55 protein-coding genes (1 of these 55 running past the window's edge) are annotated in these 57,446 nt (G+C 72.4%); 32 read left to right on the plus strand and 23 right to left on the minus strand.

Features of this window, described 5'->3' with window-relative positions; genetic code table 11:
* Window positions 1-197 precede the first annotated feature (197 nt).
* Window positions 198-842 (plus strand): tetratricopeptide repeat protein, encoded by a 645-nt coding sequence (locus tag ACI780_RS17965; RefSeq protein ID WP_457004662.1) that lies wholly within the window; start codon window positions 198-200, stop codon window positions 840-842.
* 130 nt (window positions 843-972) lie between these two features.
* Here the strand turns inward: ACI780_RS17965 and ACI780_RS17970 are convergent, their stop codons facing one another.
* Together ACI780_RS17970 and ACI780_RS17975 are read right to left on the minus strand one after the other, a co-directional pair.
* The gene (locus ACI780_RS17970; protein WP_457004664.1) at window positions 973-2,370 is read right to left on the minus strand and encodes a DUF4407 domain-containing protein; all 1,398 of its coding nucleotides are present in this window, start codon (window positions 2,368-2,370) and stop codon (window positions 973-975) included.
* 290 nt (window positions 2,371-2,660) lie between these two features.
* Window positions 2,661-2,897, minus strand: a complete 237-nt coding sequence (locus tag ACI780_RS17975; RefSeq protein ID WP_457004666.1) for a FitA-like ribbon-helix-helix domain-containing protein — start codon at window positions 2,895-2,897, stop codon at window positions 2,661-2,663.
* An 86-nt stretch (window positions 2,898-2,983) separates the two neighbouring features.
* On the opposite strand from ACI780_RS17975, the gene ACI780_RS17980 reads away from it, so the two are divergent.
* From ACI780_RS17980 to ACI780_RS17990, 3 genes are all read left to right on the plus strand, one after another.
* Window positions 2,984-3,220 carry a ribbon-helix-helix domain-containing protein gene (locus tag ACI780_RS17980; RefSeq protein ID WP_456872922.1) on the plus strand — a complete coding sequence of 79 codons (237 nt, stop codon included), beginning with the start codon at window positions 2,984-2,986 and terminating at the stop codon, window positions 3,218-3,220.
* Window positions 3,220-3,537 (plus strand): type II toxin-antitoxin system PemK/MazF family toxin, encoded by a 318-nt coding sequence (locus tag ACI780_RS17985; protein WP_456872921.1) that lies wholly within the window; start codon window positions 3,220-3,222, stop codon window positions 3,535-3,537. The genes ACI780_RS17980 and ACI780_RS17985 overlap by 1 nt, the downstream gene beginning before the upstream one ends.
* 109 nt (window positions 3,538-3,646) lie before the next feature.
* Window positions 3,647-4,105, plus strand: coding sequence for an SRPBCC family protein (locus ACI780_RS17990; RefSeq protein WP_457004669.1), 459 nt, complete (start codon window positions 3,647-3,649; stop codon window positions 4,103-4,105).
* 54 nt (window positions 4,106-4,159) lie between these two features.
* On the opposite strand, the gene ACI780_RS17995 is transcribed toward ACI780_RS17990, so the two are convergent.
* Window positions 4,160-4,381 (minus strand): hypothetical protein, encoded by a 222-nt coding sequence (locus ACI780_RS17995; RefSeq protein WP_457004671.1) that lies wholly within the window; start codon window positions 4,379-4,381, stop codon window positions 4,160-4,162.
* Window positions 4,382-4,586: 205 nt separating this feature from the next.
* On the opposite strand from ACI780_RS17995, the gene ACI780_RS18000 reads away from it, so the two are divergent.
* Entirely contained in the window at window positions 4,587-5,786 is a 1,200-nt protein-coding gene (locus tag ACI780_RS18000; protein WP_457004673.1) for a hypothetical protein, read from the plus strand.
* A gap of 184 nt (window positions 5,787-5,970) precedes the next feature.
* Here the strand turns inward: ACI780_RS18000 and ACI780_RS18005 are convergent, their stop codons facing one another.
* Entirely contained in the window at window positions 5,971-7,224 is a 1,254-nt protein-coding gene (locus ACI780_RS18005; RefSeq protein ID WP_457004674.1) for a hypothetical protein, read from the minus strand.
* 335 nt (window positions 7,225-7,559) lie between these two features.
* Complete coding sequence (locus ACI780_RS18010) at window positions 7,560-8,651, minus strand: DUF475 domain-containing protein (RefSeq protein ID WP_457004676.1); 1,092 nt, start codon at window positions 8,649-8,651, stop codon at window positions 7,560-7,562.
* Window positions 8,652-8,879: 228 nt separating this feature from the next.
* On the opposite strand from ACI780_RS18010, the gene ACI780_RS18015 reads away from it, so the two are divergent.
* Together ACI780_RS18015 and ACI780_RS18020 are read left to right on the plus strand one after the other, a co-directional pair.
* Window positions 8,880-10,085: a hypothetical protein gene (locus ACI780_RS18015; RefSeq protein WP_457004678.1), complete on the plus strand. Its 1,206-nt coding sequence runs from the start codon at window positions 8,880-8,882 to the stop codon at window positions 10,083-10,085.
* Window positions 10,086-10,129: 44 nt separating this feature from the next.
* Window positions 10,130-10,648, plus strand: coding sequence for an HAD domain-containing protein (locus ACI780_RS18020; RefSeq protein ID WP_089404232.1), 519 nt, complete (start codon window positions 10,130-10,132; stop codon window positions 10,646-10,648).
* 27 nt (window positions 10,649-10,675) lie between these two features.
* Here the strand turns inward: ACI780_RS18020 and ACI780_RS18025 are convergent, their stop codons facing one another.
* The 3 genes from ACI780_RS18025 to ACI780_RS18035 are packed head-to-tail and all read right to left on the minus strand — an operon-like array spanning window position 10,676 to window position 13,748.
* Window positions 10,676-11,821 carry an OmpA family protein gene (locus ACI780_RS18025; protein WP_457004680.1) on the minus strand — a complete coding sequence of 382 codons (1,146 nt, stop codon included), beginning with the start codon at window positions 11,819-11,821 and terminating at the stop codon, window positions 10,676-10,678.
* 53 nt (window positions 11,822-11,874) lie between these two features.
* Window positions 11,875-13,038 (minus strand): hypothetical protein, encoded by a 1,164-nt coding sequence (locus tag ACI780_RS18030; protein WP_457004682.1) that lies wholly within the window; start codon window positions 13,036-13,038, stop codon window positions 11,875-11,877.
* Window positions 13,035-13,748 carry a hypothetical protein gene (locus ACI780_RS18035; protein WP_457004684.1) on the minus strand — a complete coding sequence of 238 codons (714 nt, stop codon included), beginning with the start codon at window positions 13,746-13,748 and terminating at the stop codon, window positions 13,035-13,037. Before ACI780_RS18035 ends, ACI780_RS18030 begins: the two co-directional genes overlap by 4 nt.
* Window positions 13,749-14,359: 611 nt before the next feature.
* On the opposite strand from ACI780_RS18035, the gene ACI780_RS18040 reads away from it, so the two are divergent.
* Window positions 14,360-15,028: an HD domain-containing protein gene (locus ACI780_RS18040; RefSeq protein WP_457004686.1), complete on the plus strand. Its 669-nt coding sequence runs from the start codon at window positions 14,360-14,362 to the stop codon at window positions 15,026-15,028.
* Window positions 15,029-16,580: 1,552 nt separating this feature from the next.
* Here the strand turns inward: ACI780_RS18040 and ACI780_RS18045 are convergent.
* Window positions 16,581-16,730, minus strand: a complete 150-nt coding sequence (locus ACI780_RS18045; RefSeq protein ID WP_457004688.1) for a hypothetical protein — start codon at window positions 16,728-16,730, stop codon at window positions 16,581-16,583.
* A gap of 244 nt (window positions 16,731-16,974) precedes the next feature.
* Between ACI780_RS18045 and ACI780_RS18050 the strand changes: the two genes are divergently transcribed.
* Window positions 16,975-17,772, plus strand: a complete 798-nt coding sequence (locus tag ACI780_RS18050) for an HNH endonuclease (RefSeq protein WP_457004690.1) — start codon at window positions 16,975-16,977, stop codon at window positions 17,770-17,772.
* A gap of 47 nt (window positions 17,773-17,819) precedes the next feature.
* Here ACI780_RS18050 and ACI780_RS18055 read toward each other — a convergent pair whose 3' ends face one another.
* Window positions 17,820-19,121, minus strand: a complete 1,302-nt coding sequence (locus ACI780_RS18055; RefSeq protein WP_457004692.1) for a DNA cytosine methyltransferase — start codon at window positions 19,119-19,121, stop codon at window positions 17,820-17,822.
* Between the two features lie 97 nt (window positions 19,122-19,218).
* On the opposite strand from ACI780_RS18055, the gene ACI780_RS18060 reads away from it, so the two are divergent.
* The 7 genes from ACI780_RS18060 to ACI780_RS18090 all read left to right on the plus strand — a co-directional run bounded on the left by ACI780_RS18060 (window position 19,219) and on the right by ACI780_RS18090 (window position 31,321).
* Window positions 19,219-19,764 carry a very short patch repair endonuclease gene (locus tag ACI780_RS18060; RefSeq protein ID WP_457004694.1) on the plus strand — a complete coding sequence of 182 codons (546 nt, stop codon included), beginning with the start codon at window positions 19,219-19,221 and terminating at the stop codon, window positions 19,762-19,764.
* A 791-nt stretch (window positions 19,765-20,555) separates the two neighbouring features.
* A complete protein-coding gene (locus ACI780_RS18065) occupies window positions 20,556-21,494 on the plus strand; it encodes a hypothetical protein (RefSeq protein WP_457004696.1) in 939 nt (312 codons plus the stop codon).
* Window positions 21,491-23,032, plus strand: coding sequence for a hypothetical protein (locus ACI780_RS18070; RefSeq protein WP_457004698.1), 1,542 nt, complete (start codon window positions 21,491-21,493; stop codon window positions 23,030-23,032). The genes ACI780_RS18065 and ACI780_RS18070 overlap by 4 nt, the downstream gene beginning before the upstream one ends.
* Window positions 23,020-24,726: an NERD domain-containing protein gene (locus ACI780_RS18075; RefSeq protein ID WP_457004700.1), complete on the plus strand. Its 1,707-nt coding sequence runs from the start codon at window positions 23,020-23,022 to the stop codon at window positions 24,724-24,726. The genes ACI780_RS18070 and ACI780_RS18075 overlap by 13 nt, the downstream gene beginning before the upstream one ends.
* Window positions 24,726-28,181 (plus strand): helicase-related protein, encoded by a 3,456-nt coding sequence (locus ACI780_RS18080; protein ID WP_457004702.1) that lies wholly within the window; start codon window positions 24,726-24,728, stop codon window positions 28,179-28,181. Before ACI780_RS18075 ends, ACI780_RS18080 begins: the two co-directional genes overlap by 1 nt.
* The gene (gene drmB, locus ACI780_RS18085; protein WP_457004704.1) at window positions 28,178-30,040 is read left to right on the plus strand and encodes a DrmB family protein; all 1,863 of its coding nucleotides are present in this window, start codon (window positions 28,178-28,180) and stop codon (window positions 30,038-30,040) included. The genes ACI780_RS18080 and drmB overlap by 4 nt, the downstream gene beginning before the upstream one ends.
* Before the next feature lie 297 nt (window positions 30,041-30,337).
* Entirely contained in the window at window positions 30,338-31,321 is a 984-nt protein-coding gene (locus tag ACI780_RS18090; protein ID WP_457004706.1) for an NAD(P)H-dependent flavin oxidoreductase, read from the plus strand.
* Window positions 31,322-31,366: 45 nt separating this feature from the next.
* Here ACI780_RS18090 and ACI780_RS18095 read toward each other — a convergent pair whose 3' ends face one another.
* The gene (locus tag ACI780_RS18095; protein ID WP_457004708.1) at window positions 31,367-31,699 is read right to left on the minus strand and encodes a GYD domain-containing protein; all 333 of its coding nucleotides are present in this window, start codon (window positions 31,697-31,699) and stop codon (window positions 31,367-31,369) included.
* Between the two features lie 247 nt (window positions 31,700-31,946).
* Between ACI780_RS18095 and phaZ the strand changes: the two genes are divergently transcribed.
* From phaZ to ACI780_RS18115, 4 genes are all read left to right on the plus strand, one after another.
* On the plus strand, window positions 31,947-33,182 hold the full coding sequence (phaZ, locus tag ACI780_RS18100) for a polyhydroxyalkanoate depolymerase (protein ID WP_457004710.1): 1,236 nt from the start codon (window positions 31,947-31,949) through the stop codon (window positions 33,180-33,182).
* A 25-nt stretch (window positions 33,183-33,207) separates the two neighbouring features.
* A complete protein-coding gene (locus ACI780_RS18105) occupies window positions 33,208-34,134 on the plus strand; it encodes a hypothetical protein (protein ID WP_457004712.1) in 927 nt (308 codons plus the stop codon).
* 75 nt (window positions 34,135-34,209) lie between these two features.
* Window positions 34,210-35,754 carry an acyl-CoA synthetase gene (locus ACI780_RS18110; RefSeq protein WP_457004714.1) on the plus strand — a complete coding sequence of 515 codons (1,545 nt, stop codon included), beginning with the start codon at window positions 34,210-34,212 and terminating at the stop codon, window positions 35,752-35,754.
* Window positions 35,755-36,234: 480 nt separating this feature from the next.
* Window positions 36,235-36,858 carry a hypothetical protein gene (locus ACI780_RS18115; protein ID WP_457004716.1) on the plus strand — a complete coding sequence of 208 codons (624 nt, stop codon included), beginning with the start codon at window positions 36,235-36,237 and terminating at the stop codon, window positions 36,856-36,858.
* A gap of 12 nt (window positions 36,859-36,870) precedes the next feature.
* On the opposite strand, the gene ACI780_RS18120 is transcribed toward ACI780_RS18115, so the two are convergent.
* From ACI780_RS18120 to ACI780_RS18130, 3 genes are read right to left on the minus strand one after another with little or no spacing between them, the layout of a single operon-like run.
* Window positions 36,871-37,326, minus strand: a complete 456-nt coding sequence (locus ACI780_RS18120; RefSeq protein WP_457004718.1) for a hypothetical protein — start codon at window positions 37,324-37,326, stop codon at window positions 36,871-36,873.
* Window positions 37,323-37,910 (minus strand): helix-turn-helix domain-containing protein, encoded by a 588-nt coding sequence (locus ACI780_RS18125; RefSeq protein ID WP_457004720.1) that lies wholly within the window; start codon window positions 37,908-37,910, stop codon window positions 37,323-37,325. Before ACI780_RS18125 ends, ACI780_RS18120 begins: the two co-directional genes overlap by 4 nt.
* Window positions 37,911-37,942: 32 nt before the next feature.
* Window positions 37,943-38,710: a helix-turn-helix domain-containing protein gene (locus tag ACI780_RS18130; protein WP_457004722.1), complete on the minus strand. Its 768-nt coding sequence runs from the start codon at window positions 38,708-38,710 to the stop codon at window positions 37,943-37,945.
* Window positions 38,711-38,769: 59 nt separating this feature from the next.
* On the opposite strand from ACI780_RS18130, the gene ACI780_RS18135 reads away from it, so the two are divergent.
* Genes ACI780_RS18135 through ACI780_RS18145 form a run of 3 tightly spaced genes read left to right on the plus strand, consistent with a single transcriptional unit; the run spans window position 38,770 to window position 40,727 of the window.
* A complete protein-coding gene (locus tag ACI780_RS18135; RefSeq protein ID WP_457004768.1) occupies window positions 38,770-39,741 on the plus strand; it encodes an alpha/beta hydrolase in 972 nt (323 codons plus the stop codon).
* 60 nt (window positions 39,742-39,801) lie between these two features.
* Entirely contained in the window at window positions 39,802-40,254 is a 453-nt protein-coding gene (locus tag ACI780_RS18140) for a hypothetical protein (RefSeq protein ID WP_457004724.1), read from the plus strand.
* On the plus strand, window positions 40,251-40,727 hold the full coding sequence (locus ACI780_RS18145; protein WP_457004726.1) for a hypothetical protein: 477 nt from the start codon (window positions 40,251-40,253) through the stop codon (window positions 40,725-40,727). The genes ACI780_RS18140 and ACI780_RS18145 overlap by 4 nt, the downstream gene beginning before the upstream one ends.
* On the opposite strand, the gene ACI780_RS18150 is transcribed toward ACI780_RS18145, so the two are convergent.
* Both ACI780_RS18150 and ACI780_RS18155 read right to left on the minus strand, forming a co-directional pair.
* On the minus strand, window positions 40,724-41,983 hold the full coding sequence (locus ACI780_RS18150; protein ID WP_457004728.1) for a diguanylate cyclase domain-containing protein: 1,260 nt from the start codon (window positions 41,981-41,983) through the stop codon (window positions 40,724-40,726). The two genes, ACI780_RS18145 and ACI780_RS18150, sit on opposite strands and share 4 nt — an antisense overlap.
* 67 nt (window positions 41,984-42,050) lie before the next feature.
* Window positions 42,051-42,800, minus strand: a complete 750-nt coding sequence (locus ACI780_RS18155; RefSeq protein WP_456871734.1) for an enoyl-CoA hydratase/isomerase family protein — start codon at window positions 42,798-42,800, stop codon at window positions 42,051-42,053.
* 119 nt (window positions 42,801-42,919) lie between these two features.
* On the opposite strand from ACI780_RS18155, the gene ACI780_RS18160 reads away from it, so the two are divergent.
* Window positions 42,920-43,984 (plus strand): hypothetical protein, encoded by a 1,065-nt coding sequence (locus ACI780_RS18160; RefSeq protein WP_456871733.1) that lies wholly within the window; start codon window positions 42,920-42,922, stop codon window positions 43,982-43,984.
* Between the two features lie 65 nt (window positions 43,985-44,049).
* Complete coding sequence (locus ACI780_RS18165; protein WP_457004731.1) at window positions 44,050-45,228, plus strand: LLM class flavin-dependent oxidoreductase; 1,179 nt, start codon at window positions 44,050-44,052, stop codon at window positions 45,226-45,228.
* A gap of 40 nt (window positions 45,229-45,268) precedes the next feature.
* Here ACI780_RS18165 and ACI780_RS18170 read toward each other — a convergent pair whose 3' ends face one another.
* The 3 genes from ACI780_RS18170 to ACI780_RS18180 all read right to left on the minus strand — a co-directional run bounded on the left by ACI780_RS18170 (window position 45,269) and on the right by ACI780_RS18180 (window position 47,316).
* Complete coding sequence (locus ACI780_RS18170; protein WP_457004733.1) at window positions 45,269-46,111, minus strand: SGNH/GDSL hydrolase family protein; 843 nt, start codon at window positions 46,109-46,111, stop codon at window positions 45,269-45,271.
* Window positions 46,112-46,181: 70 nt separating this feature from the next.
* Window positions 46,182-46,754 carry a TIGR03086 family metal-binding protein gene (locus ACI780_RS18175; RefSeq protein WP_457004735.1) on the minus strand — a complete coding sequence of 191 codons (573 nt, stop codon included), beginning with the start codon at window positions 46,752-46,754 and terminating at the stop codon, window positions 46,182-46,184.
* A gap of 52 nt (window positions 46,755-46,806) precedes the next feature.
* The gene (locus tag ACI780_RS18180; RefSeq protein ID WP_457004737.1) at window positions 46,807-47,316 is read right to left on the minus strand and encodes a hypothetical protein; all 510 of its coding nucleotides are present in this window, start codon (window positions 47,314-47,316) and stop codon (window positions 46,807-46,809) included.
* A 137-nt stretch (window positions 47,317-47,453) separates the two neighbouring features.
* Between ACI780_RS18180 and ACI780_RS18185 the strand changes: the two genes are divergently transcribed.
* From ACI780_RS18185 to ACI780_RS18205, 5 genes are all read left to right on the plus strand, one after another.
* Complete coding sequence (locus ACI780_RS18185; RefSeq protein WP_457004739.1) at window positions 47,454-48,221, plus strand: DUF6308 family protein; 768 nt, start codon at window positions 47,454-47,456, stop codon at window positions 48,219-48,221.
* A gap of 184 nt (window positions 48,222-48,405) precedes the next feature.
* On the plus strand, window positions 48,406-48,975 hold the full coding sequence (locus ACI780_RS18190) for a hypothetical protein (RefSeq protein WP_456871727.1): 570 nt from the start codon (window positions 48,406-48,408) through the stop codon (window positions 48,973-48,975).
* Between the two features lie 149 nt (window positions 48,976-49,124).
* On the plus strand, window positions 49,125-49,868 hold the full coding sequence (locus ACI780_RS18195; protein ID WP_457004741.1) for a hypothetical protein: 744 nt from the start codon (window positions 49,125-49,127) through the stop codon (window positions 49,866-49,868).
* 120 nt (window positions 49,869-49,988) lie between these two features.
* On the plus strand, window positions 49,989-50,408 hold the full coding sequence (locus ACI780_RS18200) for a DUF1810 domain-containing protein (RefSeq protein ID WP_457004743.1): 420 nt from the start codon (window positions 49,989-49,991) through the stop codon (window positions 50,406-50,408).
* A gap of 44 nt (window positions 50,409-50,452) precedes the next feature.
* Window positions 50,453-51,508: a glutathione S-transferase family protein gene (locus ACI780_RS18205; RefSeq protein WP_457004745.1), complete on the plus strand. Its 1,056-nt coding sequence runs from the start codon at window positions 50,453-50,455 to the stop codon at window positions 51,506-51,508.
* Window positions 51,509-51,519: 11 nt separating this feature from the next.
* On the opposite strand, the gene ACI780_RS18210 is transcribed toward ACI780_RS18205, so the two are convergent.
* From ACI780_RS18210 to ACI780_RS18225, 4 genes are all read right to left on the minus strand, one after another.
* Complete coding sequence (locus tag ACI780_RS18210) at window positions 51,520-51,753, minus strand: hypothetical protein (protein WP_457004747.1); 234 nt, start codon at window positions 51,751-51,753, stop codon at window positions 51,520-51,522.
* 329 nt (window positions 51,754-52,082) lie between these two features.
* Window positions 52,083-54,296, minus strand: coding sequence for a hypothetical protein (locus tag ACI780_RS18215; protein WP_457004749.1), 2,214 nt, complete (start codon window positions 54,294-54,296; stop codon window positions 52,083-52,085).
* Window positions 54,297-54,394: 98 nt separating this feature from the next.
* On the minus strand, window positions 54,395-55,129 hold the full coding sequence (locus ACI780_RS18220; protein WP_457004751.1) for an alanyl-tRNA editing protein: 735 nt from the start codon (window positions 55,127-55,129) through the stop codon (window positions 54,395-54,397).
* Window positions 55,130-55,134: 5 nt separating this feature from the next.
* Entirely contained in the window at window positions 55,135-55,869 is a 735-nt protein-coding gene (locus ACI780_RS18225) for a type 1 glutamine amidotransferase (protein WP_457004753.1), read from the minus strand.
* 47 nt (window positions 55,870-55,916) lie between these two features.
* Here ACI780_RS18225 and ACI780_RS18230 point away from each other — a divergent pair, with 47 nt between their 5' ends.
* Entirely contained in the window at window positions 55,917-56,804 is an 888-nt protein-coding gene (locus tag ACI780_RS18230) for a DNA-3-methyladenine glycosylase family protein (protein WP_456871719.1), read from the plus strand.
* 90 nt (window positions 56,805-56,894) lie between these two features.
* A protein-coding gene (locus tag ACI780_RS18235) for a putative quinol monooxygenase (protein ID WP_457004756.1) crosses the window boundary here: on the plus strand, window positions 56,895-57,446 show its 5' portion. It continues 69 nt past the right edge of the window; only the first 552 of its 621 coding nucleotides appear in the window; it begins with the start codon at window positions 56,895-56,897; its stop codon lies off the right edge, out of view.

Here is a 57,446-nt window from a genome sequence, read left to right on the forward strand (position 1 = left end):
GCGTGGAGCACGAGGACCTCCGGTGTCGTGGCAGTGGTCGCCTTCAGCAGCTCCACTCCACGCCCGGAGGTCCTCCCTCACAAGATCCGTCAACTAGATCCCGTGGTCACACGCTCCCGACCAACGTTTCCGGTCAGTACAGCTAGCAGGCCGACCGAGCGAGGCCGGTCACCCATCGGCTGCCCTACGGTCGGCGCATGCGGAGGCCGCGCACGCAGGACGACCTGGCGGCGTTGCACCACCCGGGCCAGACGCCGGACGACAGCCGCGCGATGGCGAGGCGGCTGGAGGCGTGGGCGGAGGAGGGCACCCGGGCCGGCGACGAGGTCAACACGGCCGACCTGCTCGTCGCCGCCGGGGAACAGCTCGTCCGGGTCGGCGACACTCACGACGCCGTCCGCGTACTCCGCCGCGCCGCCGGGACGGGGGAGCCCGTCGAGCCCGACGTGCGCTGCTACCTGCACCACGCCCTCCTCCAGGCCGGCGACGTCGATGCCGCCCGCGCGCTGGCCGAAGAGGTGCGCCGAGAGCGACCGTCCGACGGGGACGTCTACCTCTTCATCGGCGAGGACTACGAGCTGCACGGCGACCTGCGCGAGGCCCACCGCTGGCTGACGATGGGCACCCGCAGGGCGCTGAGCGACGTCGAGGACACCGACGAGCTGCAGTCGCTCGACGCGGCACGGGAGGCCGCTCACCTGCTGGTCGCCCGGCGGCGGGTCCGCCGGGAACTGGGCATGGCGCCCGACGACTGGGACGAGCTGGTCCCCGAGCTCCCCGTACCTCGACGACGACCCGTTGCGGTGACTCAGCCCGCGCGGACGACGACCTCACGGATCTGAGCGGCCAGCTCGGCGTAGGTCGGCGGGCCGGCCAGGCCCGGAGAGCGTGTGCGCCGACGCCGCACCACGGGGCGTGGAAGGAGGCGCGGGCGCACACGCTTGCGACGGCGGACCCTCGGTCGGTGTCACCTCAGACCGTGGTCGGGACGCGTCCAGCCGGCCGGCGACCGGGCCGGATGGTGCGGGCGGCGGAGCGGGCCAGGCGGATGGGGCCGGTGTCCCACAGCGGCCGTCCCGGCTCCTCGACCGGCGGCGCGGGCCGCGGCGCCGGCGGGCGGGCAGCCTCCTCGGCGTCGGCCTGCGCCTGGGCCATGGCGGCGAGGTGGCGGGTGCGGATGGCGGCCTTCTGCCGGTCGAGGCGCTCCTGCTCGGCCATGACGAGCAGCTCCTCCTTGGCCTCGGCCACGGTGCGCCGCGACTGCTGCTGCAGCTGCTCGATCTCCACGTCGCCGCCGTCGCGCAGCGCGGCCAGCCGGTCGTAGGCGGTCGGCGGGCCGAAGTTGAGCAGCACCTTCATGAGCACCGGCAGGATCTCCACGCACATGAACAGCAGCGACAGCATGAACTTCGCCGCGGCCAGCGTGGCGTTGCGGTCGCTGAGCCGGTCGAGCGCCTCCAGCCGCAGCAGGATGCCGCCCGAGCCCTCGTTGGTGGCGTCGAACGCGGCCTGCAGCCGGTCGAGCTCCGACGTCAGCCGGTTCAGCTCTGCGGAGTCGGTGGCCAGCGCGGCGGCGGCGAGGTCGGCGCTGCGCGACTCGGCGTCCGCGGCGGCCGCGGTCGCGTCGTCGAGTTCGGCACGCGCGGAGGCGACGACGGCGGCCTGCGCGTCGGCGGCGGCGCGGGCCTGGACGTAGGCGGTGCCGGTGCCGGCCTCGCCCGTGCCGCAGGTACCGTCGAGCTCGCACTGGGCCCGCGCCTCGAGGTCGCGCTGGGTGGTGAGGGCGGCGTCGTAGGCCTGCTGCCGGGCGGTCAGCTCGCTCTGGACGGCGGCCAGCGCGGGGTCGGCCTGCCCGCCGGTGGCGACGACGTCCTGCGCCTGCGTCACCCGCTGCTGCAGCTCGTCGAGCCCGGCGAAGCGCGCGTCGGCCTGCAGCGACTGCCGGTACGCGTCGGCCGCCTCGGCCTGCATGACGGTGATCTCGGCGTCGATCTCCTTGTGGAACACCTGCAGCGTCAGCGGGGTGGCGACGACGACCCCGAGGACCAGCGCCAGCCCGACCCGCGGGACGGCGAGGGCGAGGTTGCGCTTGAGCGAGGCGTCGTGCGCCATGCCGACCAGCAGCATCCGGTCGAGGTTGACCACGACGGCGCCCCAGCCGAGGCCGAGCACCAGCGCGAACGGCCACCAGACGCCGAGGGCCATGTGCAGCGCGAAGGCCGCCGAGGCGACGGCGAGGCCGCCGGTGCTGAGCAGGACCCCGCCGAGTGCGGCGAACCGCGGCCGCGCGCCCGGCGCCGCCTCGAGCAGGTCGGGCCGCGCGCCACCGAGGACCGCGAGGCGGTCCTGGAGCCGTCGTCGTCCAGCCATGCGGAAGCACTCCCCCGAGTCGACGGGGGTCTGACCGCCGCTCCCCTGCCCCATCGGCAGCCGGGTGGCCCGCCGGCACGTCGTCGTCACACGCGCCCCAGCGACGCCGAGCGGAACGGTCCGTCCTCGGCGGTCAGGACCCTGAAGATCCGGCGACCGGAACCGGCACCGCGGCCCGGGTGCGCCGGCTGACCTGCGGTCGAGGGCTCACAGGTTGGGGTCCGACTTCTCCCCGTCCGAGCCGTTGTCCACGGATGTGGCGACCACCACGGAGCCGTCGACGACGACCGTCACCAGCGGGCGCCGTCGCGGAGCTCGAGGATCTCTCCCGCCGTCAGCCGGCTGCCCGTCGCCCGGACCCGGTGATCGACGTGATCCCAGAAGTCGACGGGGCTGGGCCGCCGGGCCAGCTCGATCAGCTGTGCGCGCACGTACTCCTGCAACGACTGGCCCGATCGGGCGGCCCGGGCGGCGAGCTCGTCACGTGTGTCGTCCGGGACCTCGCGGATGGTCATCGACACGGGCATGCACGCATGGTGGCAGGAGGACGATCAGCCTGCTGCTCCCATCCGGCCGGTACCACTGTGCATCCCGGTTCGGTACCGTAGATGGAGTGAGCACCCAGATCGCCGTTCGACTCCCCGAGGAACTCGTGGAGTTCATCGACCAGCTGGTGTCCGACGGCCGAGCTCCTTCCCGTGCTGCGGTGGTCGGTCAGGCGCTCCGACGCGAGCAGCGCCGCCAGATCGCGGCTCGCGATGCGGCCATCCTGGCCGCGGAGCCCCCAGCCGACGATCTGGACGATCTCGCCGAGTACGCGGCCCGGACGCCGCTCGATGATCTCGACTGATGCGTCCCATCCACCTGGCTCGACTCGACAAGACCCGCCCCGTCCTCGTGTTGACCCGTGAGTTGGTCCGCCCACACCTGTCGCGGGTCACCGTCGCCCCGATCACGAGCAGGATCCGCGGGTTGTCGACCGAGGTCTCCGTGGGCCCCGCCGACGGCCTCGACGACCCGAGCGTCATCAGCTGCGACAACATCGTCACCGTGCCGACGTCGGCGCTGGGTCGGCAGATCGGCCGGCTGCGGCCTGAGCAGGAGATCGCCCTCACCGCCGCTCTGCACGCCGCCTTCGACCTCGAAGACCTCCCCGCTCCTCGCTGAGCCCAGGACCCCGACCGCCTGCCGGGGTCGCTGCGAGGTAGCGGCGGGTGCGCTCATCCTCCGGTCCGCGCACTCCCGAACCGGCGCTCCCCGGTGCTTCGATGTCGGCGTGACCGGCTCCGAGGAGGTCCCGCGCGTCGTCAGCGCCGACCGGGAGGTCGCGGCGGGTGCTGCCCGGGTCTTCGAGTTGATCGCCGATCCGGCCCAGCAGCCGCGGTGGGACGGCAACGACAACCTCGCCGAGGCGGCCGGCGGGCAGCGGGTCCGGGCCGTCGGCGACGTCTTCACCATGACGCTCACCGGCGGCAACGTCCGCGAGAACCACGTGGTCGAGTTCGAGGAGGGCAGGCGCATCGCGTGGCGGCCCGCCGAGCCCGGCCAGGCACCGCCGGGACACCTCTGGCGGTGGGAGCTCGATCCGATCGACGACGTCCGGACCCTCGTCACGCACACCTACGACTGGTCACAGCTGACCGACGAGCAGCGCCTGCCACGGGCGCGGTCCACCACCGCCGACCGGCTGCGGGCCTCGCTCGACCGGCTGGCCGCCGTCGCCGAGCGCGGCTGACGCCGTCCCGACCACCTGAGCCTCCGTCCGGTCAGGACGGCGCCGGCAGCGCGGTCAGTCCTCCGCGCAGAACAGGGTGAAGAAGACCGCGTTCAGCGGAGCGATCGGGGTGTTGTCCCTGACCGTCTCCCCGAACGGCTCGGCGCCCCGGGCGGCACCCGCGATGACCGCGCCGTTCTCGGCGCACCCACCCCCGGTCTGCGCCGGTGTGGTCGGCGGGGTGGTCTGTGGTGGCGCGGCGCTCGCCACGGCCGGCGCGGCCAGGACCAGCCCCACGGCGAGCACTGCACCCGTCGACCACCTGCGAACGCCCATCCCGTCCCCCACTCGTCTCGATGCGCCCGGTTCCCGGAACGTAGGGCGGCGGCGCCGGCCGGAGTAGGGACCCAGGTCCCGGCGGGGCGCGCACGTGATCCACAAGTGCCGGGCAAGTGACGCCGCCGAAGGTGCGGAGGACCCCACCGCCCAGGAGGCCCCGCACATGCGCCCGACCCGCTCCCGAGCCGTGCTCATCGGCTCCGCCGTCCTCGTGGCCGGCTGTTCGTCCACCGTCGCCGGCTCCGCCCAGCCGGCCGGCGCCGGGCCGTTCACCGAGATCACCGGCCGGCTCGACCTCGCCACCGTCGACGACGCGCTCGACCTCTACGACGTCGCCGCCACCCCCGACGGCGGCTACGTCGGCCTGCTCACCGGCAACCTCGGCACCGCCCACCGGCAGGGCAGCGTCCTCGTCGAGCTGCTCCCCGACGACGACGGCGGCCTGACCGTCGGCCGGGTCACCGAGGGCGCCGCCTACGCCGGCGACGGGCTGGGCGGCGAGGTGTACGTCGCCGCCGACGGCACCGTCGTCGCGCTCGGCCCGGTCGTGTCGGCCGACGGCGAGGGGTGGGACCTCGCGGTCACCCTCCTCCCCGCGGGCGCCGAGCAGGTCGACGTCGCGCTCGTCGCCCCGCACCCCGACCTCGGCACGCCCGACGAGGGCACCGGCGTGCTGTCCGCCGACGGCACCACCCTCTACGCGAGCCTGCGGTGGGAGGTGGAGGAGGACCGGTACGTGAACCGGCTCGCCGCGATCGACGTCGCCACCGGCGCGCTGGTCGCCAGCGAGCAGGTGCAGGTGGAGACCGACGGTGTCGCGGTGGTCCACGAGCTGGCCCTGCGACGCGACGGCGGGGTGGTCGCGCTGGTGCAGAACACCCGCGACCGCGCCGGCGAGGAGTCCGGCGCCCAGCTGGTCGGGTACGACGCCGACCTGCAGCCCGTCGGCGACCCGGTGGAGGTGCTGCCCGACGAGTCCTACGACCTCGGCTACGCCTTCGAGGTGCTGCCCGACGGCACCGCGGTGGTGGCGCTGCGGGTCGGCGAGGACGGCGCCGACCACCGCCTGGTGACCGTGCGGGACGGCGAGGAACCGGTCAGCGTCGCGATCCCCGGGAAGGCGTGGGACGTCGTGGTCGACGCCGCCGGACGCCACGCCTACGTCGACTACACGCGCGAGGAGAACGGGGCCGCCGTCGCGACGGTCGACCTGGCCACGGGTGAGGTGGTCGCCGACGTCGTCCTCTGCGACGAGCTCGGCACCGGCGCGCAGCTCGCGCTGGCCGCCGACGGCAGCAGCCTAGCCGCCCGCGCCGAGTGCCCCGGTGTCGACGAGGCCGACCCACTGTTCCTCCTCGGCTGAGACGCCGGTGCCCCGGCTGCGGGAGGTGGCCGGGGCACCGGGTCGGGCAGGAGCGCGAGTCAGACCGAGACGGTCTCGCGGTCGGGCTGTGGATCCTCGTCCGACGACGCCGCCGGTGGCGGCCATGCTGACGAGGGATGGCAGCGCAAGAACGTCAACGTCGCCAGGCCCTTGAACCCGGCGCCTACTCGACCTCCCCGTCACGTCCTTCGTCATCCGCGCGCCAACGGGACGTGCGCGCGGCTATCCCACTGGAGATCCTGCCCGTCACTGACCTGGCGCGGTCGAGGGTCTCGCTGCCGAGGCGCTTGGAAGCATCGATGCCATCCGCTCCGGTCTCCAGGACTCGGTCCCTGAGCTCCGCGGCCGCATCCGTCCAGGCCCTCGCCTCCAGCGACTCCCGCCCGAACTCGATCCCGAGTCGCCCGTGGAGATCAACGAGGGCGGTCACGACACGTTCGCTGGACTGCACGACGGCCGGGGACGCCACCGGGTTGAACAGCACCTTGAGGTTGGCGGTGACCGCGGCGGCGGTCATGCGGCTCAAGAGGCGCTCGATGCTCTGCGAGATCGTGTCCAGTCGCTTCTGCCGGACTGCTCTCAACCCGAGGCGATGGCCGTCGAGGTCGTCGGGAGCTACCTCTAGGACCCGGTCCAGCTCGATAACGGCCACGGCGTCCAGCAGCTGGAAGCAACGGGCGAGGACGGCGAGCCATGTCTGGACCTTGGTCTCGACGTCTTTCGTCGCCTTGGCGAGGTCGCCGATCTTCGCCTTGCACTCCACCTTCTCGGCGAGCGCGTCGAGCTGGCGCAACGCGTATGCCTGGGTCCGCGCGATCGTCGCCGGCGCAGCCTGGACCTTCGACCAGGTGACCTCGTTGACCCGACCCCCGTGTTCGCGGATGGTCAGGGCCTCGTCGATGTCGAAGCCCACACCGATCATGACCGCTACGACGGCGTCCTCCTGGGCCCGGAGCACGTCGTCAAGCTTCTCGTCGATCGTGGCGAGGTAGTCGGTGATCTGGTCCATGGCCTGCTGCATCGCGAGCTGCGTCATGATCCCCGCAGCCCCACTGAGCAGCGCCGGATTGGCCGCCTTCGATCCGGGTCCCTGCGCGACCTGCAGCCACGACTTGATCGACCCGGGTTCCCCGACCATCGCGTGACTGACGCCCGGCGTCTTGGTCGGCGTCAGCCCGTGCTTCGCGATTAGATCCGCCGACTGCTTGGTCAACTTCACCCACCGCCCCGAGGCCTCCGCCACCTTGGAGCCGGCATCCGCGAGCGCGGCCCCGCGGCTGAGCACGCTGCCAAGCTTGGGCAGCTCGCGAGACCCGTACGCCAACTTCTCGGAGATGAGGAACCGCTCCACCGCCGCCCGATCGCCGATGACCGCCAGGCCATCACCGTCACTGATCAGCTGGATCTCGCCGTCCATCGTCGTCTCCAAGAATCGAGCAGGCGCAAGCCGTGCGGGCGTCCAGACGTTCGGAAGACAGCTCGCCGTGCTCAAGGTCAATCGTCCGGATGCTTCCGCTCGGCCAGAGTCCGTTGACGTGGCCGACTTTCCGCGGTCGACCGAGCCAGCGGCATCCGTCCTGACGATGGGAGCGCTTGCGCACCCGGCGGGTGCCTCGACCGTGCGGACACCCAGACCCCAGCCGTCTCACATCGTCCCTGCATGCTTCACGCACTGATGTAGGTGCCCTTCGTCGGCACCGCTCTGACGCCGGCGCCCCGGCCGGGAGCGCGGCCGGGGCACCGGGAAGAAGGTCAGACCGACACGGTCTCCCGCTCGGGCTGCGGGTCCTCGTCGGGTGCCGCGGGGAGCCCGGCGTCCTCGCGCCGCTGGGCGACGACGCTGGCGACGACCGCCGCGACGATGAACAGCAGGCCGGTCAGCCCGGTGACGTACTCGCTGATGTGCCAGCGCAGCTCGAGGATCATGATCGCGGCCAGCACGCCGATCGCCCACATCGCGCCGTGCTCGAGGAAGCGGTACTGCTCCAGCGTGCCCCTGTCGACCATGTAGATGGTCAGCGACCGCACCCAGAAGGCGCCGATCCCGAGCCCGAGGGCGATGATCAGGATGTCGCTGCTGATGGCGAACGCGCCGATCACGCCGTCGAAGCTGAACGACGCGTCGAGCACCTCCAGGTAGAGGAACGCCGCGGCGCCCGCGCCGGCGACGGCCTTGGTGGCGGTGCCGGTGGCCGACGGCGTCGCCTCGCCGTCCTCGTCGGCGGACTCCATGAGCTCGTTGAGCCCGCCGATGAGCAGGTAGGTGAACAGCCCTGCGAGCCCGGAGAGCAGGACGGTGGAGTACTTGTCGTCGTCGGCGATCTGCGAGCCGGTGTAGATGACCGCGAGCGCGATGACGACGGCCAGGTAGGGCAGCTTGCCGGCCTTCGCCAGCGGGCGCTCCAGCCAGGCCAGCCAGTGGATCTCCCGCTCCTCGTCGAACGCGAAGTTCAGGAAGATCATCAGCAGGAAGATGCCGCCGAAGGTGTAGATCGCCTCGGCGGAGGCCTCGACGTTGCGCGCGTAGGCCTCCTGGTCGGTGAGCGCCAGGTCCCACACCTCGGGGATGGACAGCTGCGCGGTCACCGCGACCAGCACGATCGGCAGCAGCAGCCGCATGCCGAACACGGCGATGAAGATGCCGACGTAGAGGAACAGCTTGCGCCACAGCGGGCTCATGGTCCGCAGCACCTTGGCGTTGACCACGGCGTTGTCGAAGGACAGGCACACCTCGAGGACGCCGAGGACGGCGACGGCGAGGAGTGCGGCCGGCCCGCCGAAGAGCACGGCGGTGACGAGGGCGGCCGCCGTCAGGAAGACGGAGAAGCCGAAGTAGCGGATCACGGGGACCTCTCTGGGAGCGGGAGGACCGGGGTCGGCCGGTCCGGAACCGGCGGGCATGGTGCCGCACCGGGTCGGCGCTCACCACCGTCTGCGGCGCGGGAGCGGGAGCGGCGGGGCGGCTGGGTCTGCTGCGCACGGACCGGAGCCGCGAGGTGATCCACAAGGGCCTCGCAAGCGCGGCCGCGCACGGTGCACGCGTCGATCCCCGCACTTCAGGAGCTCCGCCCCATGCACCCGTCCCGGCTCCGCGCCGCCCTGCTCGGTTCCGCCGTCCTCGTGGCCGGCTGCTCGACCGCCGTCGCCGGTCCGGCCGCACCGCCCGACGCCGGACCGCTCACCGACGAGGTGGGGCGGGTGCAGGTCGACGCCGCGGTGGAGCGCGACGTGCGCCTCGCCGACATCGCCGCGACGCCCGACGGCGGCTTCGTCGCCCTGCTCACCGGCGACCTGGGCGCCCCGCCGCGCAGCGTGCTCGTCGAGCTCGTCCCCGGCGACGACGGCCTGACCGTGGGCCGCACCGTCCAGGGCGCCCCGTTCGCCGACCTGGGCGAGGTGCACGTGGCGCCCGACGGCACCGTGGTCGCTTTGGCCCCCGTGCTGCCCGAGCGCGGCGACGCCGGCAGCGGTGACGGTGGCCGGGAGCAGGACCTCGCGCTGGCGGTGCTCACGCCGGGCGCCGACCGGCCGGAGGTGGTGCGCGTCGCGGCCGACGCCGACCTGGGCACGCCCGACTCCGGCAGTGGCGTCCTCTCCCCCGACGGCGCGACGCTGTCCGCGAGCCTGCAGTGGTACGTCCACGGGGACACGGTGAACCGGCTGGCAACGATCGACGTCGCCACCGGAGTGGTGCTCGCGTCGGCCGACCTGCAGGTGCAGACGCCGGGGCAGGCGGTGGCGCGGGACGTCGCGCTGCGCCCGGACGGCGGGCTGGCGGCGCTGGTGAGCGTCGACCGCGACGCCGAGGGGAGCGTGGACGGCGTCGTGCTGGCGACGTACGACGCGGACCTGCGGCCGGTCGGCGCGCCGGTGGAGCTGGTCGAGCAGCAGGACAGCACCGGCTACGCACTGCAGGTGCTGTCCGACGGGGCCGTGCTCGTCTCGGTGCTCGCCGGCGACCGGGAGACCGGGTCGGCGCAGCTGGTGACGGTGCGGGACGGCGCCGTGGTGGACTCGACTCCGCTGCCCGGCCCGGGGATCGACCTGGTCCTCGGGCCCGGCGAGGAGCACGCGTACGTGCAGCACGGCTCGCCGGAGGACGGGGTGGCCCTGTCGACCGTCGACCTCGCCACCGGCGAGACGGTGGCGGAGGTGCCGCTGTGCGACGACGGGATCCCCGCGCCGGTCGCGCTGGCCGACGACGGCAGCGCGCTGGCGGCCGGCGTCGCGTGCCTGGACGGGCGGGAGTACCGGGACCTGGCCGTCCTGCTCGGCTGAGCCGCGCGGTCGCCGGTTCGGCTCCCGCGGGCGCAGGATCGGGCATGGGCTCCACCGGCGACCGCCCGATCCTGCTGCTCGACGTCGACGGCGTGCTCAACACGCCCCGCCGGGAGCTGCCCGAGGGCTGGCGGCGGGGCACGTTCAACGGGTTCGTGCTGTCGTGGGACCCGACGGTGACGGCGCGGCTGCGGGAGCTGCACGAGTCGGGCCGGGTGGAGATCCAGTGGCTGACCACCTGGACCACCGACGCCGACCGGCTGCTGGCCGAGCCGATGGGCCTGCCGCGGGGGTTGCGCACCCACGCCCGCGCCGACGCCGCGCCGACCGGGTTCCTCGGGGTGTTCGGCGGGGCGTCGGGCTGGTGGAAGCTGACCGTCGCCCAGGAGGTGGCCGCGGCCGAGCCGGACCGGCGGATCGTGTGGATCGACGACGACCTCGCCGAGCAGGCCGCCGACACCGGCGACTGGCTGGCCGCGAATCCGCACGTGCTGGTGGTCGCGCCGGACCTGTACGTGGGTCTCACGCACGAGCAGCTGGACGAGATCGAGGCGTGGCTGTAGCGACCGAGCAGTCGGGCGCGGACCCGGTCAGCCGCAGGTGAGGCCGGCGCCACCGACGAGCTGGACGACGACCTTCCGGTTCTGCGCGGCGTGTTCCTCGACGAGGCCCCCGTTGGCGTCGCGGTCCTCGACGTAGTCCGGGAAGTCGCTGCCGAGGCCGACGGCGGCCATCGCGTCCTGCTGGGCTCCGAGCTCCGCGAGGAGTGACCGGACGGCCTCGGCGCGGCTCTGGCTGAGCGCGACCTGCCCGCCCATGTCTCCGACATCCGCCGTCGTGCCCGTGAGCATCGCCGAGACGCCGGGCGTGCCGAGCTGCCGCGCGAGTGGGGCGAGGACCTCGACGGCCGCGTCCCGGTCGAGGAACTCCGCGCTGTCGGCCGCGAAGCGGACGTCGTTGCTGGTAAGCGTGACGGTGCACGTCCGTGCGTCGGCCACCTCCACCGGCGCGACGACGGGGAGCACGCCGGCCGGCGGCTGGGTCAGCGGGGACTCCTCCACGACGACGTCCGCAGCCGAGGCGGCCCGGATGATGGCCTCCCAGATGGCGATCAGCTTCACTCGCTGGGGCCGGTCGAGCGGAGCCTGCGGGGCGAAGGTGTCGCCGATCCCCTGGAGCACGACCGTCACACCCTCGAGGTCGGGCAGGTGACCGGCCGCCTCCAGGTCAGCTGCCAGCGTCTCGGGATCGGTGTCGAGCAGACCCGGCTGCCGGAAGTCCAGGGCACCCGCCGTCGACAGGCCGGAGTCCACGACGACCACGGTGTGCTCGCCTTCGGCGGACGCGATGCTCCGCACCCCCAGGTCGACGGCGGCGAGGAGGTCGGTCTCCTCGTCCTCCGCGCGGGCCGAGGTGAGGCCGTCGATGACGAGCTCGCGGTTGTCCTCGCGGCTGGCGTCGCGCGCCTGGTTGGTCGCCCCCTCGATGAGCAGCTGCATCGTCCCCAGCAGGTCCGGCTCGCCGTCGGCCACCACGATCGCGGCCAGCGACTGGTCCTCGACCGCGGTGTCGAGCGCCTCGAGCGCCCGGCCGTCCAGGCGCGGGGCCGGCATGTTGCTGCGGGCGCCGACCACGAAGGCGACGCCGCCGGTGGGGTCGGGGCCGTCGTCCCCACCGCAGGCGGCCAGGCCGGCGACGAGGGAGAGCGAGGCGGCGACCGTCAGCAGGCGGCGCACAGGGCGGGACGTCGACACGTGCGGTTCTTCCGTTCTGGGTGTGCGGGCAGCGTTCAGGACGTGGCGGCGCGGCCGGTGACGAGACCCGTCGTCGCCTCGGGCAGGCCGAGGTGGGCCGCCACCTCGACGCGCACCAGCTCCTTGATCTCGTCGATCTCGGCGTCGAGGCGGACGAGCTCGGCGCGGGTCCGCTCCGCGGCCCGCTCGGCGTCGCCGCGGGCGAGCTCGAGCTTGTGGCGAGCGTCGTTGAGCGCCTGCGTCTCCGCGGCGACGTCCCGGCGCTGCTTCGGCAGCCGCTTGCGCAGGGCGAGGTAGGTCTTCATCCGCGGGTGGTGCTCGGAGAAGCCGGCGTAGTAGGCCAGCAGCCCGGAGGCGAGGAACAGCCCGGCCAGGAGCACGGCCGACAGCAGCGGGTCCGTGCCGGTGGTCGTGGTGGCGGCGTCGCCGAAGCCGGCGGTGGTGGTGCCGGCGTCCTCCGACTCGAGCCGGAAGAAGAAGGCGACGCTGCCCAGTGCCACCCAGCCGATCGTCATGAGCGCGATGGCCACCCGGCCGATGCCGCCGCGGGCCTCGCGGAGGTCCTTCACCGCGCGGCCGATGCCGTGCATCAGGCCGACCGACGCGGCGGCGAACGCGGCGGTCAGCGCACCGATGATCAGCTCGCCGGCCTCGCGGTAGGCGGTGGCGAGGACGACGTAGAAGGTGGCCAGGTCACCGGCCGCGGCGAGCAGCAGCAGCCCGATCACGATCGCGCTGTGCCAGGGGCGCCGCACCAGGCCCTCGAGCGGGTCCAGGGTGGGCCGCGGGCGGCGGCGGCGCTCGCGGGACTCGACCGGCGCGCGCTCGGCGGGCTCGAGGAGCTGCGCCTCGAGGATGCCGATCATGCGCTCGGTGTGCTCGACCTCCGCCTGCGCGGACTCCAGCCGCTGGTCGGCGACGAGCACCTCGGCCTCGAGGCGGGCGATGTCGCGCTGCGCGGCGGCCGCGGCCTGCGTCCGCTCGGCCTCGGCGACGGCGCGCCGGGTGCGGCGGGTGCCGTCCAGCCAGGCGTCGAGGACGTCCCCGTTGGCGGCGTCGAGCGAGCCGGCGGCGGCGAGCTGCGCCACCCGGCCCCGGACGTCCTCGCGCACGTCGGAACGCGCGGCCGGCGGCCAGGCGACGTCGATGGTGACGGCGGGCTGCCCGTGCTGCGGGGAACGGGACCGCGGACGGCTCACGCTAGGACTCCCTGGGGTTCGTGGGTCGGCAAGGACGGGTCGCCCGCGGCCCAGGCCGGCGGCCGGGCGAGGTCGGTGCTCCACCGGCGCACCAGCTCGTCGCGCTCCGGGTGCCGGCGGATGAGGGCCCGGCGGTAGACGGCGGCCTGGCGGTTGGTGAACTCGCTGAGCCGGACGACGCGGGACCGGGCGACGTCGGCCTTGCTCCGCAGGCGGGCCTTCAGGTCGGCCTGCTCGGCCAGCGCTGCGTCGAGTTGCGCCTGCAGGTCGGCGTGCGCGGTGCGGGCCCGGTCGAGCTGGCGGCGGTGCGCGACGGCCCGGCGCTCGCGGGTGGCCGCCGGGGACATCGCGTCCTCGTTGGGGTAGCGCATCGCCAGCCACTCCTCGGTCGGCGGCTGCGTGCAGCGTCCGACCTCGTCGGCCTGGCGCACCAGGGCGCTCATCAGCGAGGACAGGCGCGCCTCGATCTGCCCGAGACGCACGACGAGGTCGTCGACGTCGGCGAGGTACCGGGTGCGCTCCCGCTCACAGGCGTCGCCGAACTCGGAGACGAGCTCGTGCAGGACGGGGGTGCTGGCGGCGTCGAGACCCACCGGAAGGCCCGCGCGGCGGTCGGTGCGGGCGTACCAGCGCAGCCGGAGGTGGCGCCGCCACGGGACGCGCAGGGTGCGGTAACCGAGGTCGACCTGATCGGTGATGAGCCCGGCCACGCTCGCTCCTGTCCCAGGCGCACCGCCCGCAGTTGGATGACACGAGGGGTGCTCGTGGGTGACGGCTCCCCTGGTCGCCGGACGCGCCGTGACACACGACGGGGACGGACGACGATCGGAACGTATTCGTGTCGTAAACCGGCGGAGCCTCGTCAGCGGTCGCCGTCATCCCAAGTAGGGAGGGCCGATCGGTGCCGGCCGGTCCGCGTGGCGGACGACATCGGTCGGAGCACCAGCCGGGAGATAGGCGGCCCGCCGACGCCCGATCCGGTCGCGACGCTGGTCGACCCGCCCCTGCTGTAGGTGCACGTGGTGGGCCTGCAGGTCCTTCGTGCCTGGCACCGACCGCCGAGCCAGGAGTGGTGCTCACAGCGGTGACCCGCACGCCGGAGGATCAGCCGCTTGTCCACGCGCAGGAAGCACCGCTCACACGCGACGGATGCGGCCGAGGTGAGGGCTGTGCGGTGATGGCCGCCGATCGCCCACGTGTGGGACCGAGGGCGACGATCCCTGCCAGCCGAGCTGCCACACGACCGGGTGACCCGCGGAGGACGACGCGGTCACTGATGGTTGTACGCAGTGGTGACGGCAGTGATGAGAGGACGGGACGGATGACGACGCTCGAGGACCGCAAGAACATGGGCAGCGGCCCGCTGTCGACCCGGTACGACGAGGCGCTGACGTATACGTCGGAGCACCACCGCAAGCAGCTGCGCAAGGGCTCGCGGGTGCCGTACATGACGCACCTCATGAGCGTCAGCGCGCTGGTGCTCGAGCACGGCGGCAGCGAGGACCAGGCGATCGCCGGGCTGCTGCACGACGCCGTCGAGGACGCGCCGAAGGGCACCGGCGGCGCGGTGCTGGCCGACATCCGGGAGCGGTTCGGCGACGACGTTGCGGACATGGTGCGGGCGTGCTCGGACGGGCTGGACGCCGAGGGCAACCGCAGCGGCACATGGGCCGAGCGCAAGCGGCCGTACGTCGCCGGGCTGCGGGACAAGCCGCTCGACGCCCTGCTGGTGACCGCGGCGGACAAGACGCACAACGGGCTCTGCATCGCCGCCGACGTCCGCTTCTACGGGCCGGACTTCTGGTCGACGTTCAACGCCTCGCGCGAGGAACTGCTCTGGTACTACACGAGCGTCGAACGGGCCGTGGCCAAGCGGCTGCCGGGCCACTCGATCACCGTGGCGCTGCAGCGGGCGGTCAACGAACTGCTGGCTGCGGCCGGAGTCAACCGCGGGGACGTGCCGACGGAGCTCCCGACACGTCGCCCCTGACAGACCGTGCCTCACCCACTCGGGCGACGCTCCGAGCTTGGACGCGGAGCTGTCTCCCCTGTCACACCCCTGTGATCATCTCCGGACCCAGCGTCTTGGAGGAGGACACATGGCCCGGTCGATCGGGGATTGGCACGCCGACCACGCACGGCAGCTACCCGACGACGTCCCCGATGACGAGCTCGTCGAATGGCAGGCTCCGTGGGACCTCCAGTCGTCGGGGCTGTCGACCACCCGATCGGTTCGCCGTGACGCGGGGCGTAGCGCCAAGACGGCCCGGACGTCCAAATCCTGGGCCCGCGATGGCCGGAGCGCCGTCGCCGGAACGACTGGGCAAGGTGGCGGGTTGGCATCGGCTCGGGGCACCTCGGTCTCGGTCCCCAGGTCGGTGCGCAAGAAGAGACTTGCCGCCGCTCGGGTCGATCCCCGGGCAGATGTCGTGAGCCTTGCAGCCTCGCCTACGAGGGCCGGCACTCCGGTCTCCCCGTCCCAGGTCGCGGCCATCCTGGGGCGGCCTCTCGCATCAGCCCGCACCTGTAGGCGCGCGACTGAGACGAGCCGGGTCACTCAAAAGCTGGCGTCGGATATCCGCCGTGCTGCGCACGCCAACCCAATGATGGGTCACAGGAGCCTTGCCGCTCTCCTGCGGACGCGTGGGGGCGACGTCGATAAGGCCCAGGTCGCCGAAGTGCTGACTCGTCGCTGGCGGTCGCGCTCACCGGACGGACGTGCCGCCAAGGGCACGAAGCCAGCCATGGTGATCAAGGTCAACGCGGCTGCTCAGACGAGCCGGACGGTCCACGAGGCCCCGCTGTGTCCGTCCTGCGGCATGCGGCTCAGTGTTCTTGCCACGTGCCGGTGTTCCTAACGCGTCCGCCCAGCCGATCCGGAGGTGGCGCGGTGAACGCCGGCGGGCACCCAGCTCTCCAACTGCGCTAGCACCCAGTCCCACTCAGCACCCCGCTCAGACGTCGGGAGGTGCTGTCGGATCCTCTCGGCGGCGTCGGCCAGTTGCTCCGCGACGGCGCACTCCTCGTCCGCCCCGTCGGCGAAGAGGTCCGCATGGCGCCGGTCCAGCAGGTGGTGCACCGATTCTGAGCGGCCAGGGCGGCGACGCGGTCGAGGAAGATCTCGAGCGACCGGCCGGCCTGTGCGATGCGTGCCGCGGCCTCGTCCTGCGACTCTCCCGCCGGCCTGGGCGGTCACAGCGACACGGTGGTGAACTCCGGCGCCCACAGCCTCGCGGTGAGCTCCTGCTCCTCGAGCGTTAGCAGCGTCCCCATCGTCCGGTTTCCGGTCGTGGTCCTCGTTGAGGGTGGCGACCTCGTGCACGAGGCGGATCACGTTTGTCGTCCGTCACGGAGGCGCCGACGACGAGCAGGTGCTCGGTCAGCAGCGTCGTCTGCAAGACGCTGGCGAGCGGCCGCTGGGTGGGCGTCGTAGCGAACGAAGGACCGCCAGTCGAGCAGGATGCTCTGCGGTCGCCGGGCATCACTGTGGAGCTTCAACAGGCAGCCACGCTCTTGTCGCAGGGTCGTCCTCGGGCTCCCAATCAGGTGAGGACGAACGGGATGTCTTGACCTGTGACGGCCAGGACTGCCCTCTCGTACAGGTCGTCGAAGTTATTCGTGCTGACCTGCTTGCTCCGTCCCAGCGCCGCGAGCAGGACATGGACCAGCGAATAGCGCCGCGACGTGGTCACCCCAGCGTCTCGCCCGCGCCGAGTTGCGACCGCTGGTAGCCACCGCGTGGGCGCTCCGGCAGAGCACCTCAGTCATGCGCCCGCCTTCGCGAGTGTCGGCGGCCTCCCCCACGTCCTGGCCCACGACTGACCCGCAGACATCCCGGCATGGTCGTGCCCGAAGTCTCCGGACAGCGATGGTCACGACTCGCCGTCTGCAGTCTCAGTCCACCGGAACCAGATCGGCCCGGTGATAAGCAGAGGCGTGACCGGCAAACGCACGATCGACCTGCACTACCCAAGCGCCGCCTACGCCCCTAACGGGGTTCTCTGGTGGGAACTGACCGTCGCCCCAGGAAGTCGTAGTCGGGCTTTCGGCGACGAGCGGAAGCTCGCGGCCTACCTGGCTTTCCACGTCAGGCAGGGTGGACGCTTCACCATGCGTTCCCTGCGGGCGGCGCTCGGCGCGAGCGTGCCCAACAGTGCGGAGCACCTCAACCGCCGCCTGCGCCAGTTGCGGACGAGGGACGGCTGGGTTCTCCAGAGCCAGCGCGACAGCGCCGACCTCGCTCTCGATGAGTACCGCGTGGCGAAGATCGGTTGGCATCCCGGCTGTGGGTTCGACCGGCCTGTCGACGACAAGCCTTCGGAAAGCATGCGCCGGCGCGTCCACGAGCGAGACAGCTGGATGTGCGTCGTCTGCGGGATCGGAGCTCGCGAGGAGTACGACGACGAACCGGGCAAGACCGCACGGCTGACGCTTGGGCACCGAATCCCAGGGGCGCGTCTCGGCAAGGAGACGACGGTTGAAGACCTGCAATCCGAATGCGCCCGGTGCAACGAGCCCGTTCGTGATGAATTGCCGAACCCGCTGACGCTCCAGGAGCTCATGCCAGGCATCCGGTCGATGAGCCAGAGCGAGAAAAAGGAGCTGCTGCGCCGAATCCGGTTGAACCGGCGCCCCCAGACGAGGGTGGACGAGTTCTACACCCGGGTCCGACGCCTGTCAGACAGTGAGCGGAGCCAGCTCGTCGCGGCACTCGAGGGCATGGCCGGTTGCTAGTCCGGCCGGAGAGGAGCCCTGCGACCTCGGTCGCAGGGCTCCTCGACTCAGCTGATTCGGCCGCGGCTGCGCCTTGCGGCGAACGCCTCGTGTCGCTTGTGGTCCGCCTGCCCCTGGAATGCACGCCACTCGCCCAGCAGGTACGACGTGCGCCCGCCGCTGCTGCGCTCCTCAACCTCGAAGTCGTGACGCAGGTGCGCAATCCGCTTCTCGACGTCTTCAATGGACACCCGGCGACCCAACAACTGCGAGATGCGGTAGGGCGTGAGGAAATCCTCGGCGTCGCGCATGACGTGATAAACCTCGTCGTGCATTTTGAGATCAGCACGGGGAGTCCCGGCCACCTTTTCCTTACGCAAGGCTCGCGCGATGCTTTCGCCGACCGCCCGGGCCACCGGCGGTGGAAAGGCGTTCCCGACCTGCCGATAGCGACTGGTCTTCTGGCCGGCGAAGTGCCACTCGTAGTCAGGCTCGTTGAGCCAGCCCTGCAGACGCGCCACCATGTCGACCGTTAGCTTGGGACCTCGCCGATGCTTTTCAAGGTCCCGGTCCCAGTCCTCCCCTGGCGCCTCATTGGCCAACCCGTGGGCGTCGACCCAAAGCTCTTCCCACGCTCGCTTTGCGCGGGTAGGCCCGAGGTCGGCTCCGCCGTGCTTCTTACTTCCACCGACGATGGTGGGAGCAATTGCATCAGCCCGCTCGACCCACTCATCGATGTACCGGAACCCGTTCGCGCCCATGAGATCAGCCAGCGCGCTTCCCACGGTGAGAGTCGTGGGCTTCGGATCAGGCCACTCGAAGTAGTCAACGTATTCGGGGCGCAGCGCCACGAGGACCATGCGTGGCCGCAGCTGGGGAACGCCGTAGTCCCTGGCATGCAGCAGCTTCCAATCGGCCCGGTAACCGAGGTCTTGGAGCTGGTCGATGACGGCTTGCCGGTACCCGCCGAAACGAGCGTCGTTTAGACCGCGGACGTTCTCCAGGAGCAACGCCTCGGGCCGGACCTGTCCAGTGACGCTGACCGCCCACGCGAACAGGTCGCGCTCGTCACCCGCCCCCAGCTGCTTGCCCGCGACACTAAACGGCGGGCATGGAACCCCGCCGGCCAGCAGGGCCACCCGATCCTCGAAGGCCTCGGGCCTCCACACACCGGGGTCAGCGACGTCTCCCACGACGACGAGCTCCGCCGGGTCCGCTGACGGGGTCAGTCGGGAGAGGTTGTTACGCAGTGTTGTGGCTGCAGTCTCGTCTAGCTCGACGGCGAGTTCGTGCCGGAAGCCGGCCAGATGCAGTCCCAGGGACTGCCCCCCAGCCCCGGCGCAGATCTCAACGACGTTCAATTTGGTCACAGCTCTCCCTCGGTGGCACTTACCTGGACGTCCGGCAGGCCGGACCCATTCTCCGTCACTGTCTCCAGCCCTCAGCCCCGACGCGCAGACTGTCGTCGTGCCCACAGCCGAGGACGGAGGCCAGGAAGCTGGCCGGCCGATGCCGCTGAACGCCGGCCGTTCGCGCAACATGCAGGCCAACAAGAGAGTCGACTCGCGACCCGAGCGGTTGCTGCGCTCAGCCCTGCATGCCCGCGGATACCGCTTCCGCAAGGACCTGCGGCTAGACCTACCCGACGCACGCGTCCGCCCGGACATCGTCTTCACGCGGCGGAAGGTCGCAGTCTTCGTCGACGGCTGCTTCTGGCATGTCTGCCCCGAGCACGGACGGCAGCCGGGGCGGAACCAGTGGTACTGGTCTCCGAAGTTGCAGCGAAACATCGAGCGGGACAGGCGAGCTAACTCCGCCCTGGTGACCGCGGGCTGGACCGTGGTCAGGATCTGGGAGCACGAGAGCCTCGAGTCGGCGCTGGAGACCGTGTTGCAGGCCGTCGACACGCCAGGCACCGTACGAGCGCTCACCGACACTTCCGGTCTCGCACCGGACACAGGGACCGACACCGCTGAAGGCGCACCGTCTGACCGGGCCACACCGGCTCCCTGACCTCACCGATCTCCCGACCTCAATCGAACCGGCTCTCTCTCGAGACTCAATCCGCCCCAGAGCGACTCGAAACTGTCGCGGCTCGCTCGTAGTGTTGCGCCCATCACGGCGCACCGGAGGAGGGTCTCAAGTGCCTGATGGACGACCCCAGGGGGTTGGGACCGCTGGCAAGCAAGACGGACCGCTGCCTTCATCACTGGGCACGTCCCCTCCACGCCTTGGGTGCTCTTCTTGGACGACGACGAGGCCAGCCGGCTGTGGCCGTTGCTCGAGCGTCTTGCGGTCGGCCTGTGCACCTGCGTCGTTCAGGAACTGGACTGCCACACCGGTACCCGGCTTTTCGGTCTGCTCGACGCCCTCTGCCCGGTGACACAAAAGTCGAAGCAAGGAGTCGCCCTTGACCTCCCTGTTTTGGCGGTTTTCGTCCTCGCGGTTGCAGCGATGCACACCGACCCGACCGCGCCCCTGGCGCCTGCTACTGATGCTGGGGTCCCACGCACGTGGCCGGCACAAAGCTCGATCGGACGCACAGGCGGGCTAGTAAGCATTCCCAAGCTCACGTCTTCAGGAACGGTGATGCAAGACTTCCTGTGGCCGCTGCCCAGGCCGGACATGGAGGCGTCTGCACGCCGGAACCATCGATTCAACCAACCTGTCGTTGTCCGACGACCGAGGCCCAGTCAATCCACAGACGGCCCGGATCAAGGGCGCCCCTGAAGCAATGGCCCGCGGGCATGCAACGTGACGCCAGCCTTAGGCTGCATCATCCAGCACCGAGGAGGTCTCAGAGAGTGACGGTCTTCCAGCTCAGCGAGGGAGGCCAACCAGCCCAGCCCTCGCCTGGCTGGTTCGTTCAGTGGGTCCGCCTGGGGATCCAGGCCGCCACATGGTGCAAGGACGCCGCAGCTATCGGCACACGCCGAGTCCTGGCGGTGTCGGCTCCAACTCCGGCGATGGCGTCCGCTGCCCTAGCCTTTGGCTTCGTCCGCGCATCGTACCTTCAAGGCGAGCAAGATGGCGCGCTCACCGCCAGCGACCGGAGCGCACTTTCAACTGGTGACTGGATCTGGTTCCGCATCGGCCACCATGTAAGAACAGGCCGCTTCCTCGGGTTCGACGACCAAGGCAACATCCGCACATCAAACGGCCACTTCATGGGTGGCCGGATCGACGAGATCCGGCTGCTACCCGACTGGATGGAGAAGAAGGACGCCAAGGCGGACTGTTCCGACGTGGTCGATGCCGCCTTCCTTCAGCAAATCCTGCGAGCGCGCGATCCTTTAGCCTTTGCTACATCGTGGAGCACTCGCCTCCTGATCGTCGGCTCAATTGATCGACTAAGAAATGAGCTCGACGTCCAACTCGGCCCAGCAATCGACGACGCCGTGATGGGATCGTTGCGCCAGATCGTGCGGCCGCTGGACACGCATATGCCCGTGGGCTGCCAGAGCGTCGTCGTGTCCTCACACGCAAGGGAGGCAGTATGGCATGCCTGGCCCTCCCCTCCCGCGCTGACGCTGCTACGGGGCGCATACGCGACGAGCAGATGGCTGAACGAAGCAAGCGGCAGTTACGTCATTGCCACCCTCGGGCGAGGTGAGCCCGGCCTGGACGCAGCCACCGCGGCGCTAATGCAGGCGCGCTCATATAGTGAACCTCTTGCCAGCTCCCAGCTTGGCTGGGCCCCGCCTGCCGGGTGCGAGGTTCTCGCGTACGAGGAGCCAGCGTGACCGCACTCCAGCACGCGCTGGCGGACTACAGACTTGCCGCGGAAGCCTCAATCGAGCGCTACCGCATCTCATGCCCACCCGCGCGCGCATTCTCTCAGGCGACGGCACGACTCTCGCGCCTCCTGACCGACGAAGGAGCTACCGCCGCCGGTGAACAAGTCCTCGCCAGCGCTCGGTCGGCCCGGTGGCGGGCAGGCACGGAAGCGGTTCCGTTCGATGCCGCAGGCTCGACTGCACGCACCAAGCTGCTCGCTGTCATCGACGGCGCCGACGGCCTTGCCGATCTCGTCGACGAGGATCTGCAGATGGCGCTTCGCGCGCTATCGCACGCCGGGCAGGACCTGCTGATGGAGAATAACCAGACACTGTCTGAGGCGGTTCTCCAGAGCCTCGAAGATGGCGACCCGACCGAGACGTGCGCCGTCGTCACCGACACCAGGGCGCGCCAGGCAGCTGAAATCTGGCTCCGGCACATCGGCGCAGCCTTCCCGGTATTAAGGCCCCGGGACCTAATGAATTTCCATCGCTGGGACTTTGCGGTAGTAATAGGGGCAAGTGACTGGTATCCGGGATGGCTCTTCACATGCCCACGGGCGACACAGCTCACCCTCGTGCACCACGCTCACCTACGTGACGCCGAGTACGTCTCCGGAATCTTCGGGCCTCTCGCCACGGTGCCGCTCTCCGTCCGCATCCACGGCGAGAAGGCTGAAGACCCCGGCGGCGGCCCGGAGGATCCCCAGGCCGACGTCGCCGCCGAGCAGCAACCGCAGCCAGCGTGGCCTGAGCTGCTCCGCGAGGCCAACGCCCACACTGATGAGGCTACTGGCGAGGAACGGGTCACTGCCCGGCTCCTCGTCCTGTCGGGCGGCCATGGCCTCTGGCTTCCCTTGGATGCCAAATCCATCCGGGGGCTGGACCTGGCAGCGCCCGAAGGCGAACGCGTGCTCAGCCTCAGCGCCGATACAGTGACCACCGACTCCGTGCTCCTGCTCCGCGAAGGCGGGTCCTTCGCCGGCGCGCTCAAGACGATGGCCGATGCAATACTTGGCAGCAGTGCCAGTGTCATTCGCAGCCGCCAGGACGAGTGGAAGGCTCTCCTGCGCGCAGAGATTGAGCGGATCGGAGCGCGCCACTTTGAGTCAGCGCTCCGGAGGCGGGGCCTGAAAACCGTGAATCTGCGCTACTGGGCCGGCGCCGACACTATCCGCCCACTGCGAGACGACGACTTCGCTCTGCTACTGCGGTATCTGGGCGTGCGAGACCCCGGACCGTATCTGTCCGGCGGTCGCTCTCTTTGGAGAGCGCACCAGCGCGCAGCCGCGGAGCTGACGACGGCGCTCGAGGCGCTGGTCGAAAGGGCCGACCTGCATGAGCTGGAAGAGAGCGGGCACCAGCGGCTCCATCTGGCGGACCAATCCATCACCGCGACCCTGACCGCCTACCGCGTGATCGCGGTCAACCCGAAGGCGCAAGACGTAACCGTCGGAGCGACTCGTCGCCCATTCACGCTGAGGAGTGCGCGATGGCTCGAATGATCCCGCCAATCGTCGACAAGGATGCCGCCCCCGGCGAGAGGCTCATCTTCCAGCGACTGCTGGACGACCCGGATTGCCGGGACTGGATCGTTCTCCATTCATTGCACGTCGCCGACGTGAGACGTGCGCTGGAGGGAGAGATCGACTTTGTGATCATCATCCCCCGCCTTGGCGTTCTCTGCCTCGAAGTCAAGTCGCACCGGACGGTAGACCGGGGACCGGACGGACTCTGGCATCTCGGGAAAGATGCCCCGACGCAGAAGAGCCCCTTCGCCCAGGCCGCGCGCGGCGCCCATGCCGTGAAGGACTACCTCGGACGTAAGAGGCTTGATCTTCAGCAGGTGCCGATCTGGTCGGCAGTCTGGTTCACCGGGGCCTCCGCGAATCTGGCAGATACGCCCGAGTGGCACAGCTGGCAGCTCCTGGATCGTCATGACCTCCGGCGCCCGGTCTCCCAGACCCTTCGCGCGGTCATGCACAAGGCCCGGGCGCACTTCGCCCGAACCTTCGCATGGTTCGACATCGACCGGCAGGACCCCGATGCGGCCCTGTGCGAGGCCCTCGCATCACAACTTCGCCCGCGCTTTGAGCTCTCCCTGACCACCAAGGAGGTCGCCCGCGAGCGGGCGGCGGAGCGGCTGAGCTTCATCGAGGAGCAATTCGAGGCTCTTGACCTCATGGAGCAAGAGAGCCGGGTGCTCTTCACCGGGCCTGCTGGCACCGGCAAGTCACTCCTGGCAGCCGAGGCTGCGCGACGAGCCGCGGCCCGGGGCGCGACCGTGCTGTCCCTGTGCTTCAACCGCCTGCTGGGGAGTCGGCTCTCGAGAAGCTTCGATGACCTGCCCAACGTGTGGGCCGGGACCCTCCACAGCTACCTGCTGGAGCAGTCCGGAGCGTCTGTGCCGCAGTCACCAGGGCGGTCGTGGTGGGGGACGACCCTCCCCGAGCTGGCACTCGAATCCATCCTCGACCACCCGGGGGACTTCGACACCCTCATCGTGGACGAGGTGCAGGACCTGGCGGCCAACGCCGCGTATCTCGACGTCCTCGATGCGTCCCTGGTGGGTGGCCTCAGCGGTGGACGATGGTTGATGTTCGGCGACTTCGAGAGACAGGCCGTCTACGGAGGCGGGGATGACGGCCGTGCGGCTCTATCCGACCGGTGCCCGCACTTCAGCAGGCCGACGTTGCTCCATAACTGCAGGAACACGCCGCAGATCGGCGAGGCGGCTAGCCGTCTCGCGGGGCTCCCGGACGGCACCTACAAGGGCTATAGACGCCGAGACGATGGCGTGGCCCCCGTCTTCCGGGCCTACACCGGCCCCTCCCAGCAGGAGCAGCTCCTGCTGGGCGCACTAGATGCGCTCAGAGCGGAGCACTACTCGAACGAGGAAATAGTGGTCCTCTCGACGAAGGCAGCCGACTCAATAGCCGCCCTGGCAGCCCGCGGCCGGGGGGCAAACAGGCTGGCGCCTTTCGAGCTGCGGGGTACCAAGATCGGGTTCACGAGCATCCATGCGTTCAAGGGGCTGGACGCGCCAGCCGTCGTCGTGACCGACGTGGATGACGTCGAAGGGCCGGCAGCCGAGGCCCTTCTTTACGTCGCGCTTTCCCGTGCCAGCGACAGACTGTTTATTCTCGCCGAAGCCCAGGCCATGGGCCAGCTCGCCCGCTCTGTGATAGGGACCGTCTAATGCCGGACTTGACCGCAACTCGTGACGTCATCCAGCAAGCGCTGGCCGAGGAGCTTCTTGGCCCGACCCCAGGACGGGTGGTCGGCGAGCCGCTGAGTCTTGCAATGCCACTGCAGTTCGCCAGCTGGGACGACGTGCGCGGCCCCTACCACGACGCCGAGACCAATGAAGAGATCCTCACCGATTCGGAGCCTCTACGCCGATATGGCGTCGGCGTCCTTCACCCCGCCCGCCTGGACGAGGACGCACCCCTGCAGGTGATCGTGCCTGGGCTGGAGGCAGACGCCCGCGACAACCCACCGGACGTAGGTGATGTGCACGAGCCTGACGACTCGGGCGAGGTCGCCGATGACGGAGACGACCTCGATTTAAGTCTCGCGAACGGCCGGGAGCAAAGCACGATCGGCCTGTCCTTCCGCGCCGAGCTGCTTCCGGACTCGTCCCTCGCCGTACGCGCTACCTTCGGTGCGTACTCCCCTATAACGGTCACCGTCGCGGGGAGCAGTCGCACCTGGTGGGTTCGTCGCCCAGTGACGGCTGCGGGCCACTTCCGCGCCGAGGATCTGGCCCAGCAGGAGGCCAGGCGCATAGTGTCCCCGGCGTCGTGGGCCGTGGAGGGAGCCGACAAGGGAAACATTCAGCTGCGCGCCTTTTCCCGAGTGATCGACGGCCAGCGCCTCATTACCGTCACGGTGACAAACCGCAGCGCCGGTCGGGGTAGTGCAAGCTGCCTGTTTCAGGCCGGATTTGAGATCGAGGCTTGTGGCGGCGCGTCGATCCCTCCCTACCGCGAGAGGCGATCGAACCGGCGTCCGGATCCTGAAGAAGAGTCAATCGCCTTGTTGTACCGGCGTCATCAGACGTTCGCGATTGGCCACGGGTGCGCCGCCGACTGGGAGCGAGAGCCGCCAGCAGCCGTCACAGCCTTGCGAGCCGTGTGCCTTCCGGAGTTCGAGGCACCGAGCGTGACACCCGACATCCGCGCGCGGGACGGCTCTGTGCTCAAGGTGGACATGCGTGTCCTCGCATCGGCCGATCGTGCGGGCACTGAGTCCCAGATCGAGGAGTTGCTTGTCTCATATGAAGACTGGATCCAGAAGCGGAAGATTGAGCGAGAAACTCTTCCCCCTGAACTGCAAGACGCCGCTGACGAGCACCTGAGGGAATGCGCGCGCGCCCTTGAGCGTATGCGCGCGGGCTGGCGACTCCTCCAGCGTGACCCGCTTGTGGCGCTAGCCTTTAGGCTAGCCAATGAGGCGATGATATCGCAGCAGGCCCGCTCCGCCTCGCCATTGCGAAAGACCAGCGTCGATCAGGCAGGGCTAGTCCGCGTCGCGGGGACAGCCCCTATCGGACAGCTACCCCCGGGTCGCGGGTACTGGAGGCCTTTCCAGATAGGATTCTTTCTGGCGGCCCTGGAGTCCACCGCGAATGGCCGAGACGATGAGCGCGAGACGATTGAGTTGATCTTCTTCCCAACGGGCGGCGGGAAGACTGAGGCATACCTGGCGCTGGCCGCCTTTTCCATGATCGTCCGCCGTCTGCGGGCTCACCATAACCACAGCGGAGCCACCCGCCCGCATGATGGTCGCGGAACCGACGTCCTGATGCGCTACACCCTCAGGCTGCTGACTGCCCAGCAGTTCCTTCGCGCCGCATCACTGATATGCGCATTGGAGCATCTGCGACGATCGCGAGACGACCTTGGGGACGCCAAGTTCAGTGTCGGGATCTGGCTCGGCGGCGCGACGACGCCCAATACCCGCATACAGTCCCTTGAGGCATGGAACGAGCTGTCAAAGGACCCCGCGAGCGCTCCCAACAAGTTCCTCCTGCTGCGTTGCCCGTGGTGTGGGGCTCAGATGGGCCCGACCGAGGAGCAGCAGAGGCAACGGCGCAGGCGTGGGCAGCAGCTGGTGATTCCCGGATACATCAAGCATCGCGACCACGTGCGACTCGCCTGCCCGGACCGATCCTGCGCGTTCCATTCAGGGCTTCCCATGTACGTTGTCGACGACGACATCTACGAGCAGCGCCCCACCCTTGTCATAGGCACGGTCGACAAGTTCGCCATGCTGGCCTGGCGGGATCGGGCACGGGCAATCTTCGGGATCGACGCGAATGGCGAACGGGAGTTTCCGCCGCCGAACCTCATCATTCAGGACGAGTTCCATCTCATCTCTGGGCCACTCGGCTCGATGGTCGGCCTGTATGAGGCGGTCATCGAGGATCTGTGCACGGATAAGAGCGTCTCGCCAGCGATACGACCGAAGATCATTGCGTCGACGGCGACGATCCGCCGGTATCAGGACCAGGCCCTCGCGATATACGGGCGCCAGCAGGTCCGCCTCTTTCCGCCTCAGGGACTCGATGCCGAGGACGCCTTCTTTGCCGTGTGGGCTCGGGATCAGGAGTCCGGCAAGCTGCGGCACGGGCGCCGCTACGTCGGCATCCACGCCCCGTCTCTGCGTTCGACACAGTCTGTCCAGGTCCGTGTCGGGGCCGCCCTGCTCCAGGCGCCGCTGAGGCTATCCTCGTCGGCCGAGCAAGACCCCTGGTGGACCAACCTCTGGTTCTTTAACAGCCTTCGGGAGCTCGGCAACACGCTGTCGCTGATGCAGTCGGACATCCCGGACTACATCGTGGGCATGCGCCTCCGCGACAAGCTCGACGACGTCCGCTTTCCCGGGACGCCGCTGGAGCTGACCAGTCGGCGGCGAGACGACGAGATCCCTCGGGCGATCCAGGAGCTTGAGACGCCCCAGGACGACACCTCCGAGGCAGTCAGCATCTGCCTGGCCTCGAACATCATCGAGGTCGGTGTGGACATCGATCGGCTCTCCCTCATGACTGTCGTCGGGCAGCCCAAGACGACCGCCCAGTACATCCAGGTCTCCGGCCGCATCGGGCGCCGCTGGGAGGAACGCCCGGGTCTCGCCGTCACGATCTACGGTGCTGCGAAGCCACGGGACCGGAGCCACTACGAACGATTTCGGAGCTACCACGAGACGCTCTACGCCCAGGTGGAGCCCACCAGCGTGACTCCCTTCGCCAAGCCCGTCGTGCAGCGAGCGCTACGGGGCGCGGTGGTCGCCTTCGTGCGCATGTACGGGCCGCAGGGGATGAGTCCGTGGCCTTTTCCACAGAGCCTCTTCGACCAAGCCGGTGCGCTGCTCCTCAAGCGACTTGAGGCAGTTGACCCGAACGAGCTCGCCACAGCCGCAGAAATCCTTGGCCAGGCCAAGCGCGAGTGGGAGCACTGGGGCCGGACCGAATGGGATGCAAATTACCTGTACGGCGACCCGCTCAATGGGCTGATGCGGTTTCCCGGCACCGCGGAGCCGCCGACGCCATCCTGGGAGATTCCATCTTCCATGCGAAACGTCGATGCGGAATGCCGCACCGCCGTTACGACTGCTTACCACGTAGCGATGGCCAAGGAGGCTCTGCCATGACAGCAGGCGGGATCCGCAGAGCTCAGCTCATTTCGCCGTTCGGCGTCGGGGCCATGAGCGTTCTGGTCGGCGGGTCATCGGTCCTCATCGCGGGACTGGACCACTGGTTTGACGGGGACCACGTCGAGCTTCACGACTTCAGGATCGAGGAGTGGCGCCTTCAGAAGAGGCTGGGCGTGACCCACTTTCGCTTGCCACCCGATTACCGAACATCGAGCGGCCACGGGCAGCAGGAGCCGAATCTCCGTCTCACCGTCCCTTCGCTGCGCTTCCCACGGTGGAGCTTCTGCCCGTACTGCAAACGGCTACACGAGCATCCTCTGGCGCTGCAGGGACGCGCGCGATGTGTGGACCCCAAGCATGCAGACACGAAGCGGCAGGCGCCGATCCTGTCTCAGGTGCCGTTCGTTATCGTCTGCGAGCGGGGGCACCTATCCGATTTCCCGTGGCGCGAATGGGTGCACAGCTCCTTGTCGCCATCCTGCCGCGGCGTACTCCGGCTTTCCTCGACCGGCGGCGGATCCCTGTCGGGCCAGGTCGTAGCATGCGACAAGTGCGGCGAGCGCCGACCGCTCACGAACATCACGAACACCGCAGCGGATGACCAAGGCCAGGCCTCGACCTTTCTTACTCAGCGGCTCGCCGGCGGCGGGCAAACGTACGACTGCCAGGGATGGGCTCCCTGGCTGGGCGATCACACAGAGGCCTGCGGAAGGCCGGTTCGCGCGACTCTGCGTGGCGCTTCTAACGTATACTTCCCTCTCGTCGAGAGCTCCATCTACGTACCGCAAGGCCACCAGGCGCCCGCAGATTTAGTGGAGGTACTGCGGAAGCCGCAGTTCTCTATGCTCGGCGTCCTCCAGCAGTCGGGCATGCTGAATCCTGGCACGGTGCGTCAAGCCGACCAGTACGGGCACCTGGAGCGCTACTCCGACGAAGAACTCGAAGGGGCACTGCAGGAGCTCTTCGAGCCTGTCGACGCGCACGATCTCTCCCTGGATGACACCTCGCAGACCGACTGGCGGCGCCCGGAGCATGCCCTGCTCCGAGGCGAGCTCAATGATCCAGACCTGACCGTCACCAAGCCGGCTGCAGGATACGACCCGGTCCTTGCCGCCTCTTTTCCGCGGGTTCGGCTCGTCGAGACACTGCGGGAGGTGCGGGCCCTGTGGGGCTTCACCCGCCTGAACTCGGCTGGCCTCAAATTACAGGAAGGCAAGGGCCGCCTTTGGCGGCAGTTGCCCCCTGTCTCACGCGAATGGCTACCGGCCTACGAGGTGCGCGGCGAGGGCATCTATTTGGAGCTGGATGAGGCCGCTCTGAGCAGATGGGAGCAGAAGTCGGCCGTGCAGCGCCAGACAGACCTCATCGTGCAACGCTACGGGAAAGCGGTTGCGGATCGCGGAATGATGCCTCGCGAGATCTCGCCGCGACTGGTACTACTGCATACGATCGCTCACCTACTGATCAACCAGTTCGTCTTCGAATGTGGCTACAGCTCAGCGTCCCTCCGGGAGCGCCTCTACGTTGCCACCGGCGATGACCCCATGGCGGGGATCTTGATCTACACGGCGGCAGGCGACTCCGAGGGCACCATGGGCGGGCTGGTACGGATGGGACGGCCCGGAAACCTTGAGCGCGTCTGGGACGCCGCACTCGCGGCGGCGGAATGGTGCTCAACCGACCCGATCTGCATGGAAGCGGGTGAGGCCGGGCAGGGGCCGGATTCCTGTAACCTTGCCGCCTGCCATGCGTGTGCGCTCCTGCCTGAAACTAGTTGCGAGGAGTTCAATCGATTCCTGGACCGCGGCCTTGTAATCGGGTCACTCGTCAATCCTGACCTGGGATTCTTCTCGTAGCGTGGAGCCACACTGGGAATGAACAGCGGACAGGCTCGTGGGGCACGTGCGAGTACGCTCTCGGCCGGGAAGCACTGGTTGTCCGGGTCCAACGGGTTGGTGATCGGTATCGGCTCCTTAACGGTCCGCGCCGTGGACGCCACCACTGCGTCGAGGGCGGGGATCGGGCAGGACGGGCGTCGGACCATGGCGCTCACACGCTTGAACGCGAGCTGCTGACCTTCCCCGTGGGGTCCAAGCCGTCATGGCAACAGTGGGCGCCTTGACGGCGCCCGCCCGCAGCGGGACCGTCCGGCCGTGCGGACGCGCTTCACCGATCTGGTCGGCTGCACGGTGCCGGTCCAGCAGGCGCCGATGGGGCCGGTCTCACCGCCGGACCTCGCCGTGGCGGTCGCCGACGCCGGTGGCGTCGGCACCGTCACCGCGCTCGGCACCCCGCCCGAGGCCCTGCTGCGCCGCCTGGACGGGATGCGCGAGCGGACGCCGGGGGCGCTGGCGGTCAACGTCCTCACCACGGACGTCGACGACGACCTGCTCGTCGACCTCGCCCGGAGAGTGCGGCTGGTCGACTTCTTCTGGCTCGACCCGTCCCCGCGGCTCGTCGACATCGCCCACGACTCCGGCTCCCTCGTGAACTGGCAGGTCGGGTCGCTCGCCGAGGCGCGCGCCGCGGTGGACGCCGGCTGCGACCTCGTCACCGTGCAGGGCGTCGAAGCCGGCGGTCACGTCCGCGGCCGCGAGCCGCTGCTCCCACTGCTCAGGAAAGTGCTCGACGCCGTCGACGTCCCCGTCCTCGCGGCCGGCGGCATCACCGACGGGCAAGCCTTGGCCGAGGTCCTGAAGGTAGGGGCGGACGGCGCCCGCATCGGCACGCGGTTCATTGCGACGACAGAGTCCGGCGCCCACCCGGCGTACAAGCAGGCCGTCGTCGACGCCACCGGCGACTGCACCGAGATCACCGGCGCCTTCGCCACCGACTGCCCGCTGTGTGCTACCAGCGCCCGGGCGCGGGTGCTGCGCCGCGCGGTCGAGCGGGTCGCCGAGATCGACGACGACGTCGTCGCCCGGGTGGGCCGCGGCCGCATGCCCGTCTGGTGCGGCTCCGGCATCCCGCCGATGGCCGGCGCCGAGGGCCACGTCGACGCCATGGCCATGTACGCGGGCGCCGGCGTCGGCTCGGTCACCGAGCTCAAGCCGGCCGCGGAGGTCGTCGCCGAGCTCGTGGCGTTCGTCGATCAGTACGAGGGCACCGGCACTGCTGCACCGGGCACACCGTCGTAGCAGCAGGTGCCGTCCGAGGAGCTGCGCACCTGCCGCCTGACGCGGTCAGCTGCCGGGTGCACGGAAGACTTCGCGGCCGGTGCGCACCTTCCCCAGGATCGACTGCAGCTGGTCCTGGTCGAACAGCTGGTGGGTGCCCAGCGTGCGCACCGTGCCGGTGCTGGCCGAGGTGAGCGTCACCGCCGCCGCGGTCTCGGCGTCCGGCGCCTCGAGGACCACCATGCCGTCGGCCTCGCCGAGCATCCAGTACAGGGCCTCCAAGCGCGCCCCCACGGCCTCGGCCGACGCCCGCACCGCGGCGGTGCGGTCACCGGGCTGCTGCACCAGCCGGTCCCACGTGTCCGGCAGGTAGGCGAAGAAGATGACGAACTTCGGCACGGCGTCCACCTCGTCCCGGGTTGTCGGGCCGCCGATTGCACCAGCGGTCCCCCCGCGGCAGACCGACGCGGACCGCGGCCCCCGGGTCGGCCGAGCGCGCCCGGACGCGCCGCAGCAGGACGTGCACCGTCCGCCGTGTCGGCGACGCGCCGCCGACACGCTGATCACCGCGCCACCGTCCCCGGTTGCGGTTACGTTTCCGCAGGGTGACGCACGTCACCCCACCGACCCGGGGACAGGCAGGCCGATGCTCTACACCGCCTACGAGCTCAACCGCCGCGCGAGCGCCCCCGCGGCCGCCGCGACGGCGCTCACCGCCCGGGCCCTGCACGCCCTGCCGGGCCCGCTCGCCACGAACCCCGCGGTCCGGCACGCCCGCGCCGCCTGCGAGATCCTCGCCAAGGCGCGCCCCACCCACGACCGCCCCGCCTACGGCATCGACACCGTGCGGGTCGACGGCCGCGACGCCGACGTCGTCGAGCGGGCCGCGACGGCCACGCCGTTCGGCACCCTGCTGCACTTCGCCAAGCCGGACGTGCCCGGCCAGCCCCGCGTGCTCGTCGTCGGCCCGATGTCCGGCCACTTCACCACGCTCATCCGGCCGACCATCCGCACGCTGCTGAGCGACCACGACGTGTACGTCATGGACTGGCACAACGCCCGCGACATCCCCACCGCCCACGGGCGCTTCGGCCTCGACGAGTACGTCGCGCACGTGGTGGACGCGCTGCGGCACCTCGGCCCCGGCAGCCACGTCGTCGCCGTCTGCCAGCCCGCCGTCCCGGTGCTCGCCGCCGTCGCGCTGCTCGCCGCCGACGACGACCCCGCCCAGCCGGCCAGCCTCACCCTGATGGCCGGGCCGATCGACACCCGCATCAACCCCAACCGGGTCAACACCTCGGCCGCCGGCAAGCCGCTCGAGTGGTTCGAGCGGCGGCTCATCGACACCGTCCCCCGCCGCTACGCCGGCGCCGGGCGGCGGGTCTACCCCGGCGTCGTCCAGTTGACGGCGTTCATGTCGATGAACCCGCGGCGGCACTGGGGCGCGCACGCGCAGATGTACCGCGACCTGGTGCGCGGCGACACCGCCGCGGCCGCGGCCACCCAGGCCTTCTACGACGAGTACGGCGCGGTCATGGACGTCCCGGCCGAGTTCTACCTGGAGACGGTCGACCGCATCTTCATGCGGCACGAGCTGCCCCGCGGTCGGCTCACCTGGCAGGGCCGGCGCGTCGACCCCGGCGCCATCCGGCACACCGCGCTGCTCACCGTCGAGGGCGCCAACGACGACATCTGCTCCCCCGGCCAGACCGAGGCCGCCCACCGGCTGTGCACCGGCATCCCGGCCGAGCGCAAGCGCCACCACCTGCAGCACGGCGTGGGGCACTACGGCGTCTTCAGCGGCTCCCGCTGGGAGGCCGAGATCGCGCCCGTCGTCCGGGAGTTCATCGCGTCGGCCGACCGGGTCCCCGCCGCACACTGACCGGCGCGCCGCCGTCGCGCTGGCCGTGCTGCTCGCGGCCGGCTGCACGGGCGGCGTCGACCCGCACGTTCCCCGGGTCCTGCGCACCGTCGACCTCGACGCCGCCGTCGGCACCGACGTCGTCGTCCACGACCTCGCCGGTCCGCTCGTGCTCGTCGGCGACGCCGACCGGCGCTGGCTCGTCTTGTTGAACGGCGGCGCCCCGACCCTGGTCGATCCGGGCAGCGAACTCGTCATCGGCGACGGCACTCCGCTCGTCGTCGGCACCGCGCTGACGCCGGTCGGCGGCGCTGCCCTCCCGCTGCCGGTCGACGGACCGCCCACCGCCGCCCTCCTCGACGGCGACGCAGTCGTCCTCGCCCGCGGCACCCGGCTGACCGCCGTCGACCCCTCCACCGGCGCCGTCCTGGCCACCGCGGAGGCGCCCGCCCCGGTCACCCACCTCGCCCGCGCACCCGACGGCGACCTGTTCGCGCTGGCCGACGACCCGGACGACGGCGTTCTGCTGCTGCGCCTCACCCCCGAGCTGCGGCCGGACGGCGACCCGGTGACCGTCGTCCCGGAGCGGGTGGGCACGCCCACCGCGCTGCAGGTGACGGACGACGGCACCGTCGTCGTGGCCGCCTACGTCAACGACGCGCGGGACGCCGGGCGGCTGGTCACCGTCGTTGGCGGCCGGGTGCGCACCCTCGCGGAGCTGGAGGGCACCGACGCCACCGCCCTCGACGTCGCCGTCGTCGGCCGGATCGCCTACCTGGTGCTGTCGGCGTCCTACCACCCGGCCGAGCTGACGGCGGTCGACGTCGGCACCGGCGAGCGCACCGGCGTCGTCGGGCTGTGCGGCGGTGCCGGCGCCTTCGGGGCCCTCGCAGCCGACGGCGGCACGCTGACCGTCGTCGGCTCCTGCCTCGGCACCGATGGGCCCACGACCACCGCCTTCGTCCTGGGCTGACCGGGCCGTCCGCCTCTGTCGGCGCAGCCGCCGTCGGCGCCAGGATCCGGACCCACCCGAACGGAGGCCAGCGCCGTGTACCTCACCCAGGGTCTGCACCGCCACGTCCAGCAGCGACCGGACGACGTCGCCACCGTCTGCGCCGGCCGCACCCGCACGAACGCCGAGTCGGTCGACCGGATCGCGCGGTTCGCCGGGGCACTCCAGCGGCTCGGCATCCGCGACGGCGAGCGCGCGGCGATCCTGTCGCTGAACTCCGACCGCTTCCACGAGTTCCTCGCCGCGACGCTGTGGGCCGGTGGCGTCGTCGTGCCGGTCAACATCCGGTGGAGCGTGCCGGAGATCGCGGAGTCGCTGGTCGAGGTGGACGCGCAGGTGCTCGTCGTGGACGACCTGTTCGCCGGGCACGTCGAGGGCATCCGGGCGGCCCACCCGGCGCTGCGGGAGGTCGTCCACGCCGGCGACGGGCCCACGCCCGAGGGCATGCTCTCCTTCGAGGAACTGGTCGCCGACAGCGAGCCGGTCGAGGACGCCCGCCGCGGCGGCGACGAGCTCGCCGGCGTCTTCTACACCGGCGGCACCACCGGCCGGTCCAAGGGCGTGATGCTCAGCCACGAGAACCTGCTGACGTCGTCCATGGGTGGGCTGGCCACCGAGCACTTCGCCCGCGAGGGCGTCCTGCTGCACGCCGCGCCGATGTTCCACCTCGCCGCCTTCTCCACCTGGGTCAGCGGCGGCGTGGTCGGCGGCACGCAGGTGATGATCCCGGTGTTCGACCCGGTCGCGGTGCTCACCGCCGTGCAGGAGCACGCCATCACCGACCTGCTCCTGGTGCCCACGATGATCCAGCTGGTGGCCGACCACCCGCGGGTCGACGAGTTCGACCTGACCAGCGTGCGCCGGGTGATGTACGGCGCCTCGCCCATGTCCGACGCGCTGCTCGGCCGGGCGGTGAAGACGCTGCCCAACGCCCGCTTCATGCAGGCCTACGGCATGACCGAGCTCGCGCCCGTCGCGACCCTGCTGACGGCCGAGGACCACGAGGACCCGCGGCACCGCCGCTCGGTCGGCCGCGCCGCCCCGCACGCGGAGGTGCGCGTGGTCGGCCCGGACGACGTCGAGCTGCCGCGCGGCGAGGTCGGCGAGATCGTCGTCCGCGGCGGACACCTGATGCTCGGGTACTGGAACCGGCCGGAGGAGACCGCCGAGGCGCTGCGCGGCGGCTGGATGCACACCGGCGACGCCGGCCGGATGGACGACGCCGGCTACGTGTACCTCACCGACCGCATCAAGGACATGATCATCTCCGGCGGGGAGAACGTGTACTCGGTCGAGGTGGAGAGCGTCGTCGCGCAGCACCCGGCGGTGGCCACGTGCGCGGTCATCGGCGTCCCCGACGAGACCTGGGGCGAGCGGGTGCACGCCGTCGTCGTCCCGGCGTCCGGTGCCACCGTGACGCTGGAGGAGCTGCACGACTTCTGCGAGGAGCGCATCGCCGGCTACAAGGTGCCGCGGTCGATCGAGCTGGTCGACGCGCTGCCGCTGTCGGCCGCCGGGAAGGTGCTCAAGCGCGAACTGCGCAAGCCGTACTGGGCCGGGCAAGAGCGCGCCGTCCACTGACGCGACTGGTCGGCCGGCGACCTCAGGTGCCGGTGCGCGCGACCGCCGAGCCCGGCCAGCCGGGCCCCGGCCGGAAGCCGCCGCACCGCGACGACGCCCGGTCGGCTCCCCCACCGGCGACGACCCGCAACGGCGCCGTGTGCGGCCGCCTCGGGCGGGGCGGCAGGTTGTCGCGGCACCACCGCTCGCAGTCGGCCAGCAGGTTCCCTGTGGACGGCGCGCGGAGAGGCCTACCGGAGGACGTGCCGGACAACGCTGCGGGCTCCCTGGACGAGACGACGGTCGCGGGGTCCTCGATCCGGCACGGGCGCGCGGCGAGGACGACCGGCTCACGCTAGGCCACGACGCCCGTCCGGCCGTGGCACGAGCGCCCCGGCGCGCCCCCGCTCCGTTTCCCTGGCCCCGCCCGGACGGGACCGGCAGAGTGGGCCGCGCGGCGGCGCCGCAGGGGCGTCCCGTCTCATCGCGAGGAGCGGCGGCATGCACGCACGGTCGACCAGCATCCGGGGCAACCCCGCCCACCTCGACGCCGCCATCGGCTACGTGCGCGACGAGGTGCTCCCGGCGTCCGAGCGGGCCGAGGGCTGCGTCGGCCTCTCGCTGCTCGCCGACCGCGCGGCCGGCCGGTGCATCGTCGCCACCGCCTGGCAGGACGAGCGGGCCATGAGGGCGACCGCCGCGGAGGACCGCACCGTCCAGCACCGCCTGCTGCACACCCTCGGCGGCGAGCACGCCGACGTCCAGGAGTGGGAGATCGCCGTCCTGCACCGGGACCGCCCGGCCGGGGACGGCGCCGGCGCGCAGGTCACCTGGGCCCGGATCGCACCGAACCACCTCGACGACCTGCTCGACGCCTACCGGGACAACCTGCTGCCCAAGCTCCGGGAGCTGCCGGGTTTCTGCAGCGTCAGCATGCTGGTCGACCGGCGCGCAGCCCGGACCGTCAGCGTGACCAGCTTCGAGAACCGCGACGCCGCCGGGCTGGTGCGCCGCCACGCCCGCTCCCTGCGCGAGCAGTTCGCCCAGGCCATGGGCGCCAAGATCGTCGACGTCGCCGAGATGGACCTCGTCCTCGCCCACCTGCGGGTCCCCGAGACCGTCTGACCGGTCCCCGGGTCAGGCGTCCCCGCGAACACGAGTCCGGCCGGCGCGGAACAGGGTCGTGGCCGTGGCTGCGGCCGCGGTCGCCGCCGCCGCCGTGATCGGCTGGGCGTTGTAGCGCTGCCGGTTGCGGTCCCGACGCATGCGGTCGTAGTGCTGGGACACGGCGTTCTCCGGTGGGGTGTCGAAGATCGCCGCCAGGAACCGGCCGAGGGCGTCGTGCTGGCCAGGGCCGTGCCTGGTGCGGAAGCCGTACGCCGCGAGCATGGCCTCGCCGACGTCGTGGGCGGCGTCGTAGGCGAGGTTGTAGCGGTTCTGCGCGTGCACGACGTTCGGCAGATCGCTCAGCGCCGTCTCCGCCTGGTCCAGGAACGCCGCACACCGCTGCTCGTCGACGGGGACCCGCTCGAGCCGGTGCTGTGCCACGAGGTCCTCGACGGCGCGCTGCTGGGCCGATGTGAGGGGTGTCACCGCCACGGCAGGTCCCCGAGGACCGGCACGACCGGGCTGCGCCGGACCTGGGCGAGGAAGCCGCTGTGCCGCTCGAGCTCGTCCGGAGTCATGATCGTCGCGTTCACCTCGCGGCCGACCTGGTCGCCGACGCGCTGACACACCTCGTAGACGGCCATGGGGTCGGGAGTGCCGACCACCATGACGTCGATGTCGTTCGGCGCCTCACCGGGTTCGCCGCGCATCCGGGCGGCGAACGAGCCGTAGAGGAACGCCGCGTGCACGCCGGCGACGGCGCCCAGCTCGGCGGCCAGGAGCGGGACCGGGCCTGCAGAGACCAGCAGCAGGTCCCGGACCGGCCGGGTCAGCGGGGATCCGGGGTTGGGCCGGACGAACCTGGCCTGACCGACCCGCCGCTCGGAGAGCAGCCCGGCCTCGAGCAGCCGGCGCACCTCGCGGTGGACCGTGCCGTACGCCAGCCCGGCCCTCGTGGCCAGCTCGTTGAGGTTGAGCTCGTCCTCCGTCGACAGGAACAGCTCCGCCAGCAGTCGCGCCTGTCCGTCCGAGCGGAACAGTGGTGCGACCAGCGGCGGGGCAGTTCTCACAATGATGGATACTACTCTCCACTATTGAGAGGTCAAGTTCGGCGGACGTCCCCCGGCGTGCACCCGAACGCCGCCCGGAAGGCCCGGCCGAACGTGGCGGGGTCGCCGAAGCCCCACCCGTGTGCCACCGCGGCCACGGTCACCGCGGTGCCGCGCCGGGCCAGCTCGCGCCGCGCGCCCTCCAGCCGCAGCCGGCGCACGTAGCCGGCCGGGGTCGTGCCGCGGGCGGCGCACAAGCCGTAGAGCGAGCGCACCGAGACGTACGCGCCCGCCGCGATCGCCGCCGGGGAGAGGGACGGCTCGCGCAGGTGGGCGGCGACGTGGGCGGTCACCCGCGCCCAAGCCGGGTCGTCGTCGACCGGGGTCAGCGCCCCGGCCAGCAGGTCGACCAGCGCGTCGGCCACCGGCTGCCCCAGCCGTCCGCCGAGCGCGCCGGCGCTCGCCAGCGCCGTCCCCACCAGGGCGGTGAGCAGCCCGGCGGCCGTGGCGTCGAGCGGGCCGCCGACAGCGGTGGGCAGCCGGGACGACGGCGCCAGCAGCGTCCACTCGTGCAGCCGGCCCGGCACCCGGAAGCGCACCGGCTGGTCGGCCCGCCACAGCACCGCCGACCCCGGGCCGGCGACGAACCGCGCCGCCCCCACCTCGACGACCTCGCGGCCCTCGCGGACGAAGCTGACCCCCACCACGCCGTCGTCGGCCGCCGCCGGCCGCGCGCCCGGGCCGCAGCGGCGGTCGAGCAGCGCCAGGTCGCCGACGCGGTACCGGGCGACCTCGACCCGGCCCTCGGTGGCCAGCGTCATGGGGACCTCCCGCGGCGCAGCCAACCCTCCGGCCGGGCGGGGCGGCAAGACCTGCAGGCATCGCCGCGGGACGTGCAGGGACCGCCGCGACGCCGCGTACGGCAGCGGCCACGGTCGGCGGCATGCGAGAGGACATCGAGTTCAGGACCGAGGACGGCGTCACCCTGCGCGGCTGGCACCACGCCCCCGACGACGGGCCGGCCGACGCGCGCCGCCCCCTCGTCGTCATGGCGCACGGCTTCTCCGCCGTCAAGGAGATGTTCCTGGACGACTTCGCCGACCACTTCGCCGCCGGTGGGCTCGGCGTGCTGGTCTACGACAACCGCAACCTGGGCGGATCCGACGGCGAGCCGCGCGGGGAGATCGACCCGTGGCAGCAGGTCCGCGACTACCGGACGGCGATCACCTGGGCGCAGACCCAGCCGTGGTGCGACCCCGACCGCATCGGGATCTGGGGGTCCTCGTACTCCGGCGGCCACGTGCTCGTCGTCGGGGCGATCGACCGCCGCGTGAAGTGCGTCGTCTCCCAGGTGCCCCTGGTGAGCGGGCTGGCCAACGCGCGGCGGCTGATCCGCGCCGACCAGTTCGCCGACCTGCGCGCGGTGTTCGACGCCGACCGCGCCGCCCGCTACGCGGGCAAGCCGCCGGAGATGATGCAGGTGACCTGGGAGAAGGACCCGGCCGAGGTGTGCGCGCTGCCCACCGCCGACACCTCGGAGTTCTTCTTCGGCCCGATCCAGGAGCGGGCGAGCACCTGGCGCAACGAGGTCACGCTGCGCTCGGTGGAGATGTTCGTCGAGTACGAGCCCGGCGCCTACATCGCCGACATCGCGCCGACCCCGCTCATGGTGGTGGTGGCCGCGCAGGACCACCTCACCGTCGCCGACCTCACCCTCGACTACTACGAGCGGGCCCGGCACCCGAAGGAGCTGCTCGTGCTGCCGGTCGGCCACTTCGAGGCCTACACCGGCGAGGCGTTCGCGCGCTCGGCGCCCGCGCAGCTGGACTGGTTCCGCCGACACCTGACCTGACCGACGGCGGCCTGTGGAAAACCCGGGGGCGCGTCCTCCGGGGCTGCCACGGTGTGCCGCGTGACCACACCTGCGCTCGCCGACGTCCCCGTCCGTTCCTCCCAGGCGCTGACCCGCCGCTGGGTCTCCCTCCTCACCCCGTCGACCTCCGTCCGCCGCAGCCTCTGGCTGACCTGGCTGGGCGCCGACGGCCGGCAGTCCCCGGTCGTGCTCCCCGTCGACGACGTCCCGGTCGAGCCCGACCGGGGACTGCTGAGCAGGGTGCTCGACGTCCACGCCGAGGTGGGCACCCACCTCACCGGTGACGGCGCCCACCTGGCCCTGGCGCTGTGCCGTCCCGGCGAGCCGGTCGAGACCGACGACGACGGCGAGTGGGTGGGCGCCCTGCACGAGGTCCTCGACGGCGCGCTCGACGGCACCTGGAGCCTGCACCTGGCCGCCGGGGGCCGGGTCGAGCCGCTGGTCGACGTGCCGTCCTCGTTCCTGCTGCGGGCCGGGGACAGCCGGCGGTGACGGCGCCGAACGGCTGGTCCCCCGGCCCGGGCGACTGGATCGTCGACCCGCACGCCCGCACCGGGCGCTCCCCCGCCCTCGCGGTCGCCGGCGCGGTGCTGCTCGCGCTGCTGCTCGCCGCGGCCGGCGTCCTCACCCACCGCGCCCTCGCCCCCGACCCGGACCCGGACCCGCCACTGCAGGCGGTCGAGGAGCACCCGGCCGTCCAGCGCCCCGACTGGCTGCTCTCGTGGCGGCAGCTGTGCGCCGCCGCCCAGCGGCAACCGGAGGCAGCCGACCGGCCCGTCCGCATCGAGGACGCCGTCGAGGCCCTGGTCGAGCAGTACGACGCCGGCTACACCGTCTCGGTCGGGGAGGTCCGCCGGACGTCGTCGCAGACCTGGGCCGTCGACGTCGAGATCGGCCGCGACGGCGACACCCACCACGTGGACCTGCTCGTCGTGGACGACGGCGGTGGCTCCCGCGGGTGCTAGCTCGCCAGGCCCTCGGGCTCGACGACGTGCAGCACGCCGCGGCCGCGCTCCTTCGCGCCGTACATCGCGCGGTCGGCCAGGGAGAGGACCTCGTCGAGCCTCGCCCCCGGCGCGGCCATCGCCAGCCCGATGCTGGCCGACACCCGCACGGTGCGCCGTCCGACGTCGACCTCGTCGACCAGCGCGGCGGCCAGCCCGTGCCCGAGCGCCTCGGCGGTGGCCGCGTCGACCCCGGGCAGGACGGCGACGAACTCGTCCCCGCCGAGGCGGCCGACCACGGCACCCGGCAGCTCCCGCTCCACGTGCCGGCGCAGTCGCTCGGCCAGCCGGACCAGCAGCGCGTCGCCCACCGCGTGCCCGCCGCGGTCGTTGACCTCCTTGAACCGGTCGACGTCGACGAACAGCACCGCACCGCCGGGCGCCAGCGCCACCCGGCCGGTGTCGAGCAGGTGGCTGCGGTTGGCCAGCCCGGTCAGCGGGTCCTGCCGCGCCGAGCGCAGCAGCGCCTGCCGCCACCCGTCGGCCCGGCTGGCCACCGCGGTCAGCCGGTCGACGGCCTCCTGCAGCCGCACCCGCTGGGCGGCGTCGGCGTCGGCAGCCGCTGCCGCCACCGCGTCGGCCAGCACCTCCAGCACCTCCGCCAGCGGCAGCCCGGCCGCCACCGCCTCCAGCACGCGGCCCTGCACACCCAGCAGCTCGCCGTCCCACCGGTGCGCGGCCACCTGCCGCCGCAGCGACAGCACGCCGCGCACCAGCCGGACCTGGATCTCGAGCACCTCCTGCTCGGCCGGCGTGTACTGGCGCGGGACGTCGTCGACGACGGCCAGCGCGCCGAGCACGAAGCCGTCCTCGTCGACCAGCGGCACCCCGAGGTAGGAGCGGATCACGCCTGCGGCCACCGCCGGGGTGTGCCGGAACACCGGGTGGGCCAGCGCGTCGGGCACCTGCAGCGGCGCCCGCAGCGCCACCACGTACGCGCAGAACGACTCCTCGTCGCGCACGTGCGAGTACGGCACGTCGACGCCGCGCTCGGCCGGGTAGCACTGCTCGTCGGTGCCGACCAGGTTGATCAGCGCGATCGGCGCGTCCACCGTCCGCGCCGCGTAGGACACCACCGCGTCGAGGTCAGCGATCCCGGCGTGCCCCGGCATCCGGTAGCTGGCGAGGGCGGCGAGCCGTCGGGCGTCGGCGACCGCGGGACGCGGGTCGGGCAGCACCGACGTGGACGGGCGGGGCGTCGGGACGGCGGCGCTCACGTGTAGTGACTCTAATTGCCGACCGTCACCGTCGGAACACGAAGCGGCGCGGGTCCCGAAACCGGCGTCAGTCCTGCCGGGCCTGGCGGCGCATCGACCACATCTGCGCCGGACGCTCGAACTGGGTGGCGACCTCCCAGCTCACCGCGCCGTTGACGACCTCCTTGCGGAAGTTGCCCACGGCCACCCGCGCCAGCTCGGGGTCGGCGGCCACCCGGCGGGCCAGCTCGAGGGCGCGGTCCTCCACGGCGGCGTCGTCGAGGGACTCCCACGCCAGCCCGAGCTCGACCGCGCGGCGCCCGTCGACCTCCTCGCCGAACAGCGCCATCGCCGCGGCCGCCTCCCGCCCGATCAGCCGCGACAGGATGACGAAGTGCCCGCCCCCGGGGTGCATGCCGCGCTTGAGGAAGCCGGCCAGCAGCCGGGCGTCGTGCGCGACGATCCGCAGGTCGGTGGCCAGCAGCATGTTCATGCCGGCGCCCACGGCCGACCCGCGCACGGCGGCGATCGTGGGGACGCGGACCTGCCCGAGCCGGTAGAAGGAGTCGTAGATCCGGCCCATGCCCTCGTAGGCGTCCGGCGCCGCGGGGTCCTTGCCGGCCCAGGTCAGCGTGCCGACGTCGCCGCCGGCGCAGAACGACCGCCCCACCGCCCGCACCACGAGCGCGCCGACCTCCGGCCGGGCGTCGACCTGCTCGAAGACGTCGATGAGCTCGCCGGCCATCTGCGGCGTCAGCGCGTTGCGGCGGTCGGGCGCGTTGAGCGTCACCACCGCCACGCCGCCGTCGACCTCGAGCAGGACCTCGGCGTCAGCCACCAGCGCACCTCCGGACTCCGGGCCGGCCCCGGCGCCGGCTCCGCTGCCGAGCATCAGACCACGCGGTTGCCGCGCCGGTCCGGGCGGCCGGACACTCGGCTCCCGACCCCGGAGCCCGCATGCCGACCACCCGCCGCGCCGCCGCCTGTGCCGTCGTCGCGCTGATGGCTGCTACCGGGTGCACGGAGGTGCGGGGCGACCCCGTCCCGGCGCCGCGGACGTTCGAGGAGCTGCGGGCCATCGTCGACCTCGACGCCGTCGCACCGGCCGGCGTCGACGTCCTCGACCTGGCGGCCGGGCCCGAGGGGGCGGTCGCCCTGCTCGCCGACACCGCCGACCCGGCCGTCACCTACCTCGCCCCGGTCGACGAGGACGGCGTCGGTGAGCTCCGGCGGCTCGACGGCCCCGCCGACCAGCTGTTCGTCACCGACGACGGCACCGCCGTGGTCACGGCACCCGGCCGACTGACGACCGTCCCGCCCGGCGGGGAGCCGGCCGTCACCGACCTCGACGTCGCCGGGGACACCACCGCGCTCTCCCCCGACGGGCGCAGCCTCTACCTGGCCACGCAGAGCCGGCTCGCGGCGGTCGACCCCGCGACCGGCGACGTGCGGGCCACCGCCGACGTCGACGCCGGCCTCACCGTCCGCGCCCTCGCCGTGAGCCCCGGCGGCGGGCCCACCGCGCTGCTCAGCGACGCCCGCGCCGTCGACCTCGCCGACGTCGCCGTGCTGGGCACCTGGTCGGCGGACCTGGCGCCGGGCGACCTCGTCGAGCTGGCGCCCGACCGCCCGGCCAGCATCCCGAACGCGCTGCGGATCGCCGACGACGGCACCGCCGTGGTCACCCTGACCGCGGGCTCGGGCGAGGACCCCTTCCGGGTCGTCACCGTCTCCGACGGGGAGGTGACGGCGTCCCACCGCATCCCCGGCACCGACAGCCCGCTGGCCGACCTCGCCGTCTCCCCCGATGCCCGCGTCGCCTACCTGCCGGTGGCCGGGTTCGAGGTGGAGTCCGGCGTCGTCACCCTCGACCTCGCCAGCGGTGAGCAGCTCGGCGCGGTGCGGGTGTGCGAGGGCCAGGCCAGCTTCGGCCGCGTGGCGCTGAGCGGAGACCGGCTCACCGTGATCGGGTCCTGCATCACCGCGGCGCCGTCGTCGTCCACTGCTTTCGTCGTGGCCTGAGGGCATGGCCTCCGGGGTGTGACGTGCACCACTATGGGCCCATCCCCGACCCGAGGAGGACCCTCATGGACCGGCTGCGTTTCGGCACCTTCCTGGCCCCGTTCCACCCGCCGGGGGAGAACCCGACGCTGGCGTTGCAGCGCGACCTCGAGCTCGTCGAGCACCTCGACCGGCTCGGCTACGACGAGGCCTGGATCGGTGAGCACCACTCGGCCGGCACCGAGATCATCGCCTCGCCCGAGATCTTCATCGCCGCGGCCGCCGAGCGCACCCGGCACATCAAGCTGGGCACCGGCGTCACCTCGATCGCGTACCACAACCCGCTCTGGGTGGCCGAGCGCATGGTGCTGCTCGACCACCTGACCCGCGGGCGCGCGATGCTCGGCTGCGGGCCCGGCTCGCTGCCCACCGACTCGATGATGCTGGGCCTGACCCCCACCGACACCCGCGAGCTGCTCGAGGTCGACCTCGACATCATCATGCGGCTGCTGCGCGGCGAGACGGTCACGCAGAAGACACGCACGCACGACCTGGTCAACGCCCGGCTGCACCTGCGGCCCTACACGCAGCCCTGCTTCGAGATCGCCGTCGCCGCCGTCGCCTCCCCCACCGGGCCGCGCATGGCCGGCCGGCACGGCGTCGGGCTGCTGTCGATCGGCGCCACCCTGACCAAGGACGGCTTCGACGCGCTCGCCCACCACTGGAACGTCGTCGAGGAGCGGGCGGCGCACTACGGGCAGACCGTCTCGCGGCGCGACTGGCGGCTGGTCGGGCTCATGCACATCGCCGAGACGCGGGAGCAGGCCTACGCCGACGTCCAGTTCGGCATCGAGACGTGGTTCCGCTACTTCCAGAAGACGGCGGCGTTCCCGCAGATGGCGGTCGAGGGCGGTGACGCCAAGGAGATGATCGACTTCATCAACGAGGCGGGCATCGGCGCGATCGGCACCGTCGACGACGCCCGCGCGCAGGTGCAGCGGCTGTGGGACCAGTCCGGCGGCTTCGGCGCCATGCTGCTGCTCGGCCACGAGTGGGCCAACCCGCAGGCCACCAAGCGGTCGTGGGAGCTCATCGCGCAGCACGTGATGCCGCACTTCCAGGGCGGCGAGGTCAGCCACGCGCAGCAGACCCTGGGCGCCAAGGAGTACGCCATGGGCAAGCGCGAGGACTACGCCGCCGCGCAGCTGCAGGCCGTGGCGACCATGACCGAGCGCTACGAGAAGGAGAAGGCGGGACAGGCCTGAGGACGGCGGTGGGGTGGCGGCGGCGCCGTCACCCCACCGCTCACCTGGCCAGGGTGGCGTAGAGCTCCCCGGCGATCACCTCGTGCCCCTCCGCGTTCGGGTGCAGGCAGTCCCGTCCGCCGACGTGGTCCTCCGGCCCGAGGGCGCCGTACAGGTCGGTCACCTGGGCGCCGGTGGCCGCGGCGACCTGGCGGATGACGTCGTTCAGGCCGCTCTGCACCGACAGCACCCCCGGGACGGTCCCGCCCTCCAGGACGACGTCCGCGATCGTCGGCGCGGCCGGGTTGATCCCGGTCAGGAAGCAGGAGCCGATCGGGTTGTAGTACGTCGTCACCACGACCTCGGCGTCGCGGCCCGCGGCGGCGACCAGCTCCCCGAGGATCGTGGTGAGCCGGTCCTGGACGCCGGCCAGCACGGTGTCCACCGTGGCCTGGCAGCCCGCCGGCGTCGCGGTGGTGATGCAGGCCTGCGCGATCGGGGCGAAGACGTCGTTGCCGCCGACGGTCACCGTGACGACCTCGACGTCGTTCTTCGGGTCGCGGTCGGCGTCGCGGGCCGCGATGAGCTCCAGCGCCGCGGGGAGCTGGAGCTCGAGCAGGGTCGACGTCGTCGCGCCGGGCACCGCCAGGTCGACGAGCTGGAAGTCGGCGAGCGACCGCCCCGTCGCCTTGTCCGCCGCCGGGTTGTAGTCGGCGTCGAGCAGCTCCTCGAGCAACTGCGGGTAGCCGGGGGCGGTGGGCACCGCGCCGATGCCGGCAGCGACGGAGTCACCCAGGGCGAGGTACACCGGCGTCCCGAGCGGGGCGTCGTCCTGGGCGGCCGCCGGTGCGACCGTCACGAGCGGCAGCAGCGCCGCGATCCCGACCATCAGCTGCCTGCGCACGGTGTCCCCCTGTCCCGCGGTGTGCACGCACCTCAGCACCGTGCTGCGGAACCGGCCAGGGTCGAAGGGCTCAGCCGGGAGGCCGCCAGGACGGGTCGCGGCCGGTGGCCCCCAGCAGCCGGTGCAGCGCCGGGGCGTCGGCCGGCACCGGCACGACCGGTCCGTACAGGCCGGGCGGGCGGTCGTCGCCGAAGGACTCGGCGAACGCGCGGCACGCCTCGGCCGCGGCGTCGTCGACGTCGTACGGCTGGCCAGTGGCGACGGCCAGGTCCCAGCCGTGCACGACCACCTCGTCGAGGGCGACGACGGCCGCGACGCCGGCGGGCATGTCCACGCCTCCGGCGCGCGCGGTGCCCTCGTGCGCCGCCGGGTCGCGCCAGGCGGCGGCCAGCGCGTCGAGCTGCGCGGGGATGCGGGTGCGCCAGTCGGCGGGCAGGTGGATGGGGTCGGCGGAGCCGGTGCCCTCGACCGGCGTCTTCTCCGCGGCCATCCGGAACGCGTGGGTGAGCCCGGCGAGGTGGTCGAGGAGCCCGGCGACGGACGTGCCCTCGCACGGGGTCGGCGCGGTCAGCTGCTCGTCGCGGATGCCGGCCACGACGCGCGCCACCCCGGCGGCCGCAGGGCCCAGGTCGATCGTCTGCACGTTCCTCAGACCGCCCGGCCCGCCCGGACTCATCGGGGCCGGGCTGCCGCCGTCAGGCCGGCTCGGCGCCGAGGGCTCCGCACAGCGCGACGTTGAACTCCTCGAAGGTGTTGTTCCCCGCGGCCACCTCGACGTCCTGCGTCCCGAGGTCGAGCACCTGGCGACCCGCGGTCAGCACGAGCTCGCCGCCGTCGGGCAGGATCGCCTTGCCGACCAGTCCCTGCCGGACGGAGACGCCCTCGTCGTAGAAGTCGACGACCCGGAAGTGGCCCTCGTAGGTCGTCTGCGTCCCCGTCGGACCGGTGAGCGTCCCGCTGTAGGAGACGTTGCGCACCTCCTGCACGACGCGGTCGCCGTCGCTGAACGTCTGGATCCTGAGGCGGATGTCGAAGTCGCTGACGGTCACGTCCGGGCAGGGCCCGTAGGGGAAGGTCAGGTCCTCGATGACGAGCGTCGTCGGCCGGCTGGGGGTCAGCGGTGCGGCCGCGGCGGGAGCGGCCACCGCCGCGACGAGGCCGGCGGCCACGGCCGGGACCAGGACGAGACGACGCAGGCGGGCCATGGGGACCTCCGGCACAGGCGGGTCGCGGGCTCGGGCCCGGGAGGAGAGCCTCCTCCCGCTCCGGCAGCCCGCCCAGTGCCCTTGGACCCGGCACGCCTGGACTCATCGGCGCCGCGGACGGGGTACCAATGACAGACGTGACAGGGGGACGAGGGGGCGGTGCCGCCCTCGTCCTCCCCAGCACCGGCCCCGATCCGATCCCGCTGCCGACCGCGCTGGCCGCCGTCCTCGGGTACGCGCGGGGCCGCCGTCCGCTGTTCTTCCGCTCCCCCAGCCACCCGCACGGCCGGTGGGTGCAGGTGCTCGCCTACGCCCACGACCGCTTCGACGGGCAGCCGCCCGAGACCGCCGACTCCCCCACCGACCGCGACGTCCTCGTCGCGGAGGGCCTGCACGGCCGGCTCGACCCGGCCGGGTGGCGCCGGGTGCGCACGGCGCTCGACGACGTCTGGCCGCTGGTGAGCACGCTGGTCGACCGGGCGGCGGGGCGCGCGTTCTGGGAGCTGCCCGCCGACGAGTTCTCCGTGCTCATGGAGCCCGGGACGGTGGGGGCGGCGCTGCGCGAGGTCGGTGACCGGCACGTGCGGGCTGCGCTGCACTCCCGGCACCCGGCGCTGGTGCCCCTGCTCGACGGCGTCACGCGGCGGCAGTTGTACGGGCACGTGGGTGAGGGCGACAGCGGGCCCGAGGCCGTCGTCCACCGGGAGCTGACCGCCAACGCCGCCGCGTTCACCGCGTTGGAGACGGCGACGGCGACCCTGCTCGGGCGGCCTCTGACCCGGCTGCGGCTGCACGACGTGCTGCTGTGGCTGGCCGGGTCGCTGCGGATGACGCACGCGGTCGCGGTCGGGCGGGCGCTGGCGGCCGACTCGGAGCAGGGCCTGGAGGCGCTGCTGCCGGCGTGAGGGGGCTCTGCAGTTGATCATCGGGTTGGTGCCGCTGACACGCGCGGGCACGCCGCTGCGGGCGGCAACAACCCGATGATCGACGGCGACCGGGCAGCCGTTCGGGTGGCTCGTCCACAGGGGTGACCGGCGTTCGCCTCCGTTCTGGTTATCGTCCCCAGCCGTGCGTGATCACCGTGGGGGGATGCGACTGGCGGCTGCGGCCGTCGCACTCGGGACGACGCTGCTCACCGGCTGCGGCAGCGCGGACGCCGAGGCCCCCAGCACCAGCCTGCCCTCGGCCACGTCCGCGGCACCCACCACCGAGGCGCTACCCGTGGTCGGGCCGGCCGACTTCCCCGTGCCACCGGAGGCACGCACCCAGGACGCCGCCGGCGCCGAGGCCTTCCTCCGCTACTGGATCGACCTGCTGAACCGGCAGCAGGCCATTCCCGCAGGTCAGCCGCTGCGCGACCTGGGCCCGGAGTGCGACGAGTGCCTGCGCATCGCGAAGAACCTCGATGATGCGGCGGCCGCAGGCAACCGATACGTGGGCGGCGAGGTGAGCCTCAACGATGTTCCACCGCCCGTCTTCGATGGAGACACCGCCGAGTTGAGCTTTGGTGCCCGACGCGAGCCGGTGTCGCTGGTCAATAGCGCTGGGCAAGTCCTTGAGGAACGACGCGAGGCGGCCCCCAACTTGGGGTCCGGTCTCGTCCTCGCTTGGTCGGCTCCCACGCAATCATGGACAGTCACGGCGTTTCAGCTCGGATGAAGAAACTCGCCCGCGGACTACTGGTTCTAACGCTGCTCGGCGTACTGGTCGTCACCCGCGACGGATCCGCCACTGCCTGCACCTTCTTCGACTGCGGAGAGACCGACATTGGCAATGGTGACGTTGGCGTCGGCTACACCAGCGGAGCGGTGGGCTCCGTCGTCGGCGCGAGCGCCGCGGAGATCGTCGACTACATCTGGCGCCTGCGGCCGCCCTGCGTGATCGCGGAGGACGGTGGCGACCTGTGCACCCCGTTCGACTTCCAGGACTGTCCGGCAGAGCCCGGACAGGTGGTCCGCTTCCTCACCGTGCAGCAGCGGCCGGTCGTCCGGCCGGACGGGACCGCGGTCATTCCGGTGCCCGCAGGCTTCCTCCCGGGTGACCTCCTCGGCGCCTGGACCGACGTGCGCACGGCCTGCGTCGACATCACGGCGCTCAACCCGCCACCGTCGCCGGAGGAGGTCTTCACCTACTTCCAGCGCCTCCCGCTCCCGCAGCTGACCACCCAGCACGCGCCGCCGGGCGACGGCCTGTCCGGGCTGCCGGTCGTCTTCTGGACCGACTCGCCGGCCACACAGACCTTCACCGTGGACATCCGCGGCTTCACCGTCGTGATCGTCGCCCGGGCCGAGCAGTACACCTGGCGCACCGGCGACCCGGCAGCCCCGACGCTCACCAGCACCGAGCCGGGCGGCGCCTACCCGGACCACGCCGCCGAGCACCTCTACCGGTCCGGCACGTACTCGGCGAGCCTCACGGTGACCTGGGGTGCGACGTTCACCGTCGACGGCAGCGCGCCGGCCGACGTCCCCGGCACCACCACGACCGACGGCCCGCCCGCGACGTTCGACGTCGTCGAGGCCACCGCCGTCCTCACCGACCCCTACGACTGAGCCCATGGGTCGTCGATCATCGGATGCGTGCACGACGACGCGCCGACGACGGGCGTGTCGCGCGGCAAGCAGACGATGATCAACAGGCCGCGCGCGAACCACCACCTCGGGAGCGCACCCATGACCGACCCGTTCGACCTGCAGCGCTTCGTCGACGCCCAGGACGGCACCTACCCGCAGGCCCTCGCCGAGCTCCGTGCCGGGCGCAAGCGGAGCCACTGGATGTGGTTCGTCTTCCCCCAGGTGACCGGGCTCGGCCGCAGCCCGACGGCGCAGCACTACGCGATCAGCGGCCTCGACGAGGCCCGCGCCTACCTCGCCCACCCGGTGCTCGGCCCGCGCCTGGTCGAGTCCGCCCGGGCGCTCACCGAGATCGACCAGCGCGACCCCGAGGCGGTGCTCGGCCCCGTCGACGCGGTCAAGCTGCGCTCGTCGATGACGCTCTTCAGCCACGCCGCCCCGGGGCAGCCGATCTTCCGCGCGGTCCTCGACCGGTACTTCGGCGGGCAGGACGACGAGGCGACGACGTCCCGGCTGTAGACCCTGCCGCGCGGTGGCACGCGGTGTCGGCCAGTCTTGATCGCGTGAGCGACAACAGCGGATCCGGATACGTCAGCAGCGGCCAGGAGTACAGCCGCGACACGAACTACATCACCGACCGGATCACCGCCGACGGCTCGAGCCCGTGGCCGGTCGAGGCCGACCGCTACCGGCTGGTCATCGCCCGCGCCTGCCCCTGGGCCAACCGCGCGGCCATCGTGCGACGGCTGCTCGGCCTGGAGCCGGCGTTCTCGATGGGCATCTGCGGGCCCACGCACGACGAGCGCAGCTGGACCTTCGACCTCGACCCGGGTGGTCGCGACCCGGTGCTGGGCTACGAGCGGCTGCAGGAGGCCTTCCTCGCCCGCGACCCCGAGTACCCGCGCGGCATCACGGTGCCGGCGATGGTCGACGTCCCGACCAAGGCCGTCGTCACCAACGACTTCGTGCAGATGACGCTGGACTTCTCCACCCAGTGGACGGCCCACCACCGCGACGGCGCCCCCGACCTCTACCCCGAGCACCTGCGCGACGAGATGGACGACGTCATGCAGCGGGTCTACACCGAGGTCAACAACGGCGTGTACCGGTGCGGCTTCGCCGGCTCACAGGGCGCCTACGACAAGGCCTACGAGCGGCTGTGGACGGCGCTCGACTGGCTCGAGGAGCGCCTCACGACGCAGCGCTACCTCATGGGCGAAACGATCACCGAGGCCGACGTCCGGCTGTTCACCACGCTCGCCCGCTTCGACGCCGTCTACCACGGCCACTTCAAGTGCAACCGGCAGAAGCTGTCGGAGATGCCGGCGCTGTGGGGCTACGCGCGGGACCTGTTGCAGACGCCGGGGTTCGGCGACACCACCGACTTCCCGCAGATCAAGGAGCACTACTACGTCGTCCACGCCGACATCAACCCCACGCAGGTCATCCCGATGGGGCCGGACACCCGCAACTGGCTGACCCCGCACGGCCGCGAGGAGCTCGGCGGCTCGCCCTTCGGCGACGGCACCCCGCCCGGCCCGGTCGCGTCCGGCGAGGAGGTGCCGGCCGACCACGGTCCCGGGGGCATCGGTCACCGTCCCGACGACGAGCGGGGATGACCACCCGGCGGTCAGTCCCCGCCGCCACCTCCGCCGCCGTCCCCACCGCCGCCGTCGCCACCCCAGCCGCCGGAGTCGGAGTGGCCACCGTGGTGGCCGTCGGACCAGGAGGAGTCGCCGTACGACCCGCCGTCGCCCCCACTCGACCGCGCGTGCCGGCCGGGTGGCCGCGACCGGCTCAGCCGTGAGCTGAGCACCATCAGGAACGCCCCCACCAGCACGGTCACGATCACGAAGGCCGTCACGGGCGGCACTGTGCACGACGCCGGGCCCGGTGCGGGAGTGGTCACCGCGCGGTGGTGTCCGCGGCGTCGTGGTGTCAGGTCGACGGGGGCGGAGGCGATGGCGTCACCACCGCCCCCGTCGTCCTGGGGTGTGGGCGGGGAAGTCAGGGGTGCCGGGCTGACGGCCGGCCGTCGCGCGGAACCCCCAGCCCCGATACCTCCCCGCCCGGTGGCCCCGGCCCAGTGCTGGCCAGGTCGGGGTCACGCCCGGGAGGGCGACGCACGGCCGGCGGTGCGGTGCGGGGTGGCCCCGACCTCGCCCGGCGGCTGGTGCGCGCCCGGCAGGGAGGTCAGTCGGGAGAGAAGGACGGGTCGCGCAGGTGGGCGGACGCGACGGCGGCGGCCGCCGTCGGCGCCGGGACGAGCGAGAAGGCGGCCGGCGGTGCCGCGGACGGGCAGACCGCCGCGACGGCGGCGAGCGCGGTCGACGACGACAGCGTCGGCGCGGCGGGCGCGGCCGGCGGGGACTCCGGCGACGTGGGGCGGCCCGGGTCGGGGAGGCGCGGCGTCAACGGCAGGTTGCCGGCCGCCGGCCTCGACGCCGGGCTCGAGTCGGTCACCGGCTGGGTGCGCGCGGCGTCCCCACCGCCGGCCGAGCGGGCGGGCGGTCCGACCAGCGCCGCGGTGGCCGACCCGCACCCTCCCGGGTCCGCGAGGACGACCTGCACGGGGGTGCCGACGACGGCGGCAACAGCGGACAGCGCCGCCCCGACCACGACGTCGGTGGCCGCGGCCGTGGTCGTCGCGGTCGGGGTCGTCGTCGAGGTGGTCGCAGTCGTCGGGGTCGTCGTGCTCGTGGCGTCCAGCGCCTCGGTCTCGTCGGACGCGACGGCCGGCTCCGCCGGGGCACCGGCGGTGTGGGTGACCTGCTCGACGATCGGTGCGATGACCTCGACCACCGGCTGGACGACCTCGACCACCGGCTCGAGGACGTCGGGGACGACCGGCGGGAGGACGTCGGGGACGACCGGCGGGAGGACGTCGGGGACGACCGGCGGGAGGACGGGGTCCACGACCACCGGAGGAACCACATCGACCACCGGCCCGGCCACGTCGGGCAGGGGCACCGGGACGACGGGGACCACCGGCGGCAGACCCGGCTGCTCGGGGATCGCCGGCACGTCGATGACCGGCGGGACGACCGGCGGCACGACGTCGGGCAGGGGCACCGGGACGACGGGGACCACCGGGTCGACGACCGGGACCACGGGCGGCAGCTCGGGCAGGCCGGGGGTCCCCGGGAGGACGACGACGGGCGGGACCCCGGAATCGACGACCGGCCCGACGACGTCCGGGACGACGTCCGGGATGACGTCCGGGACGGGGACCACGACCGGCGGGAGCACCGGAGGATCGACGGGCAGCACCACCGGCGGCAGAGCCGGCGGGTCGACGGGCAGCACCACCGGGGGGATCACCGGCGGGTCGACAGGCAGTTCGACCACCGGCGGCAGAGCCGGTGGGTTGACGGGCAGCACGACGGGCGGCAGCACCGGCGGACCGGCGTGCTCGGGCGGTCCACCGATCGGCGGGACCTCGACCACCGGCGGCAGTTCGACGACCGGGGGAACCTCCACGACCGGCGGGACCTCGACGACCGGCGGGACCTCGACGACCGGCGGGACCTCCACCACCGGCGGGACCTCGACGACCGGCGGGACCTCCACCACCGGCGGCAGCTCGACGACCGGCGGGGCCCCGACCACCGGCGGCAGCTCGACCACCGGCGGGACCCCGACCACCGGCGGGACCTCGACCACCGGCGGGACCTCGACCACCGGCGGGACCTCGACCACCGGCGGCAGCTCGACCACCGGCGGCAGCTCGACCACCGGCGGCAGCTCGACCACCGGCGGCAGCTCGACCACCGGCGGCAGCTCGACCACCGGCGGCAGCTCGGGAGCACCGGGAGCGCCCGGGCCACCGGCGGCCGGCGGCAGCTCCGGACGACCGGGCGGCGGACCCGGACGCGTCTGCGGTCCGACCCCGGGAGCGGCCGCGTCGACGACCGGCTCGGCGACCTCGGCGACGGGGTCGGTCACCGGCTCGACGACCGGCTCCACAACCTCGGCGACCGGCTCGGTCACGGTCTCGACGACCGGGAGCACCGGGTCGGCGGACGGCTCCGGCGTCTCCGCGGGAACGTCGACGACCGGAACAGGCGTCTCCGCGGGAACGTCCACCGGAGCAGGCGGCTGCACCGGAGCGGACGGCTCCACCGGGAGGTCGACAGCCGGAGCCACCGGCTCCACCGGGGCCTCCGGCACCGCCTCGGCAGGCGGCTCCAGCGGGATCTCCGGCTCGGCCGGGGCCTCCGGCACCGCCTCCGCGACCGGCTCCACCACCTGCGCGGCGTCGTCGACGGTGGCCGTCACCTCGTCCACCGCACCGCCGACGGGAGCGAGCGGGTCCTCGGCCCGCGCCGGGGAGGACACCAGGAGCACCACGGCGTACAGGCCGGTCACCAGGCAGGCGAGCAGCAGGATCCTCTGCAGCCACGGCACGGCAGCTGCAGGACCCGCAGCCGGTGCCGAGTCTGCTCCCCGCACACGAGCAGACTAGAGCGGTTGAGTTCCGACCGCTCGTGGATCACAAACTCGCATCACACGATCCGGATCCGGATCCGGCGGAACCCCCGCCCCTTGTTCTCCAGCTTGACCACCTCGACACGGCCGACCATCGCCGTCGACGCGACGTGCGTGCCGCCGTCGGCCTGGAGGTCGAGGCCGACGATGTCGACCACGCGCACCTGCTCGATGTCGGGCGGCAGCAGGTCGGTGGCCGTGCGGATGAGGTCGGGGATCGCGTAGGCCTCGTCGCGCGGCAGGGTGCGCACCTCGATCGGCCGGTCGGCGGCGATCTCGGCGTTCACCGCCTCCGCGATGCGGTCGCGGAAGTCGGCGGGCACCTCGGGCAGGTCGAAGTCCATGCGCGCGCTCAGCGGCTCCATGTTGCCGCCGGTGACCTTCGCCCCGAAGTCGCGCAGCACCACCCCGGTGAGCACGTGCAGCCCCGAGTGGGTGCGCATGAGCGCGGTGCGCCGCTCGTCGTCGAGCGCGCCGCGGACCGCCGTCCCCGGCGGGGGCACGGGGTCGCCCTCGACGGGGACCAGGTACAGGTCGTCGCCCTTGACCGTGCCGGCGATGCGGGTGCGCACCCCGCCCCACAGCAGCACGCCCTCGTCCGGCGGCTGCCCGCCCCCGCCCGGGTAGAAGGCCGACCGGTCGAGGACGACGCCCCGCTCCGGGTCGACGGCGACGACGGTCGCGTCCCACTCGCGGACGGTCGGGTCGGCCAGGTCGAGGCGGTGGGTGTGGCCGTGCCGGTCAGCGCTCACGCCGCTCATGCTGCCGGTGCGGCGGCCGGCCCGGTGAGGGCGTCGGCGCGGGCGAGGAACGCCGCGACCAGCCGCGCGCACGCCGCGGCCGCCTCGGGCGCCCGCTCGGCGATCTCCCGCCGCAGCCCCGGGACCAGCGCGGCGGCCTCCGGCGGCGGCGGGCCGGTGAGCGCCCAGGTCTCCTCCCACGCGGCGAAGGCGCCCGGGTCGATCTCCGGGTGGAACTGCACGCCCAGGTGCGGGCCGTGCGTGAACGCCTGCACCGCGCGCCCGGTCCGCGCCACCTCGACCCCGCCGGGCGGAACGGTGAACCGGTCGCCGTGGTACTCGAACCACGGGCCCGCCGGCACCAGCGCGGGGTCGGCGGTCTCGACGTCGAGGAAGCCGTGCTCGCCGGCCGGGGCCTGCGACACCTCCCCGCCCAGCACCCGCGACAGCGCCTGCCCGCCGAAGCAGACCCCGAGCACCGGCGTGCCGGCGTCGACCGCCCGCCGCAGGTAGGCCAGCTCGGTCCCGAGCCACGGCACCGCGTCGTCGTAGGCGGCCGCCCCGGAGCCCATCACCACGAGCGTGCGCAGGCCGGCGGGGTCGGGCAGGTCGGTGAGCAGCGGCGACGGCCCCACGGTGGTGCCGACGACGACCGTGAGCCCCTGCGCCTCCAGCGCGGGCCGCAGCGTGCCGGGCAGCCGGGCGCCGCGGGAGGGGTCGGCGTCGTGGACGAGGACGAGGGCGGTCGGCACGGGTGCAGTATCGGCGGGTGCCCGCCGCGCCCCGACCCTCCGTCCGCGTGGTGCCGACCGGGGACGTCGACCTCGCCGCCACGCTGGGCTCGGTCGTCTGGCTGCCGCGCGACCCGACGGCGCGGCTGTCCCCCGGGCGGTTCGAGCGGGCCACCTGCACACCCGAGGGCACCGGGACCGTCGTGGTCACCTGGGAGCCGGGCTCCGGTACCGCCCGGGTGGAGGCGTCCGGGGACGGCGCCGGCTGGCTGCTCGACCGCGCACCCCGGCTGCTGGGCTGCGAGGACGACGTGACCGGCTTCGACCCCGCCGGCCCGCCGCTGCGCGACCTGTGGCGGCGGCACGGCCGGCGGCGCATCGCCCGCACCGGCACGCTGTGGCACGACCTGGCCTGCCTGGTCGTGCAGCAGCGGATCAGCCGACTCGACGCCGCGGAGCAGTGGCGCCGCCTGGTCACCACCCACGGCTCGCCCGCTCCCGGCGTCCCCGGGCTGTGGGTGCCGCCGGCACCGGCCACGCTCGCCCGGCTGTCCTCCCCCGCCCTGCACCTCCTCGGCCTGGAGCGCCGGCGGGCCCAGACGCTCGTCGCCGCCGGCGCCGCGCTGGCCGGGCACCAGGACCTCGCCGACGGCGACGTCGCGGCCGGCACGGCGGCGCTGCGCGCCCTCCCCGGCGTCGGCGCGTGGACCAGCGGCTGCCTGGCCGCGCTGACCTGGGGCGACCGCGACGCCGTGGTACCCGGCGACAGCGGCATCCCGTCGCTGGTGACGTGGGTGCTCGCCGGCCGGCCGCGCGGCGACGACGCAGCGATGCTCGAGCTGCTGGCGCCGCACCGGCCGCACCGCTACCGCGTGCTGGGCCTGGTGATGGCCAGCGGCCGCCGGCCGCCGCGGACCTCGCCGCGCGGCCGGCGGGAGGACATCACCCGCCGCTGACGGGCGGGGGCTTCCGCTGGCACCGCCGGCCGAGGAAGCTGAGGCACGCGGCGGTGCCGCGCGGGTGCCGCCGTCCGACAGGAGGACGGCATGTACGCACGCTCGACCACGCTCACCGGCACGCCCATGACCGTCGACGACGGCATCGCCTACGTCTGCGACGAGGTCATGCCGGCGATCACGGGCATGCCGGGCAACGTGGGCCTGTCCATGCTGGCCGACCGCGAGACCGGACGCTGCGTCGTCACCTCCTCCTGGCGTGACCGCGAGGCGATGGCCGCCAGCGAGGACGGGGTCAAGGGACTGCGGGAGCGGGCCGGCAGCATCTTCGGCGGCCCGCCCGAGGTGCACGAGTGGGAGATCGCGGTGATGCACCGCCGCTCGGAGGCGCCGTCGGGCGCGTGCACCCGGGTGACGTGGACGCGGGCCGACCCCGACGACGTCGACCGCATCCTCGACGCCTACCGGACGATCATGGTGCCGCGGATGGAGGGCTACGGCGGCTTCTGCAGCGTGAGCCTGTTCCTCGACCGGGAGCTGGGCCTGGGCGTCTCGGCGGTGACGTTCGAGGACCGCGAGTCCATGGCCGCCAGCCGCACCCACGCCCGCGCCAGCCGGGACGACTTCGCCCGCCTCATGCGG

The sequence above is a fragment of the Geodermatophilus sp. SYSU D00814 genome, from assembly GCF_054050055.1.

Excerpts from the sequence above, each read along its gene's own strand:
- ACI780_RS17965 (WP_457004662.1), top strand. The coding sequence starts at position 198 with ATGCGGAGGCCGCGCACGCAGGACGACCTGGCGGCGTTGCACCACCCG.
- ACI780_RS17970 (WP_457004664.1), bottom strand. The coding sequence starts at position 2,370 with ATGGCTGGACGACGACGGCTCCAGGACCGCCTCGCGGTCCTCGGTGGC.
- ACI780_RS17975 (WP_457004666.1), bottom strand. The coding sequence starts at position 2,897 with ATGCCCGTGTCGATGACCATCCGCGAGGTCCCGGACGACACACGTGAC.
- ACI780_RS17985 (WP_456872921.1), top strand. The coding sequence starts at position 3,220 with ATGCGTCCCATCCACCTGGCTCGACTCGACAAGACCCGCCCCGTCCTC.
- ACI780_RS18000 (WP_457004673.1), top strand. The coding sequence starts at position 4,587 with ATGCGCCCGACCCGCTCCCGAGCCGTGCTCATCGGCTCCGCCGTCCTC.
- ACI780_RS18005 (WP_457004674.1), bottom strand. The coding sequence starts at position 7,224 with ATGGACGGCGAGATCCAGCTGATCAGTGACGGTGATGGCCTGGCGGTC.
- ACI780_RS18015 (WP_457004678.1), top strand. The coding sequence starts at position 8,880 with ATGCACCCGTCCCGGCTCCGCGCCGCCCTGCTCGGTTCCGCCGTCCTC.
- ACI780_RS18020 (WP_089404232.1), top strand. The coding sequence starts at position 10,130 with ATGGGCTCCACCGGCGACCGCCCGATCCTGCTGCTCGACGTCGACGGC.
- ACI780_RS18040 (WP_457004686.1), top strand. The coding sequence starts at position 14,360 with ATGACGACGCTCGAGGACCGCAAGAACATGGGCAGCGGCCCGCTGTCG.
- ACI780_RS18075 (WP_457004700.1), top strand. The coding sequence starts at position 23,020 with ATGGCTCGAATGATCCCGCCAATCGTCGACAAGGATGCCGCCCCCGGC.
- ACI780_RS18080 (WP_457004702.1), top strand. The coding sequence starts at position 24,726 with ATGCCGGACTTGACCGCAACTCGTGACGTCATCCAGCAAGCGCTGGCC.
- drmB (WP_457004704.1), top strand. The coding sequence starts at position 28,178 with ATGACAGCAGGCGGGATCCGCAGAGCTCAGCTCATTTCGCCGTTCGGC.
- phaZ (WP_457004710.1), top strand. The coding sequence starts at position 31,947 with ATGCTCTACACCGCCTACGAGCTCAACCGCCGCGCGAGCGCCCCCGCG.
- ACI780_RS18115 (WP_457004716.1), top strand. The coding sequence starts at position 36,235 with ATGCACGCACGGTCGACCAGCATCCGGGGCAACCCCGCCCACCTCGAC.
- ACI780_RS18130 (WP_457004722.1), bottom strand. The coding sequence starts at position 38,710 with ATGACGCTGGCCACCGAGGGCCGGGTCGAGGTCGCCCGGTACCGCGTC.
- ACI780_RS18160 (WP_456871733.1), top strand. The coding sequence starts at position 42,920 with ATGCCGACCACCCGCCGCGCCGCCGCCTGTGCCGTCGTCGCGCTGATG.
- ACI780_RS18165 (WP_457004731.1), top strand. The coding sequence starts at position 44,050 with ATGGACCGGCTGCGTTTCGGCACCTTCCTGGCCCCGTTCCACCCGCCG.
- ACI780_RS18180 (WP_457004737.1), bottom strand. The coding sequence starts at position 47,316 with ATGGCCCGCCTGCGTCGTCTCGTCCTGGTCCCGGCCGTGGCCGCCGGC.
- ACI780_RS18190 (WP_456871727.1), top strand. The coding sequence starts at position 48,406 with ATGCGACTGGCGGCTGCGGCCGTCGCACTCGGGACGACGCTGCTCACC.
- ACI780_RS18200 (WP_457004743.1), top strand. The coding sequence starts at position 49,989 with ATGACCGACCCGTTCGACCTGCAGCGCTTCGTCGACGCCCAGGACGGC.